This window comes from Duganella margarita, from assembly GCF_009857535.1.
Taxonomy (GTDB): domain Bacteria; phylum Pseudomonadota; class Gammaproteobacteria; order Burkholderiales; family Burkholderiaceae_D; genus Rugamonas; species Rugamonas margarita.
The window spans coordinates 230,687-288,357 of the sequence record NZ_WWCS01000007.1 but is presented as its reverse complement, the minus strand read 5'-3'; the positions used below and the strand labels follow the sequence as shown (position 1 = coordinate 288,357).

At 61.1% G+C, this 57,671-nt stretch carries 39 protein-coding genes and 2 pseudogenes (1 of these 41 cut by a window edge); 23 read left to right on the top strand and 18 right to left on the bottom strand.

Features of this window, described 5'->3' with window-relative positions:
* Nucleotides 1-95: 95 nt before the first annotated feature.
* Nucleotides 96-440 carry a hypothetical protein gene (locus GTP55_RS13755; RefSeq protein WP_161045497.1) on the bottom strand — a complete coding sequence of 115 codons (345 nt, stop codon included), beginning with the start codon at nucleotides 438-440 and terminating at the stop codon, nucleotides 96-98.
* Between the two features lie 44 nt (nucleotides 441-484).
* Between GTP55_RS13755 and GTP55_RS13750 the strand changes: the two genes are divergently transcribed.
* From GTP55_RS13750 to GTP55_RS13740, 3 genes are all read left to right on the top strand, one after another.
* A complete protein-coding gene (locus GTP55_RS13750; RefSeq protein WP_161045496.1) occupies nucleotides 485-913 on the top strand; it encodes a Fur family transcriptional regulator in 429 nt (142 codons plus the stop codon).
* 89 nt (nucleotides 914-1,002) lie between these two features.
* Nucleotides 1,003-2,151 (top strand): GTP-binding protein, encoded by a 1,149-nt coding sequence (locus GTP55_RS13745; RefSeq protein ID WP_161045495.1) that lies wholly within the window; start codon nucleotides 1,003-1,005, stop codon nucleotides 2,149-2,151.
* A gap of 17 nt (nucleotides 2,152-2,168) precedes the next feature.
* Complete coding sequence (locus GTP55_RS13740; protein WP_161045494.1) at nucleotides 2,169-3,299, top strand: esterase-like activity of phytase family protein; 1,131 nt, start codon at nucleotides 2,169-2,171, stop codon at nucleotides 3,297-3,299.
* Here the strand turns inward: GTP55_RS13740 and GTP55_RS13735 are convergent.
* Nucleotides 3,204-4,538, bottom strand: a complete 1,335-nt coding sequence (locus GTP55_RS13735; RefSeq protein ID WP_161045493.1) for a RecQ family ATP-dependent DNA helicase — start codon at nucleotides 4,536-4,538, stop codon at nucleotides 3,204-3,206. The genes GTP55_RS13740 and GTP55_RS13735 overlap by 96 nt on opposite strands.
* A gap of 83 nt (nucleotides 4,539-4,621) precedes the next feature.
* On the opposite strand from GTP55_RS13735, the gene GTP55_RS13730 reads away from it, so the two are divergent.
* The 4 genes from GTP55_RS13730 to GTP55_RS13715 all read left to right on the top strand — a co-directional run bounded on the left by GTP55_RS13730 (nucleotide 4,622) and on the right by GTP55_RS13715 (nucleotide 10,938).
* A complete protein-coding gene (locus GTP55_RS13730; protein ID WP_161045492.1) occupies nucleotides 4,622-4,954 on the top strand; it encodes a PilZ domain-containing protein in 333 nt (110 codons plus the stop codon).
* A gap of 80 nt (nucleotides 4,955-5,034) precedes the next feature.
* Nucleotides 5,035-8,247: an efflux RND transporter permease subunit gene (locus GTP55_RS13725; protein ID WP_161045491.1), complete on the top strand. Its 3,213-nt coding sequence runs from the start codon at nucleotides 5,035-5,037 to the stop codon at nucleotides 8,245-8,247.
* A gap of 1 nt (nucleotide 8,248) precedes the next feature.
* A complete protein-coding gene (locus GTP55_RS13720) occupies nucleotides 8,249-9,520 on the top strand; it encodes an efflux RND transporter periplasmic adaptor subunit (RefSeq protein ID WP_161045490.1) in 1,272 nt (423 codons plus the stop codon).
* Nucleotides 9,517-10,938 carry an efflux transporter outer membrane subunit gene (locus GTP55_RS13715; RefSeq protein WP_161045489.1) on the top strand — a complete coding sequence of 474 codons (1,422 nt, stop codon included), beginning with the start codon at nucleotides 9,517-9,519 and terminating at the stop codon, nucleotides 10,936-10,938. Before GTP55_RS13720 ends, GTP55_RS13715 begins: the two co-directional genes overlap by 4 nt.
* Here GTP55_RS13715 and GTP55_RS13710 read toward each other — a convergent pair whose 3' ends face one another.
* The 3 genes from GTP55_RS13710 to GTP55_RS13700 form a co-directional block, all read right to left on the bottom strand.
* On the bottom strand, nucleotides 10,939-12,342 hold the full coding sequence (locus tag GTP55_RS13710) for a PA domain-containing protein (protein ID WP_161045488.1): 1,404 nt from the start codon (nucleotides 12,340-12,342) through the stop codon (nucleotides 10,939-10,941).
* Nucleotides 12,339-13,382, bottom strand: a complete 1,044-nt coding sequence (locus GTP55_RS13705) for a choice-of-anchor J family PEP-CTERM protein (protein WP_161045487.1) — start codon at nucleotides 13,380-13,382, stop codon at nucleotides 12,339-12,341. The genes GTP55_RS13710 and GTP55_RS13705 overlap by 4 nt, the downstream gene beginning before the upstream one ends.
* Nucleotides 13,383-13,529: 147 nt before the next feature.
* A complete protein-coding gene (locus GTP55_RS13700) occupies nucleotides 13,530-13,919 on the bottom strand; it encodes an OsmC family protein (protein ID WP_161045486.1) in 390 nt (129 codons plus the stop codon).
* Between the two features lie 117 nt (nucleotides 13,920-14,036).
* Here GTP55_RS13700 and GTP55_RS13695 point away from each other — a divergent pair, with 117 nt between their 5' ends.
* On the top strand, nucleotides 14,037-16,304 hold the full coding sequence (locus GTP55_RS13695) for an outer membrane beta-barrel family protein (RefSeq protein ID WP_161045485.1): 2,268 nt from the start codon (nucleotides 14,037-14,039) through the stop codon (nucleotides 16,302-16,304).
* A gap of 81 nt (nucleotides 16,305-16,385) precedes the next feature.
* On the opposite strand, the gene GTP55_RS13690 is transcribed toward GTP55_RS13695, so the two are convergent.
* Nucleotides 16,386-17,549 (bottom strand): branched-chain amino acid ABC transporter substrate-binding protein, encoded by a 1,164-nt coding sequence (locus tag GTP55_RS13690; protein ID WP_161045484.1) that lies wholly within the window; start codon nucleotides 17,547-17,549, stop codon nucleotides 16,386-16,388.
* A 99-nt stretch (nucleotides 17,550-17,648) separates the two neighbouring features.
* Between GTP55_RS13690 and GTP55_RS13685 the strand changes: the two genes are divergently transcribed.
* From GTP55_RS13685 to GTP55_RS13675, 3 genes are all read left to right on the top strand, one after another.
* Nucleotides 17,649-19,856: an ATP-binding protein gene (locus GTP55_RS13685; RefSeq protein ID WP_161045483.1), complete on the top strand. Its 2,208-nt coding sequence runs from the start codon at nucleotides 17,649-17,651 to the stop codon at nucleotides 19,854-19,856.
* Nucleotides 19,857-19,865: 9 nt separating this feature from the next.
* On the top strand, nucleotides 19,866-21,143 hold the full coding sequence (locus tag GTP55_RS13680) for a M20/M25/M40 family metallo-hydrolase (protein ID WP_161045482.1): 1,278 nt from the start codon (nucleotides 19,866-19,868) through the stop codon (nucleotides 21,141-21,143).
* Between the two features lie 78 nt (nucleotides 21,144-21,221).
* Nucleotides 21,222-23,387 (top strand): TonB-dependent receptor, encoded by a 2,166-nt coding sequence (locus tag GTP55_RS13675; RefSeq protein ID WP_161045481.1) that lies wholly within the window; start codon nucleotides 21,222-21,224, stop codon nucleotides 23,385-23,387.
* On the opposite strand, the gene GTP55_RS13670 is transcribed toward GTP55_RS13675, so the two are convergent.
* Nucleotides 23,294-23,893: an NAD(P)-binding protein gene (locus GTP55_RS13670; protein ID WP_202423700.1), complete on the bottom strand. Its 600-nt coding sequence runs from the start codon at nucleotides 23,891-23,893 to the stop codon at nucleotides 23,294-23,296. The genes GTP55_RS13675 and GTP55_RS13670 overlap by 94 nt on opposite strands.
* A gap of 52 nt (nucleotides 23,894-23,945) precedes the next feature.
* On the opposite strand from GTP55_RS13670, the gene GTP55_RS13665 reads away from it, so the two are divergent.
* A complete protein-coding gene (locus GTP55_RS13665) occupies nucleotides 23,946-24,875 on the top strand; it encodes a MerR family transcriptional regulator (RefSeq protein WP_161045480.1) in 930 nt (309 codons plus the stop codon).
* Nucleotides 24,876-24,884: 9 nt separating this feature from the next.
* On the top strand, nucleotides 24,885-26,411 hold the full coding sequence (locus GTP55_RS13660) for a cryptochrome/photolyase family protein (RefSeq protein ID WP_161045479.1): 1,527 nt from the start codon (nucleotides 24,885-24,887) through the stop codon (nucleotides 26,409-26,411).
* Here the strand turns inward: GTP55_RS13660 and GTP55_RS13655 are convergent.
* Nucleotides 26,408-27,412, bottom strand: coding sequence for a LacI family DNA-binding transcriptional regulator (locus tag GTP55_RS13655; RefSeq protein ID WP_229257918.1), 1,005 nt, complete (start codon nucleotides 27,410-27,412; stop codon nucleotides 26,408-26,410). The genes GTP55_RS13660 and GTP55_RS13655 overlap by 4 nt on opposite strands.
* A 111-nt stretch (nucleotides 27,413-27,523) precedes the next feature.
* On the opposite strand from GTP55_RS13655, the gene GTP55_RS13650 reads away from it, so the two are divergent.
* On the top strand, nucleotides 27,524-29,518 hold the full coding sequence (locus GTP55_RS13650) for a glycoside hydrolase family 43 protein (protein ID WP_161045477.1): 1,995 nt from the start codon (nucleotides 27,524-27,526) through the stop codon (nucleotides 29,516-29,518).
* Nucleotides 29,519-29,527: 9 nt separating this feature from the next.
* On the opposite strand, the gene GTP55_RS13645 is transcribed toward GTP55_RS13650, so the two are convergent.
* Nucleotides 29,528-31,660: a hybrid sensor histidine kinase/response regulator gene (locus tag GTP55_RS13645; RefSeq protein ID WP_229257917.1), complete on the bottom strand. Its 2,133-nt coding sequence runs from the start codon at nucleotides 31,658-31,660 to the stop codon at nucleotides 29,528-29,530.
* A 228-nt stretch (nucleotides 31,661-31,888) separates the two neighbouring features.
* Nucleotides 31,889-32,992, bottom strand: coding sequence for an NADH:flavin oxidoreductase/NADH oxidase (locus GTP55_RS13640; protein ID WP_161045475.1), 1,104 nt, complete (start codon nucleotides 32,990-32,992; stop codon nucleotides 31,889-31,891).
* 344 nt (nucleotides 32,993-33,336) lie between these two features.
* Between GTP55_RS13640 and GTP55_RS13635 the strand changes: the two are divergent.
* The 6 genes and pseudogenes from GTP55_RS13635 to kefC all read left to right on the top strand — a co-directional run bounded on the left by GTP55_RS13635 (nucleotide 33,337) and on the right by kefC (nucleotide 39,625).
* Nucleotides 33,337-34,761 (top strand): annotated as a pseudogene (locus GTP55_RS13635) (cytochrome ubiquinol oxidase subunit I).
* On the top strand, nucleotides 34,761-35,783 hold the full coding sequence (gene cydB / locus GTP55_RS13630) for a cytochrome d ubiquinol oxidase subunit II (protein ID WP_161045474.1): 1,023 nt from the start codon (nucleotides 34,761-34,763) through the stop codon (nucleotides 35,781-35,783). The pseudogene GTP55_RS13635 and the gene cydB overlap by 1 nt, the downstream one beginning before the upstream one ends.
* Nucleotides 35,783-35,908, top strand: coding sequence for a DUF2474 domain-containing protein (locus GTP55_RS13625; protein WP_110847743.1), 126 nt, complete (start codon nucleotides 35,783-35,785; stop codon nucleotides 35,906-35,908). The genes cydB and GTP55_RS13625 overlap by 1 nt, the downstream gene beginning before the upstream one ends.
* A 10-nt stretch (nucleotides 35,909-35,918) precedes the next feature.
* The gene (locus GTP55_RS13620) at nucleotides 35,919-36,560 is read left to right on the top strand and encodes a DsbA family oxidoreductase (protein ID WP_161045473.1); all 642 of its coding nucleotides are present in this window, start codon (nucleotides 35,919-35,921) and stop codon (nucleotides 36,558-36,560) included.
* Nucleotides 36,553-37,701, top strand: a complete 1,149-nt coding sequence (locus tag GTP55_RS13615; RefSeq protein ID WP_161045472.1) for an FAD binding domain-containing protein — start codon at nucleotides 36,553-36,555, stop codon at nucleotides 37,699-37,701. The genes GTP55_RS13620 and GTP55_RS13615 overlap by 8 nt, the downstream gene beginning before the upstream one ends.
* A gap of 79 nt (nucleotides 37,702-37,780) precedes the next feature.
* Nucleotides 37,781-39,625 (top strand): glutathione-regulated potassium-efflux system protein KefC, encoded by a 1,845-nt coding sequence (gene kefC, locus GTP55_RS13610; protein ID WP_161045471.1) that lies wholly within the window; start codon nucleotides 37,781-37,783, stop codon nucleotides 39,623-39,625.
* Here the strand turns inward: kefC and GTP55_RS29585 are convergent.
* Nucleotides 39,603-39,872 (bottom strand): DUF6447 family protein, encoded by a 270-nt coding sequence (locus tag GTP55_RS29585; RefSeq protein WP_202423699.1) that lies wholly within the window; start codon nucleotides 39,870-39,872, stop codon nucleotides 39,603-39,605. The two genes, kefC and GTP55_RS29585, sit on opposite strands and share 23 nt — an antisense overlap.
* A 142-nt stretch (nucleotides 39,873-40,014) precedes the next feature.
* Between GTP55_RS29585 and GTP55_RS13605 the strand changes: the two genes are divergently transcribed.
* Both GTP55_RS13605 and GTP55_RS13600 read left to right on the top strand, forming a co-directional pair.
* Nucleotides 40,015-41,256, top strand: coding sequence for an efflux RND transporter periplasmic adaptor subunit (locus GTP55_RS13605; RefSeq protein ID WP_161045470.1), 1,242 nt, complete (start codon nucleotides 40,015-40,017; stop codon nucleotides 41,254-41,256).
* Nucleotides 41,253-42,653: an efflux transporter outer membrane subunit gene (locus GTP55_RS13600; RefSeq protein ID WP_161045469.1), complete on the top strand. Its 1,401-nt coding sequence runs from the start codon at nucleotides 41,253-41,255 to the stop codon at nucleotides 42,651-42,653. The genes GTP55_RS13605 and GTP55_RS13600 overlap by 4 nt, the downstream gene beginning before the upstream one ends.
* Nucleotides 42,654-42,733: 80 nt before the next feature.
* Here the strand turns inward: GTP55_RS13600 and GTP55_RS13595 are convergent, their stop codons facing one another.
* A complete protein-coding gene (locus GTP55_RS13595) occupies nucleotides 42,734-43,036 on the bottom strand; it encodes a hypothetical protein (protein ID WP_161045468.1) in 303 nt (100 codons plus the stop codon).
* A 926-nt stretch (nucleotides 43,037-43,962) separates the two neighbouring features.
* A pseudogene (locus tag GTP55_RS13590) lies at nucleotides 43,963-45,113 on the bottom strand (IS3 family transposase).
* Nucleotides 45,114-45,154: 41 nt separating this feature from the next.
* Here GTP55_RS13590 and GTP55_RS13585 point away from each other — a divergent pair.
* Nucleotides 45,155-45,361: a DNA-binding protein gene (locus tag GTP55_RS13585; protein ID WP_161045467.1), complete on the top strand. Its 207-nt coding sequence runs from the start codon at nucleotides 45,155-45,157 to the stop codon at nucleotides 45,359-45,361.
* A 106-nt stretch (nucleotides 45,362-45,467) separates the two neighbouring features.
* On the opposite strand, the gene GTP55_RS13580 is transcribed toward GTP55_RS13585, so the two are convergent.
* The 5 genes from GTP55_RS13580 to GTP55_RS13560 all read right to left on the bottom strand — a co-directional run.
* The gene (locus GTP55_RS13580) at nucleotides 45,468-45,722 is read right to left on the bottom strand and encodes a hypothetical protein (RefSeq protein ID WP_161045466.1); all 255 of its coding nucleotides are present in this window, start codon (nucleotides 45,720-45,722) and stop codon (nucleotides 45,468-45,470) included.
* Nucleotides 45,722-55,612: an RHS repeat-associated core domain-containing protein gene (locus GTP55_RS13575; protein WP_161045465.1), complete on the bottom strand. Its 9,891-nt coding sequence runs from the start codon at nucleotides 55,610-55,612 to the stop codon at nucleotides 45,722-45,724. The genes GTP55_RS13580 and GTP55_RS13575 overlap by 1 nt, the downstream gene beginning before the upstream one ends.
* A gap of 172 nt (nucleotides 55,613-55,784) precedes the next feature.
* A complete protein-coding gene (locus GTP55_RS13570; RefSeq protein WP_161045464.1) occupies nucleotides 55,785-56,306 on the bottom strand; it encodes a hypothetical protein in 522 nt (173 codons plus the stop codon).
* Between the two features lie 3 nt (nucleotides 56,307-56,309).
* Nucleotides 56,310-57,077, bottom strand: coding sequence for a hypothetical protein (locus GTP55_RS13565; RefSeq protein WP_161045463.1), 768 nt, complete (start codon nucleotides 57,075-57,077; stop codon nucleotides 56,310-56,312).
* Nucleotides 57,058-57,671 carry the 3' end of a GspE/PulE family protein gene (locus tag GTP55_RS13560; protein ID WP_229257916.1) on the bottom strand. The gene runs 1,048 nt beyond the window's last position, so only the last 614 of its 1,662 coding nucleotides appear in the window; the start codon falls outside the window, past its right edge — the gene reads right to left on this strand; the stop codon is at nucleotides 57,058-57,060. Before GTP55_RS13560 ends, GTP55_RS13565 begins: the two co-directional genes overlap by 20 nt.

The window sequence follows — 57,671 nt, the reverse complement described above, 5'->3', positions numbered from 1 at the left end:
AAACCTCTAGCGATGTGATTGACGGTCGCGCACAACGTACCCTTGCGGGCCGCAGCGGCGCAAAAAACTCAAAATGTAAAAACGGATTTTGGGTGTCAGGCCAGAGGTGGTGCGCGGGACTGGAAGACGCAGGTGGTGCGTTCGCATGCAGGCAGCGTGGTCGGCACGGTGACCGGGCCGGTGCTGAGGGTGGACATCGCCAGCGTCAGCGGCGAACTGGTGATGGCAGCCGCCATCTGCGCCACCGACACGCATTCCGCGCAAACCTTGTGGACGGCGACGCGTTTGCGGTGTTCCGCGTGGTCCTCGTCGCTCAGCTGGACGTTCTGCTGCTGCTCAATCCCATCCCAGTGCGAATAGATGTGCGTTACCCCGACCTGCTGCGTGAGCAGCAGCAGGAGCGCGAGGAACAGATGAACAAACGGGCGGCGGGACTTCATGGCCGGTATTCTAACCGCAATACGCGCCGTGTTACCATAGCGGCATGCACACAGATATCGCCGAATCACAAATCCGCGCTACCGGCGCCCGCGTCACCCGCCAGCGCGTGCTGGTCCTGGACTTTTTACTGGGCCAGAAAAAATCGCTGACCCATCACGAGATTCAAGCCCACCTGACCAAGACCACGCGCGAGGAACTCGACTCGGTCACGCTGTATCGCGTGCTGGAATGGCTGACCGAAAATGAACTGATTCACCGCATCGCCGGCGCCGATCAGGTATGGCGCTTCAGCGCCGGCGCCGGACAGCACGCGCACGAGCATGCGCACTTCCAGTGCACCAAGTGCGAACAGGTCACCTGCTTCACCGACGTGGCGCTGCCGCGCAAGATCAAGCTGCCGGACGGCTTCCAGACCCAGGAAATCGACTTCCTCATCAAGGGCACCTGCGCCAGCTGCAACCGCAAGAAATAATTTGACCTCAAATTAACGCAACCCTGTTGCGTTAACACCTGAATCCGCCTAATATGCAACTCGATTGCATTTATTAAGCGAGATTCAGCATGTCCATTCCAGATCCACGCCTGCCCGTGACCGTCCTTTCCGGCTTCCTTGGCGCCGGCAAGACCACCCTGCTCAACCACATCCTGGCCAATCGTGACGGCCTGCGCGTGGCCGTCATCGTCAACGACATGAGCGAGGTGAATATCGACGCCAGCCTGCTGCGTGACGGCAGCGCCAACGCCGGCGCCGAATTGTCCCGCACCGAAGAGAAAATGGTCGAGATGAGCAACGGCTGCATCTGCTGTACCTTGCGCGAAGACCTGCTGCTGGAAGTGCGCAAGCTGGCCGCCGAGGGCCGCTTCGACTATCTGCTGATCGAATCAACCGGCGTGGGCGAGCCGATGCCGGTGGCGGCCACCTTCGATTTCGAGGATGAACATGGCCATTCGCTCAACCAGGTGGCGCGCATCGACACCATGGTGACAGTGGTCGACGCCCTCAACCTGCTGGCCGACTACAACAGCACCGATTTCCTGGCGCAGCGCGGTGAAACCGCCGGCGAAGGCGACGACCGCTCGCTGGCCGGGCTGCTGTCGGAACAGATCGAGTTTGCCGACGTGGTGGTGGTCAGCAAAACCGACCTGGTCTCGCTGGAGCACCTGGGCGAGGTGCGCGCGGTGATCAAGGCGCTCAATCCTGTTGCGACGATTACTTATGCTGAACACGGCCGCGTGCCGCTGCATAAAATTCTGGGCACCGGCAAGTTCGATCTCGAGAAAGCCAGTGAAATGGCCGGCTGGGCGCGTGAACTGGCCGGTGAGCACACGCCCGAAACCGAGGAATACGGCATCTCGAGCTTTGTGCTGCGCGAGCCGCGCGCCTTGCATCCGCAGCGCTTCAACCGTTTTCTCGACCAGGCCTTTCCCGGCCTGATACGCGCCAAGGGCTATCTGTGGCTCGCCACGCGACCGGAATGGGCGGCGACCTATTCGCGCGCCGGCAAGATCGCGTCGGTGGAACCGGTCGGCCGCTGGGCCGAGCCTTATGACGACCGCTTTAACGAAGTGGTGTTCATTGGCCAGAATCTTGACCGCGCCGCGATTGAGGAGGCTTTTTCCTATTGCGTGCTGACGGATGGGGAAGCCGCCGCCGGCGAAGCGGTGTGGCAGCACTACCCTGACCCGTTCCCGCCATGGTATATCGAGTGATGATATGATGCGCGTCCATGAAAAAGACCATCGCCACTCTTATCAGCGCGCTAATGCTTGCAGCCTGCGCGCAGCTGCCGGTTCAGCAACCTGACACGATCTCCAGCCTGCGCTTCATCGGCGAACAGCGCCTGCCCTACCGCATGCAGTATCAAGGCACCATGGTGGGCGGCCTGTCCGGCATCGACTACGACGCCGCCAGTGACGAATGGGTGATCATCAGCGACGACCGTTCGCAGCACAATCCGGCGCGCTACTACCGCGCCAGGCTGGCGTTCGACGAACACGCGTTCAAGTCGGCGCAGCTGACCGGCGTGTCGCTGCTGTTGCAGCCGGACGGCAGCGTCTATCCCTCCAAGGAAGCCTACAAGCCCGGCGCCGGCGTGGTGCCGGACCTCGAAACCATGCGCGTCGATCCGCAGGACGGCAGCATCTGGTACGCCAGCGAAGGTGACGTCAAGCTGGGGTTCGATCCGTTTGTGCGCCACGCGCGCCGCGATGGCAGCTTTATTGCCGAACTGCCGCTGCCGCCGCTGTTCACGGTGTCAAAGGAACGCAAATCCGGCCCCCGCGACAATCAGGCGTTTGAAGGCCTGAGCTTTGCACCGGACGGCCGCACGCTGTGGGTATCGCTGGAAGGTCCGATGTACCAGGATGGGCCGGCGCCTGATCCGACGCACGGCGCGGTTAACCGCATCACCCACTTCACCCGCGACGGCAAGGTGCTGGGCCAGTACGCCTATCCGCTCGACGCGATTCCCGCCACGCCAGGCAAGGGCAAGGAAGCCGACAACGGCATCTCGGAAATGCTGGCCCTGAGCGAGACCCGCATGCTGACGCTGGAACGGTCCGGCGTGCAAGCCGACGACAACAGCTACAAGACCTATGTGCGCGTCTACGAAATCGACACGACCGGCGCCACCGACATCCAGCACCTGCCGACGCTGCAAGGCGCGGTCTTTACGCAAGTGAAGAAGCGCCTGGTGCTGGACATGGCCAGCGTCGGCTTGCCGATCGTCGATAACCTGGAAGGGATTTCGTTCGGCCCGCGCCTAGCCAACGGCCACGCCAGCCTGGTGCTGATCTCGGACGACAACTTCAGCAAGACCCAGGTGACCCAGTTCCTGCTGTTCGAGGTGATCCCCTAGGCCTGAAATGACGGGCGGCGACAGGCAGTTGTCGCAGCGGCAGCAATGTTCGAAGCCCGGCACCGGATCGCCGAAGTAATCGAGCAGCAGCTTCCAGCGGCAAAAGCCGCTCTGCGCGTAGCCGATCATGCGCTCCAGCTTTTCGCGGTCAAGTTCATGCTTCTCGTCCGGCGCCTTGCTCTTCATGAGGAAGAACTTCTGTAGTCGCGTATCGTCATGGTAGTACAGCAGCGTGCATTCGGCGTCCTCGCCATCGCGGCCTGCGCGGCCGGATTCCTGGTAATAAGCTTCCAGGTTGCCGGGCACCTGCAGATGGATGACGAAGCGGGTGTCGGTCTTGTCAATGCCCATGCCGAAGGCGTTGGTCGCCACCATCACGCGCCGTTCGCCGTTCATGAACAGGTTCTGGTTCTCGCTGCGCTCCGCCGCTTTCAGGCGGCCGTGGTACAGCGTTACGCTTTCGCCGGCGTCCAGCAGCAGCCGGTAAGTCTCGTTCACCGCCTTGACGGTGGCGGCGTAGATGATGCCGACGCCCGGCGTCTGGCGCACCAGGTCGAGCAGCATCTGGTTCTTTTCCTCCGGATTGGTCACCTGGCGCACGCGGTATTGCAGGTTAGGCCGGTAAATCCCGGTGTTCACCACACGCATGCGCGGCCGGCCAAGCTGGCCGCGGATATCGGCGATGACGTCGTCGGTGGCGGTGGCGGTCAACGCCAGTACCTGCGGCTTGCCCAGCGCTTCGAGCGCCGCGCCGATTTCCATGAACGCCGGCCGAAAGTCGTGGCCCCATTGCGAAATGCAGTGCGCCTCGTCGATGACGACCAGCGCGATTTTCTTCTGCTTCAGCAGTTCCTGGAACTCGGCCGTGGCCAGCCGCTCGGGGGTGCAGAACACCACATCCTTGCCGGCTTTTTCGATGCTTTCCAGCGCCTCCAGCTCATCGGCGCGCGACAGGCTGCTGTTGACCTGCGTTGCGCTGGCGATGCCGGTCTCCTCCAGCCGCTCCGCCTGGTCCTTCATCAGCGAGATCAGCGGCGATACCACCAGCGTCATGCCGTCCAGCAGGCGCGCCGGCAACTGGTAACACAGCGACTTGCCGCTGCCGGTGGGCATCACGGCCAGCGTGTCGCGGCCGGCCAGCACGCTGTCGATCACGCGGCGCTGGCCATCGCGCAGCGCCTCCATGCCGAATACCTTGTGCAGCAGCCGGTCTATCTTCTTGTCGAGTGGTGTAGTCATGCGCTCAGCGTATTAAAAAACATATCGCCGGTATGTACGCCGCCACACTATACTAGTGGTTTTAGCGGCTATCCCAAACAACGATGGACCCGAGACGAGAGCATGTACGGCGTTTGCTACAGGTGGACGCCCATCTCAGCGACATGCATGGAACATATACCCAGCCTGCGCAGATCATCGATATCTCGCGCATGGGGGTGGCGTTTGTCAGCGACCACGCCATGCGCACGGATGAACAATTGCTACTGAATTTCTGCTTTCCCGGCAGCGCGATCCGCAATGAGATCACCCTCACCGTGGTCAATAGCAGCGCGGTAGGCACCCACGGCCGCTTCCGCAATGGCGCCCGCTTCATCGCCATTTCCGAAGCCTGCGCCGACCGCATCGTCGATTACGTCACCACCGCCCCGGTCTAACCCCTGCCAAACGATAGTTGTAGGAACAGGCGCGCTAGCGCAAAGTGTGGTCAGCATCTCTCCATACGGAACCTACTCATATGTGGATCGTACAAATTGCCTTGCGGCGGCCGTACACGTTTATCGTGATGGCTCTGCTGATCCTGCTGTCGACGCCACTGGTGCTGACCAAGATGCCGACCGATATCCTGCCGGCTATCGACATCCCGGTGGTCAGCGTCATCTGGCAGTACAACGGCCTGTCGGCGGAAGAGATGGGGCAGCGCATCGCCTCCACCACGGAGCGCAGCCTGACCACCACCGTCAACGATATCGAGCATGTGGAATCGCAATCGCTGGCTGGTTCCACCATCGTCAAGATCTTCTTCCAGCCTAACGCCAACATCCAGACCGCGCTGGCCCAGGTGGTGGCGGTGGAACAGGCGCAGCTCAAGCAGTTGCCGCCGGGCGTGCAGCCGCCGCTGATCATCAAGTATTCCGCTTCCAGCATTCCGGTGATCCAGCTTGGCCTGTCGAGCAGCAGCATGACCGAGCAGGCGATGTTCGACACCGCGGTCAACTTCCTGCGCCCGCAGCTAGTCACCATTCCCGGCGCCTCGGTGCCCTACCCTTACGGCGGCAAGTCGCGCCTGATTTCGGTGGACCTGGACACGCGCGCGCTGGCCGCCAAGGGCCTGACGCCGACCGACGTGACCAACGCCATCAGCGTGCAGAATCTGACCCTGCCGTCGGGCACCGCCAAGATCGGCGCCACGGAATTCAACGTCAGCATGAACGGCTCGCCCGACACCATCGCCGGCTTGAACCAGATCCCGGTGCTGAACAAGAACGGCGCCGTCACCTATCTGTCCGAAGTGGCGCATGTGCGCGACGGCTTTTCTCCGCAAACCAACATCGTGCGCCAGAACGGCGAACGGGGCGTGCTGCTGTCGGTGCTGAGCAACGGCGGCTCCTCGACGCTGGATATCGTCAATACGCTCAAGGGCCTGCTGCCGCAGGCCATGCAACAGCTGCCGAAAGAACTGAAGATCACGCCGCTGTTCGACCAGTCGCTGTTCGTCAAGGCCGCCGTCTCGGGCGTGATCCGCGAGGCGCTGATCGCTGCATTGCTGACCGCCGCCATGATCCTGATCTTCCTCGGCAACTGGCGCAGCACCTGCATTATCGCGGTGTCGATTCCGCTGTCCATCCTGTCGTCGATCCTGATGCTGTACGTGCTGGGCGAAACCATCAACATCATGACGCTGGGCGGCCTGGCGCTGGCGGTGGGCATTCTGGTCGACGACGCCACCGTCACCATCGAGAACATCGAGCGCCATATGCACCAGGGCTCGGACCTGCACAAGGCGATTGCCGACGGCGCCGGCGAAATCGCCGTACCGGCGCTGGTGTCCACGCTATGCATCTGCATCGTGTTCGTGCCGATGTTCTTCCTGACCGGCGTGGCGCGCTATCTGTTCGTGCCGCTGGCGCAGGCGGTGGTGTTTGCGATGTTCGCCTCCTACATCCTGTCGCGCACCCTGGTGCCGACGCTGGTCATGATGCTGATGGGGCACGCCCACGCACCCGCAGCCGCCGACGCCCGACCCAGCCTGCTGCAGCGCGCCTACCAGCGCTTCAACGCCGGCTTCGAGCGCTTCCGGGGCGGCTATATTGTGATCCTGTCGTCGCTGCTGACGCAGCGTCGCCGCTTCGCGCTGTCCTTCCTGCTGTTCTGCGTGCTGTCGCTTGGGCTGGTGTTCACGCTGGGGCGCGACTTCTTTCCGTCGGTGGATGCGGGCCAGATCCGCCTCCATATGCGCATGCCGACCGGTACCCGCATCGAAGAGACCGCGCGCAAGGTGGACGAAGTGGAAAAATTCATCCGCACCGTGATTCCGCCTCATGATCTGCAAACCATTCTCGATAACCTGGGTACACCGTATTCCGCCATCAACCTCTCGTACAGCAACGCCGGCACCATCGGCACATTGGATGCGGAAGTGCTGCTGGCGCTGAGCGCGGACCACGCGCCTTCGCAAGTCTATATCGACCAGTTGCGGCGCGAACTGCCGCAGCGCTTCCCGGGCGTGGAGTTCTTCTTCCAGCCGGCCGATATCGTCACGCAGATCCTCAACTTCGGCCAGCCGGCGGCGATGGACATCCAGATCGCCGGCAAGGACCTGGCCAGCAACTACCAGATCGCCGCAGCGCTGATGAAGAAGGTCAAGCAGGTTCCTGGCACGGTGGATGTGCACATCCAGCAGCGCATGGACCTGCCGACGCTGGGGCTGAAGATGGACCGCACGCGGATCAAGCAATTGGGCTTGAATCCGACCGACCTGGCGCAAAACCTGTTGATTACCCTGTCCGGCAGTTCGCAGACGCAGCCTGCATTCTGGCTCAATCCCGCCAACGGCGTGGTGTACAACCTGGCCGTGCAGTCACCGCAATATCACATCGACGATCTGGATGCGCTGCTGCGCACGCCGGTTCGCGCGGCCGGCACGCCGGGCGGCGCCGGTGACGGCGATGGCGCCAGCCAGCAGTTGAGCAGCCTGGTGCAGGTGGCGCCGGCGGTACAGCCGGCCGACGTGTCGCACTACAACCTGATGCCGGTGATCGACATCTACGTCAGTGTGGAGGGGCGCGACCTCGGCTCCACCGCCGCCGACATCAACCAGCTGGTGGAGCAAACGCGCGCCGCCCTGCCACGCGGCAGCAAGATCAACGTGCGCGGCGAGGTGGAAACGATGCAGACTTCCTTCCTCGGCCTTGGCGTCGGGCTGGCGATGGCGATCGTGCTGGTGTACCTGCTGATCGTCGTCAACTTCCAGTCGTGGGTGGACGCCTTCATCATCATTACCGCGCTGCCGGCAGCGCTGGCGGGCATCGCGTGGATGCTGTTCCTGACCCGCACCACGCTGAGCGTGCCGGCGCTGACCGGCGCCATCATGACCATGGGCGTGGCGACCGCCAACTCGATCCTGATGGTGTCGTTCGCGCGCCAGCAGCTCGATGCCGGTCTGCCGGCGCTGTCGGCCGCGCTGGAAGCTGGCGCTACCCGCATCCGCCCGGTGTTGATGACGGCGCTGGCCATGATCATCGGCATGGTGCCGATGGCGATTGGCTTCGGCGAAGGCGCCGAGCAGAATGCGCCGCTGGGCCGCGCCGTGATCGGCGGTTTGCTGTTTGCCACCGTCTCGACGCTGCTGTTTGTGCCGGTGGTGTTTGCGTCCATCCATCGTTATCTTGAACATCGTGCCGGGCGCCATGCGCACGTGATGCCGGCCGTCGCAGAAGGGAATCCTTGACATGTCCGAAAATCGTCACGCCGCACTCGGCATCCATAGCGCCTCGGCGGAGGGTCAGGCTTATCCGCAGCGTCATGCGGTGCTCAGGCGCGCCCGGCTGGCCGGCGCGGTGGTCGTCGCGCTGCTGTTGTTGGGCGGCGCCGCAACGCTGGCGCTGCGTTCCGTGCATGCGGATGGGCTGCATCAATCGACCGTGGCGCTGAACCAGCAATTTGTCGTCACCACCAGCGCCACGGTGGCCAAAAACGGCGAGCCGCTGAGCTTGCCCGGCACCCTGCAGGGTTTGATCGAATCGCCGATTTATGCGCGCGCCAGCGGCTATGTGCTGCGCTGGCACAAAGATATCGGCAGCCGGGTCAACAAGGGCGAGCTGCTGGCGGAGATCGATACGCCGGAAGTCGACCAGCAGTTGTCGCAGGCGGTGGCGGCGCGCCAGCAGGCGGCGTCCGGGCTGGAGCTGGCGAAGACGTCGGCCGCGCGCTGGGATGCGTTGAGCAAGCGCGATGCCGTGACCCAGCAGGAGCTCAATGAGCGGGTCAGCGCATATTCGCAGGCGCAGGCCAATCTGGCGGCCGCCGAGGCCAATGTGCGCCGGCTGCAGCGCACCGAGGCGTTCAAGCGGGTGGTGGCGCCGTTCGCCGGCGTGGTGACGGCGCGCTCGGTGGAGGTCGGGGATCTGATCAACGGCGGCAATGGCGGCGCCGGCAATGCGCTGTTCCGGCTGGCGCAGGTCGATACCCTGCGCGTGTATGTGTATGTGCCGCAGACGTACGCGCAGCGCATCAAGGTCGGCGACAAGGTCAGTATCACGCAGGCCGAGTTGCCGGGCAAGGTGTTCGACGGCGCGGTGGCGCGCACGGCCGGCGCGATTGACGCCGCCACGCGCACCTTGCAGCTGGAGATCAATCTGCCGAACCAGGACAACGCGCTGCTGGCAGGCGCCTATGTGCAGGTAGCGCTGCCGCTGGACCGCAGTGCGGGCGCGCTGCTGGCGCCGTCGAATGTGCTGCTGTTCCGGCCCGAGGGGCCGCGTGTGGCGGTGGTGGGCGACGGCGGCAAGGTACGCTTGCAGCCGGTGACGCTGGGGCATGACCTGGGCGACAACATCGAACTGCTGAGCGGCATCAGCACAGCGGACAAGCTGGTGCTCAGTCCGCCAGACTCGCTGGCTGACGGCGACGTGGTGCAGGTGCGCACGGTGGCCGCTGGCGCTGGCGCTGGCGCGGCCACGGCGGGCGTTGGCGCCGGCGGCGCGGCACAGGCGGCCCGATGAGAGCGCTGCCGGTTCCCGCCGCCCTGAGGCCGCTGTTCGCGGCCCTGCTGCTGGCCGGCTGCGCCAGCGCGCCGGTCTACGAAAAGCCTGGCATTGACCTGCCGGCCGCGTGGCAGTCCGATGAGCCTTTCCAGGCCGCCGCACCGGATGACGGCGCGCTCAAGGGCAACTGGTGGGAAATCTTCGGCGACGCCCAGCTCAACCTGCTGGTACAGCAATCGCTGGCCCGCAACCAGAGCCTGGCCGCAGCCGCCGCCCGGCTGGCGCAGGCCCGTTCGCAGGTTACCGTCAGCAGCGCCGGACTGTTCCCGCAAGCCAGCCTGCAAGCCGGCGCCGCCCGCCAGAAGACCTCGGCCAACCGCCCGCAGAACGCCTATGATGTCGCCAACCAGTCCACGGTACAGAACAATTATCAGCTGGGTTTCGCCGTCAGCTACGAAGCCGACCTGTTCGGGCGCGTGGGCAGCAATGTCAGCAGCGCCCAAGCCTCCGCCCAACAGGCCGCCGCCGATTTTGAGAACGCCCGCCTGGTGCTGGTCGCCGAACTGGCGGCCGACTACTTTAACCTGCGCGAGCTGGACAGCGAAATCGCCGTCCTCAGCGAAAGCCTGCTGCTGCAACGCAAAGCCTACGATTTCATTCAGGCCCGCCACCAGCTGGGCGCCGCCACCGGCCTTGACCTGGCCCAACAGCAATCGCTGCTGGACGCCAGCCGCACCCAGCTGGAACTGCTGAACCAGCAACGCGCGCAGTATGAGCACGCGCTGGCCACCCTGACCGGCGTGGCGGCGCCCTCCTTCAAACTGACACCTGCATCCATGGCGCTGACGCCGCCGCCGTTGCCGGTCGGCCTGCCCGCCCAGGTGCTGCAGCGCCGCCCCGACGTCGCCGCCGCCGAACGCGCCGTGGCCGCCGCCAACGCCAACATCGGCGTCGCCCGCGCCGCTTACTTCCCCAGCATCAACCTGCAAGCCAACGGCGGCTGGGACAGCAACCAGATGAGCCGCCTGATCGAAGCCCCCAGCCTGCTGTGGTCGCTAGGGGCCGCACTGACCCAAACCCTGTTCGACGCCGGCAGGACCGACGCCACGGTCGCCATCGCCAAGGCGGGCTACAGCGGCGCCGTCGCCAACTACCGGCAAAGCGTACTGACCGCCATGCAGGAAGTCGAAGACGGCATGACCGGACTGGCCACGCTGCGGCGCGCGCAGCTGTCGGCTGACGCCAGCGTCGCCGGGTCGCGCCGCGTGCTGGAACTGGCGAACGACCGCTACGCCGGCGGCGTGGAAACCTACTTCGACGTCATCGCCGCCCAGCAGACCTTGCTGGCCAACCAGCGCATCGCCGTGCAGCTGCGCGGCAAGCAGATGGTCAACGCCGTCTACCTGATCAAGGCGCTGGGCGGCGGCTGGCGCTGATCACCAGCCGATGTCCTTGAGCAGCGGATAGGTCAGGTCGAACGGCGGCCCAAGTTCATGCCGCAGGTCGGCGTTGATGGCCGGCTCCATCAGCTGGTTGGGCGTGGCGCTGGTGTCGTAGTGCGACACCGACGAACCCGGCTGATTGGGCCGCGGCGCATACATCAGCACCCGCCCCAGCGGATCGGCGCCGGCCCGCACGCCCAGATTGATGCCGAGATTGGCGTACATGCCAGAATGCGTGCGGGTGCGCCGGGCGATGGCCTGCTTCAACGTCTGCCCATCTTCCAGCGTAATGCGCACCGCCGGGATCACGATCCCGGGATCGCTGCCGCCAATGCCGGGCGGCGGCGCGCCCGCCACGTTGTCGACCACGATCGTGCCGATGGCGCCCGCCTCCTGCGCATTGCGGATCTTGAACACGAACGTACACGCGCCCCGGTCGATCATCGCAATCTTGCCCCGCACCGCGCGCATGTTGAGGTCCGACAGCGGCGTGCAGGCCAGGCCCAGGTCCGGCGGCGTATCCACCACCGGCATCACCTCGCCGGTCAGCCCGGGACTGCCCAGCGGCGGCCCGAAGGCGGCGGTGCCAACCTGGTAGACGCCGGCTACTTCCGGTGGCGTCAGCACCGTCAGGATCGGCGTGCCGGCCTGCAAGACGAGCCGCGCGGCATTGGTGACCTGCATGCCATTCCACACCAGCTTGCCGGACTTGATGGCCGACGCCGCCCGCTCGGCGTCGTTCATGTCTTTCCACACCTTGCCGGTGGTCGTATCCAGCAGGAAGTAATCCCAGATACTCGGAACGCCGGCCAGCAGCTCGCCGGTCTCGTCGTCAGTGTAGGTCTGGAAGCCGAGGCCGTGCGCAAACTCGTGCAGCAGCACCGTCACCAGATCGGTATTCGGCCCGTGGTTGTTGTCCAGCCCAAGATAGAACGGCGAGCCGGTGAAACAGCCCGGCTGGCCCAGGTTGACGTTGAAGCGGGCGCGGATGTCGGGTGTGTCCGGGTCGGCGTCGAAACCGATCAGCTTGTTCGTCTCGGCCTTGCCGAACCAGGCGTTGGCTTGCGGCGCGCCGGGGAAATCGGAGAACACCTCCAGCGCGCCGGCGCTGCCCAGCACGGCGGCGCTATCGGTGCACGGCAGCGCGTCCCAGGTGGCCAGCACCCGGATGGGGACGTCGCTATCCAGCGTTTCGCCCCATTTGCTGGCGGCGGCCTGGAACGCATTCAAGCGCTGCGCCCCCAGCGTGATGCCGGTGTTGCCGCCCACCGGCGCCACCGGCGTCGGATCGTTGAAGCCAACGCCGGCCGGGTCGCCATTGACGATGGTGATGGTGGCGGCGGCCCAGCTGTTGGAGCACAGCAGCAGCGCCAGCAAGAAGGTCGGCAGCTTGTTCATTTTTGCTCTCCCGGCGCCGGTTCGCAGGTTTCGGTGATGCTGCCGTCTGCGGCCTTGCGGGCGACGGCGAAACGGTCGTGGCGCTCGTCCAGCATCAGGCGCACGCCGCCGTGCCGGGCGCGCGCCACTTGCGGCGGCGCCTGCCTGGCCAGCGGGGCCGCCGCCCGCATTGCCGACGTCAGCAACGCCGCCTGTTCGGGATTGGGACTGGTCAACTTGCCGGTGACCGGGTCTTTATAGGCCATCAGGCCGGCGCCGGACGGCGCCGCTGGCGCAGACGGCTGAGTCGCGACCTGCACATGCGGAAACCGCATCACGCCGTCCTGATCCGGTGCGGCCGCGTGCGCCGCCAGCGTCAGGCTGGCCATGCCGCCAGTGAACAGCCAACGGCGGCACCAGCGCTTGCGAAAACGTAAGGCCATCGCCGCGAAGCACATCAGCGCCACCGTCGACGGTTCGGGAATGGCGTTGATGCTGACGCTGTCGATGCCGATGTAGTTGCCGTTGAGACTGGTGTCGTCGACCACGTAGCGGAAGCCGAAGCGGCCGCTGGCCGGCCCGGTCAGGCCGTCGACCAGTACGGCGCGCTGCTGCCAGCCGGTATCGAGGTCGGCCTCAAATGCCGTCAGCAAAGAGAAGCTGTTGCCGACGTCGGTGCCGGCGCCACTGGTGCTGAAGTAAACTTCCACCCGGTCCAGTGCACCCTCGCCCAGCAGGCGCAGCGAGAAGTTCAGCGACTCGCCGTTGTAGAGCTTGACTTCCGGCGTCAGCAGCCAGTTGCTGACTTCGCCGCCGAACGCGGCATTGTTGAAGTTGGCCGCGATGTAGGAATCGGCCGGCCCGGCGGCGGCCGGGAAGAAGCCCGGATTGCCCTGGAACCAGTTGGTGCTGCCGGGCGGCGCACTGTTATTGATCAGCACCCAGCCGTTGGCGGGCAGCGTGCGGATGTCATCAAAGCCCTCGCCCAGCAAGGGTACGGCAACAGCAGAGCAACTGGCGGCGGCCAACAACAGCCCCGCCAGATGGTTGATCGGCTTCATATCATCTCCCGGGTGGGTTATACGGCTCAACTTGCTATGGGTTAGACCACAGCCCGCATTCCCAGGTTCCCGATGAGATGAAACTAATTTACAGTCACCAGCCCCAGCCGGTAAGCCTGGCTCGACCAGATGGCGACAGAAATGGCGTCATGCCAGCGTGGTATCGATGCGCAAGCCGGCTTTCAACGTCAGCGTCACCGGCGTCTTCTCGGCGATTTCCGCCATCCGGGCTTGCTGCGCGGCGTCGATGTCGCCGCTGATGGTCAGCGTGCGGCGCACCAGCAGGCTGCCGTCTTCCGCATGGGTCAGGTGCAGCGCGACGTCGACCGCCGTCACCGGCCACTGCTTGCGGTCGGCATACATGCGCAACGTGATGGTGGTGCAGGCGCCGAGGCTGGCCAGCAGATAATCGTACGGCGCCGGACCGCTGTCCTGGCCGCCGTTGCGGGCCGGTTCGTCGGCCGTCAGCGCGTGCCCGCTGACCTCGATTTGGGTGATGTAATGATCCTTGCCGATGGAAGCTGTACCGCGCGCCATACCCTATTTCCTCTCAATGTTAAGCCCAGGTAAAGAAGCGTAAATGCCGCTAATTCGCGAATATGCAACTGGTATAATGGCAACTCTACCGTATAGAGACGTTGCGCCGTCCAGATTATGCAAAAGATCCTGCTTACCTGCTGCCTGACCGGCAGTGCTATTCTGCCAGCTTACGCCCAAACCGCCACTCCCGAAACGCCAGCTACCAAGCCAGCCAAGCCGACCACCGCCACTGTTCCTGCGCCCGCCAAGGCCAAGGAAGTGTTGCCGGAAGTGACCGTTTCCGCTGAGCGCCCCACCAACCGCATCGACCGCCAGGTCTACGACGTCAAGTCCGACATTTCCAGCACCAATGGCACCGCCGCCGATGCGCTCAACAACGTGCCATCGGTCAACGTCGATCCCGACGGCACCGTCACGCTGCGCGGCAGCACCAATGTGCAGATCATGGTGGACGGCAAGCCGTCGGCCATGCTGCAAGGCGATAACCGCGGCCCGGCGTTGCAGGCGATGGCGGCCGACGATATCGAATCGGTCGAGGTGATCAACAATCCCGGCGCGCAGTTCGGCAACGAAGCCGGCGGCGGCCCGATCCTGAATCTGGTGATGCGCCGCAACCGCAAGCCGGGCGGCATGGCCACCGTCAACGGCAACGCCGGCACGGCCGGCCGCTACAACAGCGCCGTCAACGGCAGCTACAACGAAGGCCCGTGGGGCTTCCAGGGCAGCGCCAACGTGCGCCACGACGGCCGCAACTCTACCGCCGACGTCACCCGCGACACGCTCGACACCGGCACCGGCCAGTTCGTCCACAACAGCCAGACCTCGGTCGGCCGCGGCCTGAACGACATGGCCGGTCTGAACGGCACCGTCAGCTACAACCTGAACCAGACCGACACCCTGACCGGCAGCGCCTCGTACAACCAGCGCACCAACGACCAGCAGTCCAGCGACCATTACGTCAACGGCGCCACCAGCCTGATTCCGGCCGCCGACTACGTGCGCAGCACGTCCCGCACCGGCGACAGCAACAACTTCGGCTGGGGCGCCCGCTACGACCACAAGGGCGACCTGCCGAACGAAACGCTGAAGATCGACCTGCGCGTGTCGGCCTCGGAAAACGACAACGTCAACAACTACGCCAACGCCTACGCCACGCCCGGCTGGATCGACACCAGGGCCAACCAGCGCAACCACAACGACACCCGCATCGTCGATTTCACCGGCGACTACGAGCGGCCACTGTGGGGCGGCACCGCCAAGACCGGCTACAAGATCGCCACCAACGACAACAACGTCAACACGCTGTACACCGACATCAATCCGATCAGCGGCGCCGCCACCGTCAACAACGGCCGCACCAATGCGTATGAGCTGGACGAAACCGTGTACGCGCTGTACGGCACTTACCAGATGCGCCTGAACGACCGCTGGGGTGCGCTGGCCGGCCTGCGCGCCGAGTACACCGACATGGACATCAACCAGATCACCGGCAGTGTCGAGGCGAAGAACCACTACATCAACTACATCCCGAGCGCCTACGCCACGTACAAGGTTTCGGACAACGCCAACCTGCGCTTCGCCTATGCGCGCCGGATTCGCCGTCCCAACGCCAACGACCTGAATCCGTATGTGACCTACCGCGATGAGTTCAACGTCTTCTCGGGTAACCCGAACCTGAAGCCGACCAAGACCGATTCCTTCGAAGTGGGTTACGAGACCAGGATCGCCGGTCTGGAAACCAATCTGCGCGGCTACTACCGCAAGGACACCGATTCCATCGTCGACTACCGCTACTTCGTGGCGCCGAACGTGCTGCTGACCACCCGCGCCAACGGCGAAGGCAGTCATTCCAGCGGCCTGGAATTCACCGTGAGCGGCAAGCTGACGCCGTCGCTGACGCTCAACACCAGCGGCAACCTGGCCCGTTCGCAGCAAAGCTTCTACGACGACAGCGGCAATCTGGTTACGCGCACCGCCAATTCGCTGAGCGGCCGCGCGCGACTGAACTATTCGTACGACGCCGCCAACCAGATCCAGATGGCGCTGCAAATGATGGGCAAGACCTTGTCCGGCCAGGGCTACCGTTCGGCCAATCACACCTTCAACATGAGCTGGCGCCATACCGTGACGCCGCAGCTGACGCTGGTGGCTAACGTGACGGACCTGTTCAACACCAACAAGATGCAGACCATCATCGACAGCGACACGCTGCGCGAAACCAGCACCCGCCGCTTCGACGGCCGCGTGTTCTATGTCGGCCTGTCGTACCGCTTCGGCGGCACCGCCTCCAGCAGCGAGCATCGCGAGGAAGGCTGGGGGCCGCGTCCCGGCGGTCCGGGCGGTCCTGGCCCTGGCGCCGGCGGCCCGCCTCCTGGCGCGTAACCCCAAAACGAAAGGGTCGGACCCCGTGCGGGGTCCGACCCTGGCCGCAGCGGTGTGCGGGTTAAAGCGGTGCGGCGAGGACTACTTGATCACTGCCAGCTTCTGGCGGTGGCCGCCCTTGAAGGTATAGATGGTCAACAGGCCATCCTGGACGTCGCCGTTGGCGTCGAACGAGATATTCCCCAGCAGGCCTTTGTGCTTCAGCTTTGCCAGCTGCGGCAGGTATCTGGCCGGATCGGGCGAACCGGCTTTCTGCATCGCTTCCACCATCATCATCAGCGCGTCGTAGGCATACGGCGCGTAGGTCTGCACTTCGATGCCGTAACGCTTCTTGTAGGCGACGCGGAAGTCTTCCATACCCTTTTCCTGCGCCGGCTCGACGCCGCCCGCTTCGGCGCAGATCACCTGACCGTCGCTCATGCCGTCACCGGTCAGGCGCGGCACCGAGTCCGAACACATGCCGTCGCCGCCCATGAACTTGACCGGGAAGCCCAGCTGCTTCATCTGGCGCAGCATCGGCGCGGCCACCGCGTCCATGCCGCCGAAGAAGACCATATCCGGCTTGGTGGCCTTGATGGCGGTCAGGATCGCCATCAGGTCGGTGGCCTTGTCGTTGGTGTACTGGGTCGAAACGATGGTGGTGCCAGTGGCGGCGCCGGTGCGTTTGACGGTCTTGCTGAATTCATCGGCCAGGCCTTTGCCGTAGGACGTACGGTCGTCAACCACGGCGATGCGCTTGACCTTCATGGTCTGCATCGCGTAACGCGCCAGCGCAGGGCCGAGCTGCTCGTCATTGGCGATGTTGCGGAAGGTGGTGTTGTAACGCTGGTGGGTGTACTGCGGCGCGCTGGCCGACGGCGTAATCTGCGGAATGCCGGCATCGTAGTACAGGCGCGAGGCCGGGATCGTGGTGCCGGAGGTCTCGTGACCGATCACGCCCTGCACCTTGGCATCCACCAGTTTCTGCGCCACGGTGGTGGCTTGCTTCGGATCGCCGGCATCGTCTTCGGCCTGCAGCACGATCTTGTATTTTTTGCCACCGATGACCAGGCCCTTGGCGTTCAATTCATCGACCGCCATGCGCGCGCCGTTTTCATTGTCCTTGCCCAGGTGGGCGATCGGGCCGGAAGTGGCGGCCACGTGGCCGATCTTGATGGTGTCTTCCGCTTGCACGGAGGCGGCGCCCGCAGCGCCGATAAAGGCCAGCGCCAGTGCGCGGCATACTGTTTTTGTTGTGAACTGCATAAAGTCCTCGTAGGTTAACAGCGTTAGAATACCAGACACCGGCAAACGTTTGCCAATTCCCCCTTGCACAAAGGGCAGATTACAGTAAGATAACCGCCCATGGCCTTCCTGCTCTTTCAGCTCAATAGTCTGCGCAGCAGGTTGCTCCTCCTGGTGCTGCTGGCGATCGCGCCCAGCGCCATCATGACCGTGATTAACGGCACGCGTGAACGCGCCCACGCGGTGGAGGTGGCCGAGGAAAACCTGCAGCGCCTGACCAACCTGGCGGCCGCCAACGAAGCCCAATCCATTGCCGCCGCGCGCCAGATCCTGCGCGACCTGGCCAGCATCCCGGACCTGATGGGTGACCCGGCGCAATGCAGCCGCCTGCTGGCCAACATCCAGCGCCGCAATCCGGACTACGTCAACTTTGGCCTGATCCAGTTGAATGGCGACGTCACCTGCAACGCCGTGCCGTCCACAAACCTGGTCAACCTGGCCGACCGCTCGCACTTCCGCCGCGCCGTACATCTGAAGCGCTTTGTCGCCGGCGGATACATCTTCGGCCGCGTGATCCAGAAGCACACCGTCAACCTGACCTATCCGGTGCTGGACGACGACGACCGGGTGCAAGCCGTGGTGTTCGCCGCGCTCGACCTGACCAAGCTGGATCGCTTTGTGGCCGACATTCAGCTGCCGGCCGGCTCGCTGCTGCTGACCGCCGATTCCGAAGGCAAGATCATCTCGCGCAAGCCTGAACCGGAAGCCTGGTTCGGCAAGCAGGTGTCGCCGGAGATGCGCACCGCCATGGCTGCGGAGCCGGGCAAGCCAGTGCTGTTGACAGGGCCGGACGGCGTGGAACGGCTGCATCGCTTTGCGCGGGTTGGCAGCAACGGCCTGTCCGACTACACCGTCACCATCGGCATTCCAGCCGACGCCATCACCGCCAACGCGCGTCACGACCAGCTGCTGGACCTTCTGGCGCTGTCCGCCACCATCGCGCTGGCATTGGCGGCGGCGTGGTTTGTCGGCGACGTGCTGGTGCTGCGGCGCGTAAAGCGCCTGGCCAGCACCGCCAACAGCATCGCCTCCGGCGTGTTGGAAGCACGCAGCGGCATCCGTTACGGCAAGGAGGAAATCAGCGAGCTGGCGCGGGCGCTGGACGCCATGGCCGCAGCGCTGCAGGAGAAGGAACGGCAGCATCTGAAGGCGCAGAACCAGTTGCGCGAGGCGGACCGCCGCAAGGACGAATTCCTGGCCATGCTGGCGCACGAGCTGCGCAACCCGCTGGCGCCGATCAGCGCCGGCGCGCAGCTGCTGCAAAGCGGCCATGCCACCGACGCCGCCGTGCAGCGCACCGCCGGCATCATCGTGCGCCAGGTGCACCATATGACACGGCTGGTGGACGACCTGCTGGATGTCTCGCGCGTTACGCGCGGACTGGTGACGCTCACACGGGTGCCGCTGGACGTGTCGGCCATCGTCGCCGACGCGATGGAACAAGCCGATCCCTTGTTCAAGTCGCGCCAGCACCGCTTTGCGGCCGAACTGCCGCCGCAACCGCTGGTGGTAATGGGCGATCATAAGCGGCTGGTACAGGTGCTGGTCAATGTGCTCAATAACGCCGCCAAGTACACGCCGGCCGGCGGCGCCATCAAGCTGGCGGTGCGCGCCGAGGGCGGCAACGTCAAACTGATCGTCAGCGACAACGGCGTCGGCATGTCGGCGGAACTGCGCGGCCGCGTGTTTGAACTGTTTGCCCAGGCCGAACGCAGCGCCGACCGCTCGCAAGGCGGGCTGGGACTGGGCCTGGCGCTGGTCAAGTCGCTGGTGGAGCTGCATGGCGGCACGGTGGCGGTCGATAGCGGCGGCGAACATCAGGGCAGCACCTTCACCATCACGCTGCCGGGCGCCGCGCCGCAGCAGCCGTCCGCGCCGGTTCCGGACCGGACGGCGACGCCGTCGCGCAGGCTGCGCGTGCTGGTGGTGGACGATAACATCGACGCCGCGCAAACGCTGCAACTGCTGCTGGAAGCGGGGGGCCACCAGGTCAGCGTCAGCCACACCGCGCTGGCGGCGCTGGACATGGCCGAGACGACGTTGCCGGAGCTGTGCCTGCTCGATATCGGCCTGCCCGACATCAGCGGTTTCGAGCTGGCGCGCCGCCTGCGCGCGCTGCCGCAGACCGCGCGCGCCACGCTGGTGGCGGTTACCGGCTACGGCCGCCGCGAAGACCGTGCGCAAGCCGACCAAGCCGGCTTCGATCACTACTTTGTCAAACCGGTGGACGTGGATGCGCTGCTGGCGCTGATCGCCCGCCTGCCTTAATGGAGCTCCATGAAACAGCTGCTACTCAGTCTCGCCCTCATCTCCGCCCTGCCGGCACAGGCACAGGAACTGGAACTGGCGCGCATCGCCGCGCAGCCTGCGGTCAAACAGGCGCTGGCCTACATCGAGAAAAACGAGCCGGTAACGCAGACCAATATGCTGGTTATCAATGCCATCCCGGCGCCGACCTTCGCCGAAGCCGCGCGCGCCAGCGACTACGCCGCGCGCCTGAAAGCCGCCGGCCTGGCCGATGTGCGCATCGACGACGCAGGGAATGTGATCGGCACCTGGCGCGGCAGCGGCAAAGGCCCGGTGATCGCGCTGGCCGCGCACCTGGATACCGTCTACCCTGCCGCCACCGATCTCACCGTGCATGAAAAAGACGGCCGCCTGTACGCGCCCGGCATCGCCGACAACGGCCGTTCGCTGGCGGCCATGCTGACCATCGTCCACGCCATGCGCGACGCCGGCGTCCGTACCGAAGGCGATGTACTGTTTGTCGCCAACGTCGGCGAGGAAGGCCTGGGCGATCTGAAAGGCGTGAAGTATCTGTTCAGCCAGCGCAAGGACATCAAGGCCTTCGTCGGACTGGAGCCGGCACTGGGCACGGACGGCGATCCGGTGACCTACATCGGCACCGGCAGCCGGCGCTTCAAGGTCACTTTGCACGGCCCGGGAGGCCACAGCTACGAAGGCTTTGGCCTGCCGTCGGCGGTGCATGCGGCCGGCCGCGTGATCGCGCGTATCGATGATGTGCGTGTCCCTTCGCAGCCGAAGGTGACCTTCAATGTGGGCGTAGTCCAGGGCGGACAGTCGGTCAACAGCATTTCCGCCGAAGCGTCGATGCTGATCGATATCCGTTCGGCCGACGCGCCGCTGCTGGCGAAGGTGGAACAGCAGATCAAGGCCGCCATCCAGCAAGGCGTGGATGACACCAACCAGCGCTGGAACAGCAAGGCCATCACCGCCGACGTAGTGCTGATCGGCGACCGTCCGGCAGGCCAGATGGCGGCGGATGCGCTGATCGTCCGTACTGCACTGGCGGCAGCCAAGGTGCAAGGCCGCCCTGCACTGCTGGACGGCCCGCACTCCACCGACGCCAATCTGCCGATGAGCCTTGGCGTGCCCGCGATTACCATGTCGGGCGGCGGCAGTTCCGGCGGTTATCACTCCGAAAAGCTGGAATGGTGGTCGGCGAAGAATGCTCACACCGGCCCGCAGAACGTCCTGTTGACGATCCTGGGCCTGGCCGGCGTGCAGGGCGTGGCGGCGCCGCTGGTCAAGTAACAGACTCTCACTTATGGCAGAGCACATCGCTTACAATAAGAATGATAATAGCAATCATTCTCAACAAAGTAAGCGATCATGCCTCGACTCCCCGCCTTAAAACTCCTGACGTTGTGCGTTCTGTCTTCGATCTACACCCTGCCCGCCCTCGGCCAGACCGCTGGCGACGGCGTGCAGACCGTAGTCGTCAGCGCTTCCGCCGACGCCTCGGCCGCCGGGCTGTCCAAGACCTTTGGCGGTGGCCAGGTCGCCAAGGGCGGCCGCGTCGGCCTGCTCGGCACGATGGATTTGATGGATACGCCGTTCAACAGCACAAATTTCACCCAGCAGTTTATTCAGGACCAGCAGGCGCACAGCGTGGCCGACGTGCTGCAAAGCGATCCCGGCGTGCGGGTGGCGCGCGGCTTCGGCAACTACCAGGAGGTGTACATCATCCGCGGCTTCCCGGTCAACTCGGATGACCTCGCCTACAACGGCCTGAACGGCGTGCTGCCGCGCCAGTACATCGCCGCCGAATTGCTGGAGCGCGTGGAAGTCTTCCGGGGCGCCAATACCTTTCTGAATGGCGCGACGCCGGGTGGCGGCGGCATTGGTGGCGCAATCAATCTGTTGCCGAAACGCGCGCCCAACGCCAACCTGAACGAAGTGTCAGCTGGCCTGCAGACAGGTAAACAGACCTATCTGGCCACCGACATCGCGCGCCGCTTCGGCGATGAAAAACGCTTCGGCGTGCGCGTCAACGCCGTGCAGCGCAAAGGCGGCTCCGGCGTCGACAATGAAGACCGCGACCTGCAAATGGCCGCTGTCGGCGCCGATTATCGCGGCCGTGGCTTCCGCCTGTCGGCCGATCTGGGCTGGCAGAACAGCAAGCTGTATAACGGCCGCCCGGCGGTCAACGTCGGCGCCGGCCTGGCCGTGCCTGCGGCGCCGGACGCATCGGCCAACTACGGCCAGCCATGGGACTTTTCGAGTGAGCGCGACGTCTTCGGCACGCTGCGCGGCGAGTGGGACATCAGCAAGGACGTGGTGGCGTGGGCGGCCTTCGGCGGCCGCCAGGGCAATGAGCTGAACCGCCTGGGCAGCACCTTGAACCTGACCACCGCCGCCGGTGCGGGTCAGCTGCGCCGCTTCGACAATGCGCGCGAAGATCACATCAAGACCGGTGAACTGGGCGTGCGCGCAGCACTGCATACTGGCCCTGTCAGCCACAAGCTGGCGCTGACCACCACCGGCTTCGATCTGGATTCGCGCAACGCCTATGCCACCTCAGCCTACCAGAACACCAGCCTTTACAACCCGCCGGTGCTCGTGCTGCCAACCCTGACCACCTTCGGCAACAACATGGCCGACCCGCGCACCACCAACAAGGTGACGCTGGTGAGCGAAGCGGTGGTGGACAGCATGGGCTTCTTCAACGATACGCTGCTGGCCACCGTCGGCGTGCGCCATCAGAACATCAGGCAGCAAGGCTTTGCCTACAACACCGGCAAGCAGAACGCCTACTACAACCAAGGCGCCAACACGCCGATCGCCGCCATCGTCTACAAGATCACGCCGCAAGTGTCGGTGTACGCCAACCGCGTGGAGAGCTTGCAGCAAGGTGCGATTGCCGGTTCCACCGCCGTCAACGTCGGCCAGATTTTCGATCCGTACAAATCGGTGCAGAAGGAAGCCGGCATCAAATTTGACGGCGGCCGCTATGGGACCACCGCCGCGCTGTTCACCACCAGCCAGCCGATGAGCGTGCTCAATCCGACCACCAAAGTGTTCAGCATCGAAGGCGAACAGCGCAACCGTGGGCTGGAACTGACGGCTTACGGCGAACCGCTGCGCGGCCTGCGCGTGCTGGGCGGCGCCACCTTCCTCGACGCCACGCAGCAGCGCACCGCCGGCGGCGTCACAGACGGCAAGGATGTCATTGGCGTGCCGGATACGCAGATGAATGTGGGCGTGGACTGGGATGTGCCGGGCGTGCGCGGCTTCAGCCTATCGGCGCGCGCGCTGCATACATCGTCGCAGTGGGCCAATGCGGCCAATACGCAGCAACTGCCGTCCTGGAATCGGCTGGACCTGAGCACGCGCTACCAGTTCACCGTGGCAGATCACAGCGTGGTGCTGCGCGCCCACGTGGACAACGTCACCGACAAGAACTACTGGGCCTCGGCCGGTGGCTCGCAGGGCACGGGATACCTGGTATCGGGCGCGCCGCGCACCTTCGGCCTGACCGCGTCCACCGAGTTCTGATCGGCCGCGCGCTGGCTGAGCACCCGGGCCGCAAGCGCCCGGCCGCTCAGCCAAGCATCACCTTCCTGCACGCCGCGCAACCAGCCGCCACACACGCCGACTTGCACGGCAGGCAGCCAGATACATTGGTCTTCCGAAGGCTCCATGGCCGCGACTTGCATCGCTGTTGCCGGCAACAGCGGGGCGAGCAAGGCCGACGCTTGTGCCGCCGGCAGCGCCAGTATGAGTGCATCGAACACTTCCCCGAGCGTGCCACTCTCCAGCGACGCCAGCCGCCAGCCTTCCTCGTGCCAGATGTCGCAGATGGTCATGCTTTGACGGATGGTCAGCTCAACACCGCCAGGACTGAGCCGCTTGCCGTCGAACATCGTCACCTTGCATAGATCGCTTTGCAGATGCCGGGCGCATGACATGCCTGCCAGGCCAGCGCCGATTACCCCCAGGTTAAATATATTCGCCTTCATATTTGCAAGTATATCGGCGCATACGGCTGCATAGCGCGTCAACGGCGGTTCAATCCCGGTTCATGCTAGCATTTGGGTATGGAGGGTCGCTAGAATGAACCAGAAAATGACGAAAGGCTATCGCAGCGGCGTTGCTGCCAGGCTGGCAGGACTGCCGGTGGAAACCCTGCGCGTGTGGGAGCGGCGTTATGGCGTGTCCGATGCAGACCGTTCTCCGCAGGGCCAGCGCCTGTATTCGGCCGAGCAGGTGTACCGTCTTGGGCTGCTGAAGCGCGTGGTCGATCAGGGCCACGCCATTGGCACCGTCGCCAGAATGGATGTCGACGAACTGGCCGGGCTGGCGGGCGTGCAGCCGGGCACCGGCGTGCAATCGTTGAAACTGGCCGTGGTGGGCGCCGCGCTGGCCCAGCGCCTCAGTGCCGCGCGCACCGCGCCGTTGCTGGAAATCGTCGCCGCCTGCGCGCAGCTGGACGACGCCGAACGGGGACTCGCTGGCGCCCGCGCCGATGTGCTGCTGATCGAAGCGCCGGAAATGACGGCCGACGCCATGCCGCGAATACGCAGCTTGCGCCGCGCAATCCCTGCCAGGGCCACCGTGGTGTTGTACCGCTTCTGCGATAGCGCCACCGTGCGGCGCCTGCGCGAACATGGCTGCCTGGTGGCTCGCTCGCCGTCGGATGCTTCGGAAGTGGCGATGCTATGCAACACCGCCGTCACCGGCGCCGCGCTGCCGCCACCCGGGCCGACCAGGCCGGCCGCGCCGCGCCGCCTGAACGATGAAGAACTGGCGGCGCTGACCGCCGCCTCGTCCAGCATCAACTGCGAATGCCCGCGCCACCTGGCCGACATCCTGCTGATGCTGTCGAGCTTTGAACGCTATAGCGCGCAGTGCGCGCACCGCAACGCGACCGACGCCGCCATGCACGAGGATCTGGCCCGCAGCGCCGGCCACGCGCGCATGCTGATGGAAGACGCACTAGAACGACTGGCCTACGCGGAGGGATTGCCGATGCCGGCCAGATGACAGGAAACGATGAGACTCAAACTATTACTTGGCGACCAGCTGAATCATGAACACAGCTGGTTCACCCGCCCGCAAGACGATCAAGTCTTCGTCATGATGGAGGTGCGGCAGGAAACCGACTACGTGCTGCATCACGCACAAAAGATCATCGCCATCTTCGCCGCCATGCGCGACTTTGCCGGCCGCCTGCGCGCCGGCGGCCACCGCGTGCACTATCTCGCCATCGACGACGCCGACAACCGCCAGTCGCTGCCCGATAATCTGGACTACCTGCTGTCTCACTACGGCGCCACCGAATTCCACTGGCAGGCGCCGGACGAATGGCGGCTGGACCGCCAGTTGGCCGACTACGGCGCCGCCCTGTCCATCCCGGCGTCGATGGACGACACCGAACATTTCTACACCATGCGCGACGAAGCCGCACGCATCTTCGAAGGTCGCAACAGCTGGCTGATGGAGCACTTCTACCGCCGCATGCGCAGCAAGCATGGCGTGCTGATGTCAGAAACCGGCAAGCCTGCCGGCGGCCAATGGAACTTCGACCACGACAACCGCGAAGCGTGGAAAGGCCTGCCGTGGGAACCGTCCGACTGGCGCGGCCGCCACGATCACAGCGCATTGTGGGACACCATCCAGGCGTCCGGCGCCAAGAGCTTTGGCGAACCGAATGCGGACAACTTCGCCTGGCCGTTGAATCACGAGGAAGCCATGCAGCACCTGGACAACTTCGTTGAACAGGCTTTGCCCCACTTTGGCCGCTTCCAGGACGCGATGAGCGTCAAGGCCTGGCGCCTGTTCCACTCGCTGCTGTCGTTCGCCATGAACGTCAAGCTGCTGTCGCCGCGCACCGTGGTGGAACGGGTGGAAGCCGCGTGGCGCGACGGCGCGGTACCGGTGGCGTCGGCGGAAGGCTACATCCGCCAGATCCTCGGCTGGCGCGAATACGTGCGCGGCGTCTACTGGCACCGCATGCCTGGCTATGACAAACTGAACGCCTTCGGTCACAACACGCCGCTGCCCTGGTGGTTCTGGGATGGCAAGACGCGCATGCGCTGCGTGGCGGCGGCCATCGGCCAGTCATTGGAGCATGCGCACACCCACCACATCAACCGCTTGATGGTGATCGGGAATTTCGCGCTGCTGGCCGGGCTGTCGCCGGAAGAGCTGCATCGCTGGTATCTGGGGATTTACATCGACGCCTTCGAATGGGTGGAACTGCCGAACACGCTGGGCATGAGCCAGTTCGCCGACGGCGGCCTGCTGGCCACCAAGCCCTACGTCTCCAGCGCTGCCTACATCGACCGCATGAGCGATTATTGCAAGGGCTGCCATTACGACAAAAAGGCCCGCCTCGGCGAGCGCGCTTGCCCCTACAACGCCTTGTACTGGGATTTCTTCGACCGGAACCGGGACAAGCTGGCGGGCAACCAGCGCCTGGGCATGGTCTACCAGCAGCTGCGCCGCATGGATGACGGCGCGCTGGCCGCCCTGCGCGAACGGGCGGCCGACCTGCGCGCCAGGGTGCAAGAACTTTAGGTGCTGCCGCGCTGGATCAGCTCAAAGCCCGTATTGACCACGCGCTCCGCCGGCGCCGAATCGCCGCCGCCGGCCAGCCGGTCCAGCAAAGCTTGCGCCGACAGCGCGCCGATCTTGGCGCCATCCACCTTGACGGTCGACAGCGGCGGATTGGTGTACTCTGAAAAATTCAGGTCGCCGAAGCCCATGATGGCCAGGTCTTGCGGCACGCGCAGGCCGCGGCTTTGCGCTTCGATCAGCACACCGTGCGCCAGCGTGTCCGAGCTGCAGAAAATCGCGTCCAGTTCCGGATGTTCGTCCAGCAGCTTGATCGCGCCGAGGCGACCCTGAGGCAAGGCGCCCGGCGCCTGCACCACGTGCGATGCGATCACACTGGCGCCATGCTTGGCGATCGCCACCTGAAAGCCTTGCGTGCGCTGGCCGGCGCGCGGGTCGTTCGCGGTCAGTATGGCGAAGCGGCGGTAGCCCTGTTTCAGCAGATGCTGCGCGCACATGTGGCCCACTTCTTCATGCGAAAAGCCGATCGCCATGTCGATCGGATGCGGCGTCAGGTCCCACGCCTCCACCACCGGGGTGCCGATTTGCAGCAGGCGCTGGCGAGTGCTGTCGGTGTGCAGTGAACCGGTGAGGATAATGCCGTCCGGGCGCCGGCTCAGAATCGTCTCGACCAGAATCTCTTCGCGCCAGGTTTCATAGCCGACGATCCCCAGCAGCAGCTGGTAGCCGGCGGCGGTCAGGCGATCGGTTGCGCCCTGCACCAGATCGGCGAAGGTTTGCGTGGAAATCGTCGGCAGCACCAGCGCCACCAGCTTGCTGCGGCTCGAAGCCAGCCCCCCGGCCAGCATATTCTTCACGTAGCCGGTCAGCTTGACAGCCTCCTGAACCTTGGCCAGGGTCGCCGGCTTCACCAGATGCGGCTCATTCAATGCGCGCGATACCGTGATCGGCGAAACGCCCGCCGCCTTGGCGACATCGATCAGTGTGACGGGGTTGGCAGGCATCGGCTCTTTCGTTATTGTTGATAGCAGAATCATTCTATCCAATTGACATCACCCTCACAACTACCTACACTCCAAAATGATTGCGCTATCATAACCATCACCGGGGAATCGATGAAGAATGTCATCTATGCAGCGCTGCTATTGGCCGCGCTGTCGCTTACCGCCCACGCGCAACCGGCGCCACGCACCTGGACGCCGGATAACGGCAATGGCACCTTCACCAATCCTATTTTTTACGACGAATTCTCCGACCCCGACATCATCCGGGTGAACGACTGGTTCTACCTCACCGGCACCACCATGCACGCCATGCCTGGCCTGCCGGTGCTGCGCTCCAGGGATCTGGTGAACTGGGAGTTTCTCGGCTATGCCGCCGACCGGCTGGACTTCGGCCCCGCCTACCGCCTCGAAGACGGCAAGAACATCTACGGCCAGGGCATCTGGGCGCCCAGCCTGCGCTACCGGAACGGCGTGTTCTACATCTTCAGCAACGTCAATGGACGCGGCACACAGGTCTACTCCGCCATCAATCCGCGCGGACCGTGGACGCATTGGGAGATGAAGCGCAGCCTGCACGACCTGTCGGTACTGTTTGACGATGACGGCAAGGCTTACGCCGTGTGGGGCCATCAGGACCTGCACATCGCCCAGCTCACCGACGACCTGCTGGACATCGTGCCGGACTCCGAACAGGTACTGTTCTCCAAGACCGACGGCATGGGCGAAGGCGCGCATCTCTACAAGATCGGCGGGCGCTATTACATCCTGAGCTCCAACTACGCCGGCGGCTTCCGCATGCCGGCGGCACGCGCCAACCGCGTGTTTGGGCCGTACGAGGTCAATCAGGCCATCAGCAAGGACGAAGGCTTCGGCATGGTGGGCGGCTACCGGTTGAAGAACAAGCAGTATCCGTTTGAAGTCACGCCGCCCAATCCCGCCGCGCGCGACACCACAGCCTTGCACCAGGGCGGCATTGTGGTGACCGAGGCTGGCGAATGGTGGGGTTTCTCGATGATGGACTATAACTCGGTCGGCCGCCTGTTCAGTCTTGCGCCGGTGACGTGGCAGGATGGCTGGCCGTATTTCGGCCTGCCCGGCAACCTGGGGCGCAATCCGCGCACCTGGGTCAAGCCGCGCGTGGCGGAGCCGCAGCAAGTCAAGACGCCGTTCACGCGCAGCGATGATTTTGCCGATGCCACGCTCAAGCCTATCTGGCAGTGGAACCACGCGCCGGTGGATGAGAAATGGTCGCTGACCGAACGCCCCGGCTTCCTGCGGCTGCATGCGCTGCCGGCGCCGTCGTTCTGGGAAGCGCGCAACACGCTGACCCAGCGCGCCATCGGCCCGCAGTCTTCGCCCACGGTGGCATTGGACGCGGCGCGCCTGCTGGAGAACGATGTCGCGGGACTGGGCCTGCTTAACCTGCCCTACGCCACACTGGGCGTGGAAAAGAAGGAAGGCAAGCTGTCGCTGGTCTTGTTCGACCAGGCGCGCAACCAGAGTATCCGCGTGGCCATCAATGCCAGCAAGTTGTGGCTGCGCGCGGACTGCGACTTCCTCACCGAGAAGGCGCGCTTCAGCTATTCGCTCGACGGCGAGAACTACCGGCCGATCGGCGACGAGTTCACCATGATCTTCCAGCTGACCACCTTCCAGGGCGTGCGCTACGCGCTGTTCGCCTACAACACCGGCAACCAGAATGGCGGCATGGCGGATTTCGCCAGTATCGACATCGCGCAGCCCAATCCGCGTGGCTTGATGCGGCCTATCCCTTACGGTCAGCAGATCCGCCTCGGTTCCAGCGCCGGCCTGCAAACGCCGCTGACGGTGGTGGACATGGGCTATGGCCGCGCCGCCCTGCAATCCGGCCCAAGCTATGTGACGGTGGCGACGGACGGCAGCGTGTCGTTCCAGCAGGTGCGGCCGGGCGTGGCGCAAAGCTTCCAGTGGATGGAGACGCCGACCGGCGAGTTGGTCCTGATGTCGCTGGCGACCAACCGCTATTTACGCATCGATCCGCAGAATGGTGCAGTGAAGGCCGACAGCCCCGGTCCTGCGCCAGATGGCAAGGACGGGGTACGCTTCATCTGGACATTGGTGAAATAGGCTAAGCCACTACGACTCTATCGGCGCGGTGGCGCGTTGAAGGTCCGCCAGTGTGGCCGGTTTGGTCAGATGCAAGTCGAAGTTGGCCGCATAGGCGCGCTCCACGTCTTCTTTCTGGCCGTAGCCAGTCAACGCCACCAGCCGCACCGGCGTGCCGGCCGCCTGCTGGCGCATTGCCCGGGCCAGCGCATAGCCGTCCATGTCCGGCAGGCCGATATCGAGAATCGCCACATCAGGAACCTGCTGCCGCAACGCTTCCAGTGCGCCGGCGCCGCTGTGCGCCACGCGGACCTGATGACCCATCAACTCCAGCAGCGCGGCGCCAGTCGCGGCGGCGTCGATGTTATCGTCCACCAGCAGCACGCGCAGACCACCAGGGCCACTAGTATGGGCCGGCGATGGAGCGTTGACTGGCGCGGCCACCAGCGGCAATGTCACTTCAAAGCGGCTGCCCTGCCCGGCGCCGGCGCTACTGGCCGTTACCTGGCCGCCATGCAGCGCGACGATCTTGCGCACGATGGCCAGGCCAAGACCAAGGCCGCCGGTACGCCGTGCCAGCGATTGCGGCGCCTGCTGGAACGGCTCGAACACCCGCGCCAGCAATTCCGCACTCATGCCGATGCCGTTATCGGTGACCACCAAGCGCGCGTTGTCGCCGTCCTTCGACAGCGTCACTTCGGTGGCGGTGCTGCCAAAGCGCGCGGCGTTGGACAGCAGATTATTCAGCACCTGCGTCAGGCGGCTGTCATCGCCCTGCACCCACAGCGACTCTGGCGCCGACAGCGACAGCGACTGTTCCGGCGCTGCCGCCACCGCGTGCCGCACCACCTCGGCCAGATTCACCGGCTGGGCGTCGATCTCGAATTTGCCCGTGGTGATGCGTGAGACATCCAGCAAGTCATCGACCAGCCGGCGCAGATGGCTGACCTGACGCCGCATCATGCCGCGCTCCTTGCGGCTCGCCGGTTCATCGCGCCGGTCCAGCAGATCGAGCGAGGTAACGATAGGGCTCAAAGGATTGCGCAGCTCGTGACCCAGCACCGCCAGGAATTCATCCTTGGCGCGGCCTGCCTGACGCGCCTCGTCCAACGCCAGGTTGAGCGAATCGAGCAGCAGGGTGCGTTCGCGTTCCTGGGCGCGGCGCTGGCGCTCCGCCTGCTCCAGCCCCTTGCCGATTTCGGCGATTTCGGTAATCGATGATGGCGCAATCACCAGTGGCGCGCCGGAGCCCAGCGCCGCCGCATTCTGTTGCAGCGCCTCGATGGCGGCTACGATGCGCCGTGACAGCACCGACGCCAGGCCGAAACACAGCAGCAGCGACACCAGAATACCGGCGCCATACACGCCCAGGCTCTGGAACACGGCGGCATGCCGCTGTCCGGCCGGCCGCGCCACCACCGCCACCCAGCCATAGCGCGAGGCGGTGGTGTAGGCCGCCGTCATGTCCTGCCCTTCGCGGGTATAGGCCAGCCCCACACCTTCGTCGCCGTTGATGCGCATTAGTTGCACTAATGACGGACTCGGCGCCTGCCCGACGGAGGCTTCCTGATTCTGCGAACGGGCCACCACCGCCAGCGCGCCGTCGCGGATCGCCGTCACGGCGCCGCCGGGCGCCTGCTGGCGCTCGACCAGCCGCAACATGCGCTCGGGGCGCACCACTGCCGTCAGCGTATACAGTTTGCCGTCGGCGCCGCTCAGCGGCACACGCACAGGAAAGGCAGCACGGCCGCGCACGCCCCGGGCGATATGACCTGCGACCGGACGCTGTGTGGCCAACGCCCGGCGCAAGCTTTCCGGATCGACTATCGCGCCGGTCGCCGCGCCATAGTCGTCCATGGTGCGGAACAGGATCTTGCCATCGCCGTCGGTCAGGATGATGCCCAGCCAGTCCGGCTGGCCCTTGGCCATGGTGCTGGCTACCTGGTAAAAGCCCCGCAAATCGCCGTCCTGCAGCGTTGGCGAATGACCAAGGCCGGTGAGCGTGGACACGACACCGTCAAGTTCAGCATCGACAGCACTGGCCACCGCGCGCGCCAGATCCAGCATCAGCCGCTCCTGGTCGCGCTGCTGGTATTCGCTGACCGTGTGGATGCCCCACGCGCCGAGCAGCGCCAACGGCAGCAGTCCGATCGCGGTCAGCATGATCAACAGGTACCGCAAAGGGAACAAAAACCGGGGCCGAATGGGCATAAAATTAAAGAATCAGAGGAAAAAGAGCCTGGAGCAAGGCGTTAGCCTTCGATTATATACTTTCACTAGCAACATTTATTAGAGCACACATATGAAGGAAATCCAGGCGCTTGCTGAATGGCGTGGTCACCGGCCTGGCGGCCGGCGATGTGGATGCGGTGGCCTGGATGAGGGCTGCAATTAGCTGCGGAACAGGTGCGGATAGTGCTCCGGCTGGCAACGCTGGTACTGATTCGCTGCGCGCACATGACCGCCCAGCGCGGCGGCCGCGTGCCACGGCCAGCGCGGGTCGTACAGCACGGTGCGCGCCAGCGCGATCAGGTCGGCGTCGCCGGTGGCGACGATGGCTTCGGCCTGGGCCGGCTCGGTAATCAGGCCGACCGCCACCACCGGCACATTCACCACGCTGCGCACTGCCCGCGCCAGCGGTACCTGGTAGCTCGGTCCGACGGGAATCTGCTGGTCGGGATGCAGGCCGCCACTGGAAACGTGGATCGCATCGACGCCACGCGCCTCCAGCATCTGCGAAAATACCTGCGCCTGCTCGACGTCGAAGCCGCCCGCCACCCAGTCGGTGCCGGAAATACGCACGCTGACGGGACGATCGGCCGGAAACACCTCGCGCACTGCCTCAAACACTTCCAGCGGAAAGCGCGCGCGGTTTTCCAGCGAACCGCCGTATTCATCCGTGCGCTGGTTGGACAGCGGCGACAGGAACTGGTGCAGCAAATAGCCATGCGCGGCGTGCAACTGGACCAGGTCGATGCCGATATCGGCGGCGCGCCGGGCAGCGGCCACAAAGGCGTCGCGGACTTCCCGCAGGCCCTGCCTGTCCAGCGCAACAGGCGGCACATAGTCGCCGCGCCACGCCACGGCGGACGGCGCCACCGTCTGCCAGCCGCCCGGCTGGCCCGGCGCCACCTGCAAGCCCCCCAGCCACGGCGCGCGCACCGAGGCCTTGCGGCCGGCGTGGCTCAACTGCACGCCAACCGGCATATTCGACCAGCGCCGCACAGAGTCGACCACGCTACCCATGGCAAAGGTGGTGGCGTCGTCGTACAGACCAACGTCGCCGTCGCTGATGCGGCCTTCCGCCAGCACCGCGGTCGCTTCGATGGTCAGCAGCGCGGCGCCCGACTGCGCCAGCTGGCCGAGGTGCATCTGGTGCCAGTCGTTCATGCAACCGTCAACCGCCGAGTATTGGCACATCGGCGCGATGACGATACGGTTTTCCAGCGTGAGGCCGCGAATTTGCAGCGGTGTGAATAGCTTAGGGTGACTCATGTAGTACTCCTTGTATAAGCAATGTGAAAAGATGCGCCGCTGCGCATTCAGCAGGCGAATCCTGGTTGTCTCGCCGGGCTGTAGTCTAGCCCCCCACAGGCGATAGCCTCCACCACCGAATGGCCTATGTCTGCCGGAATGGGGTCACGCCCCCTCAGGCTTGGGGGCGCCGGACTCGCCAAAGGGCATAGCACCGCGCCTCCCCTATGCGAATTTCGCAACGCCCGATCCGCGCCTATGATGGCAGTTGATCGTGCGGCAGGGCGTTACAGACGCCCGCTGCACGACATCCATCTCCGGCGACGCTGCCGGTCATGCCGGCACGGCGCTTTAGGAGAATATTTATGTTCGGTTTTACGGCCCTGGACTTAGCGCGTATCCAATTCGGCTTCACGGTCTCCTTCCACATTATCTTTCCAGCCTTGTCGATCGGCCTGGCCAGCTACCTGGCGGTGCTGGAATTGTGCTGGCTACGCACCAGGCGCGAGGTGTACCGCGATTTATATCACTTCTGGCTGAAGATCTTCGCCGTCAACTTCGGCATCGGCGTGGTGTCCGGCATTGTACTGGCTTACCAGTTCGGCACCAACTGGGGCTTCTTCTCGCAGTTCGCCGGCGGCATCACCGGCCCGCTGCTGACCTATGAAGTGCTGACCGCGTTCTTCCTCGAAGCCGGCTTCCTCGGCGTGATGCTGTTCGGCTGGAACCGCGTCGGCCCCGCCCTGCACTGCTTCGCCAGCATCATGGTGGCGATCGGCACGCTGATTTCCACCACCTGGATCCTCGCCTCCAACAGCTTCATGCAGACGCCGCAGGGCTACGCCATCGAAAACGGCGTACTGGTGCCGGCCGACTGGCTGGAAGTGATCTTCAATCCGTCGTTCCCGTACCGCCTGCTGCACATGAGCGTGGGCGCCTTCCTGGCCACCGCCATGGTGGTGGCCGCCGTCGGCGCCTGGCATCTGCTGCGCAAGAACGATACGCCGGCGGTGCGCACCATGTTCTCCATGGCGATGTGGATGCTGCTGGTGACTGCCCCGCTGCAGGCATTCCTTGGCGATGCCCACGGCATCAACACGCTGGAACACCAGCCGGCCAAAATCGCCGGCGTGGAAGGCCACTGGCAGAACCAGGGCGACGAGCCGCTGCCGCTGATCGTGTTCGCCATTCCGGACATGGAAAACGAAACCAACCACTTCCAGATCGCGATTCCGCGCATGGGCAGCTGGATCCTGACCCATACCTGGGGCGGCCAGATCAAGGGACTGAAGGACTTCCCCAGGGAAGACCGGCCCAACGCCACCATCATCTTTTTCACCTTCCGCGCGATGGTGGGGCTGGGGATGGCGATGATTGCGCTGGCCCTGTGGGCCGCATGGCAGCGCCGCCGCCACGCGCTGTATTCGTCGCCCTAGCTGCTGCGCGTGACCACGGTGATGGGGCCGGCCGGGCTGCTCGCCATCCTGGCCGGCTGGTACACCACTGAAATCGGCCGCCAGCCATGGGTGGTGTACGGCCTGCTGCGCACCAAGGATGCAGTCTCGGCCCATGCGGTTGGCACGCTGGCGCTGTCGCTCGGCCTGTTCATCGTGGTGTATGCGTTTGTGTTCGGCGTGGCGATTACCTATATCTTCCGCCTGATGCACAGCGGCCCGACGCGCTTCGACGCCGGGCATGCCGCAACCGGCGGCCCCGGCCAGGCCCATACGCCGAGCCGGCCGCTGTCGGCCGCGCCGGATCAGATTTCCACCAACGGGAGTGCACAATAATGGGTATCGATCTTTCCAGTATTTGGGCGGTCATCATCTTCATCGGCGTCTTCATGTACGTGGTGATGGATGGCTTTGACCTGGGCATCGGCATGCTCTACCCCTTTGTGCCGGACCGCCACGAGCGCGATGTGATGATGAATACCGTGGCGCCGGTGTGGGACGGCAACGAGACCTGGCTGGTGCTGGGCGGCGCGGCCCTGTTCGCCGCCTTCCCGCGCGCCTATGCCATCGTGCTGAGCGCGCTGTACCTGCCGCTGATCTTCATGCTGCTGGGACTGATCTTCCGCGGCATTGCCTTCGAGTTCCGCTTCAAGGCGCTGGACCATGAGCGCCACATCTGGGACAAGGCTTTTATCGGCGGTTCGCTGACGGCGGCGTTCTTCCAGGGCGTGTCGCTCGGCGCCTATGTGCACGGCATCGCCGTGGTCAGCACCCCGGGCGGACCGCAGTACGGCGGCGGCGCGCTGGACTGGCTGCAACCGTTCCCCATCATGTGCGGCCTGGGCGTGATGGTGGCCTACACGCTGTTGGGCTGTACCTGGCTGATCTTCCGCACCGAAGGCGCGCTGCAAAAACGCATGCTGACCACGGCGCGGCCGCTGGCGCTGCTGCTGGTAGTGGCCATCATCGCCGTCAGCATCTGGACCCCGCTGGCCGATCCCGACGTGGCGGCGCGCTGGTTCACCATGCCAGGCATGCTGTGGTTTGCGCCGGTGCCGGTGCTGGTGGTGGTCGGCGTGGTGTTGCTGCTGCGCTCGCTGGCGGGCGCAGCGCCGCTGCATGGGCCGTTCCTGGCGTCGCTGGGCCTGATCTTCCTCGGTTATACCGGGCTGGCGATCAGCATCTGGCCGAATATCGTGCCGCCGACCATCTCGATCTGGGCTGCCGCATCGCCGCCAGCCAGCCAGGGCTTCACGCTGGTCGGCACGCTGGTGATCCTGCCGATCATCCTCGGCTACTCGTGCTTCTCGTATTACGTCTTCCGCGGCAAGGTCAAGCTTGGCGAGGGTTATCACTGATGGCGGCGCGCCTGTGGATGGGCCGGCTGGGATGGCTGGCGCTGATCTGGGGCCTCAGCGTGGCGGCGCTGGGCGTCGTTGCCACGCTGCTGCACTGGCTGATGCGCGCCGCCGGCATGCATTAAAGGAGCAATCATGACTATTACTATCGACATCACTTCCGACTTCATCTGCCCATGGTGCTGGATCGGCCACACCAACCTGAAGGCGGCGCTGGCGCTGGCCGGCAAGCCGCAGGTGCAGCAGCGCTTCCTGCCGTTTGAACTCAATCCCGGCATGCCGCCGGAAGGCTTGAACCGCCAGGCCTATCGCACCGCCAAGTTCGGCAACTGGGCACGCTCGCAGAGCATGGATGAGGATGTCACGCAGGCCGGCAAGCAGATCGGGCTGGACTTCCACTACGACCGCATCGAGCGCACGCCGAATACCCGGCTGGCGCACAAGCTGATCGCCTACGCGCAACTGCCGGGCGACAGCGTAAAGAGCGAGCAGCTGTTCGAGGCGCTGTTCGTGGCCTACTTTTCGCACGGCCGCAACATCGGCGATCCGGCGGTACTGGCCGACCTGGCCGCCGCGCAGGGTCTGGATACGCAGGCGGCGCTGGCCTATATGCACAGCGACACCGCCGATACGCTGCTGGATGCCGCCTTGGAGCAGGCCCATGCGGCCGGCCTCAACAGCGTGCCCAGCCTGCTGATCGGCCATCACCGCATCGCCGGTGCGCAGACGGCGGAATCCATGGCCGCCATTCTTGTAAAGCTGAAAAATCATGAATGATACTGAACGCCCTTCTACTCCGCGCCACGCAATCATCATCGGCGGCTCCCTCGGCGGCCTGTTTACGGCCATCACGCTGCGGGCCATCGGCTGGACTTTTGACATCGTCGAACGCTCGCCGCACGAACTCGACAGCCGGGGCGGCGGCCTTGTGCTGCAACCCGACGTGCTGGCGGCGCTGCGCTTCGCCGGCATCCGCATCCCCGACAACATCGGCGTGCCCTCGGCCGACCGGATTTACCTGGATGAGCATGACGAGGTGGTTTACCGCAACTTCATGCCGCAGACGCAGACCTCGTGGGGCATGCTGTACACGCTGATGAAAGACACCATCCCCGCCGGGCAGATTCACACCGGCGAAGAATTTGTCGGCTATGAGCCCGGCAACAAGGGCAAGGTGCGCGCCTTCTTCGCCAGCGGCCGCAGCGCCGAGGGCGACCTGCTGGTCGGCGCCGACGGGCCGCACTCCACCCTGCGCGAACTGGTCCTTCCCGATAGCGCGCCGACCTATGCCGGTTACGTGGCCTGGCGCGGGCTGGCGCCGGAACTGCGCGTGCCGGAACCCGTGCGCCGCTTGCTGGAGGGGACCTTCGGCTTTCAGCAAGGCCCCGGCCACATGCTGCTGGAATACATGGTGCCCGGCGAGGACGGCTCGGTCAAACCGGGCGAGCGGCGCTGGAACTGGGTGTGGTACCGCAAGATCGATGCGGACACGCTGAAAAGCGTGCTGATGGACCGCAACGGACACCAGCACGGCTTTTCCCTGCCGCCCGGTACCGCCAAACACGAATACACCGACGCCTTGCGCGCTGACGGCCGCGCCATGCTGGCGCCGGCATTCCAGGAGCTGATGGCGGCCACCGACGATATTTTCATGCAGACCATCCAGGACTTGCAGATTGATCAGATGGTGTTTGGGCGCGCCATCCTGCTGGGCGACGCCGCCTTCATTCCGCGTCCGCATACCGCCGGCGGCTCGGCCAAGGCGGCGGCCAATGCCCTCGCCTTGGCGCTGGCCTTGCGCAATCATCAGCCCGGCATCGACGCCAGCTTACAGGAATGGCAACAGCAGCAACTGGACGCCGGCTACCGCGTGACCGACTCCGGCATTTCCATGGGACAACAGATCATGGGTCTGTAAGAGAGAGGCCACAGGGGTGACGGTCGGCTACAATTGGCCAATCGTCAACCCGCGCCGCTGGCGCCCATCCGGAATTTTTATGGAAGAACATGGCTTTCTGCTGCACGCAACGTTTTACCTGATCGCCGCCGTGGTGCTGGTGCCGCTCGCCAAGCGCGTCGGCATGGGTGCAGTACTTGGTTACCTGATCGCCGGCGCCCTCATCGGCCCCTGGGGACTGAAGCTGATCGGCAATGTGGAAGACGTGCTGAGCATTTCGGAATTCGGCGTGGTGCTGATGCTGTTCCTGATCGGCCTGGAGCTGGAGCCGAAGAAGCTGTGGCAACTGCGGCGGCCGATTTTTGGCTGGGGCGGCGCGCAGGTGCTGGTCGTCAGTGCGGCGCTGACGGGTATCGGCATGGCCTTCGGCGTCGACTGGAAAATCGCGCTTGTCGCCGGCCTAGGATTATCGCTGTCCTCCACCGCCATCGTGCTCGCCACGCTGGGCGAGCGCAAATTGTTGTCCAGCCCTGCCGGCTCGGCCAGCTTCTCGATTCTGCTGTTGCAGGACATCGCCGCGATTCCGATGATCGCGCTGGTGCCCTTGCTGGCCGGCGTCGCCGCCGAACATAGCAGCGGCGGCTGGCTGCGCGTCATCAAACTGGTGGCGGTGTTCCTGACGCTGATCGCCTTCGGCCGCTGCCTGGTCAATCCCATCATGCGCTATCTGGCGCGCACCGGACTGCGTGAGTTGTTCACCGGCTTCGCGCTGCTGCTGATTATCGGCATCTGCCTGCTGATGGAATGGGTGGGCTTGTCGCTGGCGCTGGGCACCTTCGCCGCCGGCGTGCTGCTGGCGGACTCCGAATACCGCCACCAGCTGGTGAGCGACCTGGAACCGTTCAAGGGCCTGCTGCTCGGGCTGTTCTTCATGGCGGTCGGCATGTCGGCCGACTTCGGCATCCTGCGGGCCCAGCCGCTGCTGATCATCGGCCTGACCTGCGGCCTGCTGCTGGTCAAGGGCGCCCTGCTGTATGGCATGGCCTACTGGTTCGAGATTCCGCGCAGCCAGCGCCTGTTTTTTGCGCTGCTGATGTCGCAAGGCGGTGAGTTTGCGTTTGTTGTGTTCGGCACCGCCGTCGACACCAAGGTGCTGACGCCGGAAACCTCGGCCATGCTGGTGATGGTGGTGACCTTGTCGATGGTGGCCACGCCGCTGCTGCTGTTGCTGCACGACCGCCTGGTCGCGCCGCATCTGCGCGCTGCCAGGAAACAGCGCCAGGCCGACACCATCGAGGTCGAAAATCCGGTGATCATCGCCGGCTTCGGCCGCTTCGGCCAGATCATCGGCCGCCTGCTGGCCGCCAACCGCATCGGCGTGACCGTGCTCGACCATGATCCCGACCAGATCGAGTTGCTGCGCAAATTCGGCTATGAAGTGTTTTACGGCGACGCCACCCGCGTCGATTTGCTGGAAGCGGCAGGCATCGGCAAAGCGACCGCGCTGGTGATCGCCATCGACGACGTCGCCGACAGCCTGGCGCTGGTCGACGCCGTGCGCGAGCGTTACCCCGAGTTGACCATCCTGGCGCGCGCGCGCAACGTCAGCCACTACTACGACCTGCTGGATCGCGGCGTGACGCTGATTGAACGCGAAACCTTTGAAGCGGCGCTGCAGCTGGGCGGCAAGGTGCTGCAACAGCTGGGCGTGAGCGCCGAACGCGCCGCGCACGCGACTAATATCTTCCGCACGCACAACCTGAAGACGCTGATGGAAGTCTATCCGCACCAGCAGGATCAGGAAAAAATGGCGTCGCTGGCCCGCAAGGGCCGGCTGGAGCTGGAAGAGATGATCGCCGGCGACGCCGAAGCGTTTAAGGATGTAGAGTTGCTGGCCGGCGATCGTACCGGCCCGGACTCAATCAGGCAGCCGCAGCAGCCTTAGGCTTGCGTGGCGCGCGTGGTTTTTTCGGCGCCGCCACCACTTCCGATTGGCCCTTGCCCTTGACCGACTCGATCAGCGCGGCGATGTAGGCGTTGCGCGCGGTTTGGGCGATGGCAACTTGCTGCTGCAGGCGCGCCAGTTCCGCGTCCACCACCTGCACGTTCTGCGCCTGCATTTTTGCGGCATCGCTCAGGTTTTCCGAAGCGTACGAAGTGCCATTGATGGTGATGTATTGCGGCAGACTCATGATTTTCCTTATTTAAATATACTTTGCAGATCAGTAATAATCTGCGGCAGCATTATGGCTTTGACGGTCTGCACTGTCAACGCGGGGCACTGGCCAGCCTGAATGCGCTAGAATACCCGCTGCTTTTGACGACGTAAAACTGATGAACGATATTGATACTTGCGCGTTATGGACCCATCGCCATCTTGGCCTGGCGGCGGCCTCGCTGGCGCTGCTGATAAATGCCGGTGTGGCGTTAGCGCAGGCGCCGAAGCCGGCGGAAGCGCCGCCGCTGGCTTCGGAGGTCAAGCTGGATACGATCACGGTGCAGCGCGGCGACGTGCAGCAATTGGTCGACGCCACCGGAAAGTTACAATTTCATCGATTTGCCGACGTGAATGTCCAGATCGCCGGCCAGATCAAGGAAGTGCTGGTTGCCATCGGCGACACGGTACAAAAAGACAAGCTGGTGATGGAGATGTCACCGGCGGTGCGGGCCAATCAGGTTGAGAGCAACCGTGCCCAGATGGCGCGGCTGCAAGCCGAGCTGGCAGACCAGCAGGCCCAGACCGATTTCGCCGAGTTACAGTTCAAGCGCCAGACGCAGCTTAAGGCGCAAAATGCCACCCGCGAAGAAAGCTACGAGTCGAGCCGGATGACGCTGTCATCAGCGCGCGCGCGCACGGACGCCATCAACGCGCAGATTCAGCTGCTGCAGGCGACGCTGAAAACCGATGAAGACAGCCGTCAGCATACGCAGGTGCTGGCGCCGATCAGCGGCACCGTGGTGGCGCTGAATGCGCGCGCCGGCCAAACCGTCAGCATCGGCCAGGCCGGCGGCCCCTTGCTGCGCATTGCCGACCTGTCGCAAATGACGGTGCAGGCGCGCGTGGCGGAAGTCGACGTGACGCGCCTGCGACGCGGCATGACAGCCAATTTCCAGACGCCTGGTTATCCCGGCCGCACATGGTCGGGCAAGCTGCGCCAGGTGATTCCGGTACCGGCCGATGGAACCGCAGAGCAAGGCAAGCAGACGTTTTACAATGTCCTGTTCGAAGTCGACAATCCGGAACAGGAGCTGATGAGCGGGATGACGGCCCAGGTGCAGTTCATCGTCGCGCAGGCCAAGGATGCGGTGCTGCTGCCAGTCTCCTTACTCGGCAAGCGCAATGCGGACGGCATGTATGAGGTGCACGTGGTGAACGCCAACCGGCAGGTCGTGCCACGCACGCTGAAAATCGGCGTCCGCACGCAGCAGCAGGCACAGGTGCTGTCGGGCCTGGAGGCCGGCGAACAAGTGCTGGTGGGCCCCGTACCGGCGCTGGCATTGCGCGCCAAGCCGGCAGCGCCGATGGTCAAAGCTGCCGGTACGCCGGTCGCTAATACGCCGACGGGTACGCCATGAAACCACGCGCCCTGCGGCCTGCCCGGATGCCGACTTTATGCCTTGCCGGCGTGCTGCTGGCAGGCTGCGCCCACAAGATTCCGGTGGAGCAAACGGTGCCGACCATGGACTTGCCGGCCGGCTGGTCGCAGGCAGCAACACCGGCCGGCCAGGAATGGCCCGACGCCCAGTGGTGGCAGCACTTTGGCAGCGTCGAGCTGAGCCAGTTAGTCAGCGAGGGTCAGGCCAGCAACCTGGAACTGGCCGCCGCGCTGTCGCGGGTGCGCCAGGCCGAGGCCCAGGCCAGGATTGCCGGCGTCACGCTGCTGCCGTCGGTGGATCTTTCCGCCGGCGCCAGCCGGGATCTGCCGCTGGCCGGCCATCGCAACGCCAATGTCTCGTCCAGCGGCGTGTTGCAGGTGTCGTACGAAGTCGATTTCTGGGGCAAGAACAAGGCCGGCGCCGCCGCAGCCGAAGCGTCGCTGCGGGCCAACGTCTATGACCGGCAGACCGTCGCCCTCACCGTCACCAGCGGCATCGTGGAGACCTATCTGCGGGTCCTGTCGCTGCACGACCGCCTCGATGTCGCGCGCGAGAACACCAGGAATGCCGAGCGGGTGCTGTCGCTGGTCGAGGCCCAGAGCAGCGTCGGCGCCGCCACGTCGGTCGACCTGGCACGGCAGCGCTCCGCCGTGGCCAGCCAGCGCGCCGCCATCCCCGACTTGCTGCAACAGCAGCGCGAGGCGCAATCTGCCCTGGCGATTCTGCTCGGCCGGCCGCCGCAAACCTTTAGCTTGCCCGATAGCGGACTCGATACCATCAGCCTGCCGGAGGTGACGCCGGGCCTGCCGTCGGAATTGCTGTCGCGGCGCCCCGATATCCGTCGCTCGGAAGCGGTGTTGGCAGCCGCCAGCGCCAACGTCGATGCGGCGCGCGCAGCATTGTTTCCCAGCATACGCCTGACCGGGTCGGCCGGCACGCAGAGCAGCGCCCTGGTGTCGCTGCTGAATGGCCAAAACCTGTTCGCCAATGTCGGCGCCTCGCTGGTGGCGCCGATTTTCGATGGCGGCCGCCTGCGCACCGAGCGTGACCTGGCCATCGAGCAAAAACAGGAACTGGTGCAGGCCTACCGCTCGACGGTGTTGTCGGCACTGGCGGAAGTGGACACCGTGCTGGGCCAGATCAAGAGTCTTGACGAACAGCGCCGCTTAAAGATGGTCGAAATGCAACAGGCGCGGGTTGCCTTCAATTTGTCCGAGATTCGCTACAAGGCCGGGGCGGAAGACTTGATGACCGTGCTCGACACCCAGCGCAGCCTGGCGGATGTACAAAATGAGCTGGGTATATTGAAGCTCAAACGGCTACAGGCCACGGTATCGCTATACAAAGCCCTCGGCGGCGGCTGGCAAGCCAGCTAACACGGCCACCGACAAATTGCCGGGCCATCTCAAGCCTTTTTCCCAACGGACCTCCGTCAACAATTGTGGGACGGAGGGACTTAGAAAGTGATGGTCCACTCGCCGGCAGCATTGACCTGGCGGATGGCGGTGGTTTGGGTCGTGGCGGTGTTGGCGGCCACGGCCTGGGTACGGGTCATTGCGTACGGGCTTTTCAGCTGGCAGGCGACGGCCGGGGTGGCCTTGGTGGCAGCAGCGCTGGCTGCGGCCGAGCTCTGAACGGTGCAGGATTCTTTCACCTCAAAGCTGACCTGCATGGCAGCGGTCGAGGTCTTTCCGGCGGCGCTGGCCAGCAGTGGCAGGCTAAACAGAACGATGGCAAATGCTTTAGTAAAAGTGTTCATTTTCACACAATTCGTTGAGGTGGACATCATTTGGATGGCGCCGTTAATCGGGTAGCCAACAAGTTTCGAAGTGTTGATCTACATGAAGAATTTTACCTGAAGGAAACAATCTATCGAATATTCACAATTCCGACCACGATTGACGGGTGAAAAATGCGTGATTTTTGGTGAGTTTTTCTCGTCAGTTTTTACTCTATTTATGAAGGAAAACAGACCTGCCCGTTACCAGGTTTTCATAGGGAAAACCGGTGATAAACCGGCGCAGTGCAGGTAGCCGGATCGGCGCGTGAAAATACGCACATTGTCACAGCAGTGGCGTCACACTCAAAAGTCACACTTTCTTGCATCGAACGTGCAAGTCACCCAGGCTGACGCGAAGTAACGTCACGATTTTTTGGCTGACCGGGTGTAAAAAATTACAAAAATGAACTGTATAGATAGAAGTGATCTATACCAATGCGATATGCCCAACTTCAGTTGTATGCCAGCGTGAGGCGTTAGAAAAGCTGTCACAGCTCGTAATGAAGAAAAATACAGCCCCAAAAAAAAAGCCGATCTTTGAAGAGATCGGCTTTCTATGTAAGTGATTGCAATCACTTGAATTCTGGTGGGAAGTGCAAGTTTCGAACTTGATATTTATGCTACAGCAGCGTAGCTCAGCAACCGCCACTACTGGAGCGTTATTGAAGAGCTACCGAAGCAGTACCGTTGTAGCGCGCTAAAATGATCCTTCATTGCCCCAAATTTGCCCCAAATTTCCGGCTGTTCACCTCGTCAATTTTCGCTTGGATCGAGATGGAAGGCTTGCCGAGTAGTGCGTACCAACAAATTATTCCCACTCGATTATCAACGAGATACCCAAGCTTTTGAATTTCAAAAGGTTTTATGGGTTCGGCGAGAGCGATACCTGAATCGCCACAAGTCTGCTAGACACCCGCGAGCCGTTCAAAATGCCTTCGCTCAAACTCTGCTGGCGAAAGCCTGTCATTAAATCCGTGACGGCGCTTCGGATTGTAGAACATCTCGATGTAGTCGAAGATGTCCTGCCTGGCGTCGTCCCGGGTTGCATAGGTCTTGCGCTTGATGCGCTCGCGTTTTAGAAGCTAGAAGAAGCTTTCAGCGACTGCATTGTCGTGACAGTTTCCACGCCGGCTCATGCTTGGCTCCAGCCGATGCGCCGTCAAGAAATCGCGCCAATCCTTGCTGGTGAACTGCGAGCCCTGATCCGAATGAACCATCACAGGAGCGGCCGGCTTACGTCGCCAAACCGCCATCAGCAGCGCATTCATCGCCAGCTCCGTATCAATCCGCGAACTCATCGACCACCCTACAACCTGGCGTGAAAACAAGTCGAGCACAACTGCCAGGTACAGCCAGCCTTCATGGGTTCGAATGTAGGTTATGTCCGTCACCCAGACCCGGTTTGGCTCAAGCACGTTAAATTGCCGCTGCAGATGATTCGGTGCCACCACCGATGGCATGCCGCCGCCTTTCCATTTGCGCTTGCCGTATCCGGTCTGCGAGCGCAGCCCCGCTGAGCGCATGATGCGGTGAACGCGATTGATGCCGCATCGCTCGCCCAAGGCGCGCAGGTCGTCGGATACCTTGCGGTAGCCGTAGACCGCGCCGCTCTCCAGCCATGACTGCTTAATGTGGCCGAGCAGGCGCTTGTCTTCCTTGGCCCGCTTGCTTTCTGGCTGAACGCACCACGCATAGAAGCCGCTGGGATGAACTCCCATCATCTTGCACAAGCGCCGCACCGGAAATTCGTCCTGTACTTCCTGAATGAAGGCATACCTTACCCGGACGTCTTGGCAAAGTACACCGCGGCCTTTTTCAAGATGTCGCGCTCCTCGGTAACGCGCTTCAACTCGGCCTTCAGTCGCCGCATCTCGTCAGACTGGGCGTCCTGGGCTTTGCGTTCGACTTCGGGCACGCCATACCGCTTTGTCCATGCATAGATGCTGCGGATACTGACACCAAGCCGTTCGGCGACCTCGGCCGCAGGGTGCCCGCGATCAATAACCTGCTTGACCGCAGCGACTTTGAATTCCTCCGTGTACCGCTTCCCACTCATGATTTCTCCTTTGCCTAAATTATGGCTCAGGAGTGTCTACAATGGTCGTGGCGATTCACCTGTCGGTATCGCCAGAATTAAATGCACTTCTGGAGCAATTGGCCGTCGCCGGCAGTTGCACCAAAAGCGAGGTTTTGCGCAAAGCCATCGCGCTCTACGATGTCGCCTTTGAAGCGAAATTGCAGAAAAACCGCCTCGGCATCCTGGACCAGAACAAGCAGCTTTTGACGGAAATCGTCGGCCTCTGATTTTCGCACTTTCTATAAAAAAACCACCCGTGCCGGAAAGTCCCAGCGGGGTGGTTTGTAGCAAAGAGGTCATTTACTTGTGGCAGCTAAGACCTCGGGATGAGTCTCATGGAGCAATACGAGCGCGATTGACTGAGTCCAATAAGCTTTCGAGTTCCAGTCCATATGGGTTAGGCTCAAAGCTAGGCAATATCCCTTCCATCAGAAATTCACCATTTATGATTAAACATAAATTTTCAATATCATTGAAGTCTGTTTCCCCCTTCAAAAGCTTATCCAACATCATTTGATCCTTCAGCTCACTTTTCGACTTTATGGATTCAACGATTTGTATTTGCCGTAATGTCAGATCAATTTTCATCACTTAACCCCTCCTGCACTTGTTCCCCAGCCAGTTACTACTCGGCCTTCGCCATTTACTACTATCGTCGCATCCTGACCAATAAATTGGAAAGTAGGTCCGTACTTACTAGGCGCAAATTTAATGTTCGTAGGATTCGCAAAAGCATCTTCTAAAGCCGATTGGCTTACTCCGATGCCGCCATCCCTCCCGGCTATTTGCTGTAATGCATGCTCCGAATATTCTGTAATTGCAGAAGGTGCCCTTACCCCGGCAGCCTGCTCCGCTGCAAGCTGAGCGTTCAATCGCATACCACTTACAGAGTTCGCCATTCCCTCAGAAGTTCTAAGCGCCCGAGCCGCCCGTGCAGCTCTTATAGCTTGAGCGCCTCGGTACAGCCCCACCGCTGCTCTATCAAACGGCAAGCCGCTTGCGGCAATTCCGATCATGGTACCGACCTCGCGGTCAGCAGGGGTTACTCCAAACGTAGAGGGTTTGTCACGTACAAGCCCATTGGGTTTAGCGACAATCGTGGGGACGCCATCCTGCACAAACTCATTATGAGTCGTGCTGCACGTCCCAGACGTACTCCCTGTCGTGCAAGTCGAGCCACCGCCACCACTGTTTGTCGAGCTAGGTGAGGCCGATCCGGAATCCACCTTACCTTGATCATTCTTTCCTGATTGGATTTTTTCACCAGAAGAACCAGTTTTTCCACCAGTTTGTGAGCGATCACCGCCTTCCGGTGGATTTATCCAAATAATACGGATAGACGGATCTACCACCTTCTCTCGCTTCTCACCGCAATCCGAACTACTGACTTTCCCTTCGCAGAAACCAGTTGGATCGGTCAGATTGGTGGGATTATTCAGGACATAACTGTACCTATTATAACTTTGACCATTGGTCGGATCTGGTACGAATGGGTCGGCACTTAGGAACCGACCAATGCGTGGATTGTAAACTCGACCGTTCATATGTACAAGGTCTAGGTCGTCCAGCATCTCGTGTCCAGTATACCCCTTGTTGTCAAACTTACCTGCCAAATCGTCTGGTGATGGATTACTCCCAAGCGCTGCTGAAGCGCCATCAAATTTACGGCGTTTCCCCCATACATCGAAGCCCAAGCTATCTTGTAGCGTGCCATCACTACCCGTAGTTGCAACAATGCTACCCAAACGGTCTGTGTGGTTCCAGAACAGTTTGGACGTACCAGAATCACCGGAATCTACAAAAGTTTCAAAACCAAGATTCCAAGGCCAGTACGTCTTAAGCGTAAAGATCCCACTTTGCACACTTATTTCTTGTCCACGACCGTAGTAAATAGCATAAGTGCCACATGCCTTTGAAGTTTTACACTGAACAGTACGTTGGTGCTCAGGTCCGTAGATAAACTGGCTAACAAACGTTGACGAACTAATTTTCAGCGGCATGTCGAAGCTAGTCCAAGTCACATTTTTACCATCGCCAGCCTTCAGGTTACCGTTATCGTCATACGTGAAGTCTCCAATGCCAGTGATGTTTGTCACGGCATGAGGGCGAACGGAGTTCGGTCCAGGAGTCGGATAGGTGTAAGTTGCCTTTCCAGAGTAAGGCGTGACTTTGGTCTTAATGTTGCCTGAGCCAGTATAGGTGTTCTCGTATTCTCCTGAATACGTGGTCTGATAAACTCGGTTCAACTCGTCGTAGGTAAATTTCTCAATCGTGCCCGTAGCTGGAGACGACACTGATGCGTTCCAATACAAGGCGGAGTTATCCACGTTACCCAGGACGTCGAATGTATACGATTGTTGGAGAAGAGCATTGTTTGTAGTGGTAGTCAAAGATGCGTATTTGGGTCTCCCCGTGCTCGGATAGAACTCATGCACGTCAGTTAGTCCGTTACCCAATCTTATTTCAAGATCACGGCCCTCGGCGTCTGCATCCCGCTTTTCAGCCAATACAATGTCGCCCCTCACCACCTGATATTGAAATCCTTTTGCATTGTAACGATAGGAAAATTCCAAAGTTGTCATTGCATCGTAAGTGACCTTCGATGGACGCTCCCACCCATCAAACGACATCAAATCTTCAAAGATCATCCCCCCCGCAAGCGCGGTCGTCTGTATATTTCTTCCCAAAGCGTCATATAAATGGGTACGCTCATAGTCCCTAAAGGACCCCGCCTGTGTCCAGGCCTGGGTCAACTTGCCTGCAGCTTTACCACCTCCCTGGGACAGATCCTCGTCGTAGGACCAATGACTTTCTAAATCTGTCTCGTAACGCGCAGTAGTCCGATCCAGATCATCGAAATCTGTCAATGCAGACGTTTCCTTGGAGCTAGTCGTCTTGGCAATACGTTGCTTCGGTGTTGTTTGTTTCCATGTGCGTCCTAGCGGATCCACACTGTATTCAATCAAACCTAAATCACGATCGTTCAATGAAATTTTACGGCCGAGGACGTCATACGTGATCGTGTTGACGTTCCCTTCCGGATCAGTAGTTTTATTTAAATTATCAAAAGCATCGTATTCGAATACGGTTTTGCCATTTTTTTCATCAGTAATACTTTTCAATTTTCCGTTTGGATAATAATTCTCCACACGTTTATAATTTTTCGGATTTTGCTTTTCTATCTGCAATCCCTTGAATGTAGTTTGAAAATCAATAGATTTTCCTCCCTCGTCCAAAGTGGTAAGTTTAGTAATTCTATTCAAATCATCATAAACATTTTTTTGCTTGAAAAAAGCGTTTTCCTCATCAAAATAAGGGCGACCTATTTGTTGAACGCGGCCTCGCTCATCATAAGAATTGGACGTCCGAATTTTTTTACCGGTTAAACCCCACGTTAATGATCCCAACAAGTGCTCAACATTATCGAAGTACTGGATGCTTGGCACAGCCATTCTAGAGAAGGAGGTTCCATCGGCATTCGAATGAAATGTATCAACTATATAAACAAGGGCAGCACCGCTCGGGCATTCTGTATCACATAGTTTTTTATATTCCCGAATCTGCGTCCCACCAGGCGTCAATACCTGCTTCAAGCGGCCAAAAGCATCGTAAGTAAAAATGGTGGCTAGCTGATTAATGTCATCGACGCGAGTTCGTAAACCACTACCGGCATCGAAAGTAAAACTCTCGACCTGTCCAAGGGCATTGGTAGATGTCGCGGGGAAACGTCCATTGGCATCATACGTCACGCTACTAAGAGTTCTACTCCGCTGGGATGCAGTAGCGCGATTGGGATTGATAATTGGATTTAGCCACGTTTGGGTAGTTTTATTAACTAAACCAAACTTATTTCCTGTTCGATCGAAAGTTGTTACAACCTTAAATGCAGCAATATCCGGCATCTGAGTAGATGAGTTCAATAGCCCCGTCGTGGAATCGTAATCGTAAGTTATCTTCCGCGACACGCTGTTGGCGTTGGCATCGGTTTTCGTTGTGGTGACAGACAAAGGCTTTCCGATAAGCCATGCTTTGGGGTCATTCAGATATTCAGTAACCGTCGTCGAAAGATAGGTGTGCTCGTCCAATTCGCTAGTTTGCTTCGTCAAATTCCCCCATGCATCTCCGTATGTGTTAGTGACGGTCTTCGTTCCCAAGGCATCGCCACTTAGATCTTTGCTCGTAGTAGCAATGACTTCCACGTATGGGAAGTAGACCACTTGGCCGTTGGTTTGGGAGATGCTATTCACTTTAAGACTGTTTACGGTGGAACTTAAGGTCACAAGATCTTTGGAAACGACTGAACTGCTTAGTGCCATACCGCTGAATGGCCAAGTTTGGCTGTAAGTCGAAGAGGATACAATTCCGCTCAACTCGTCTTTGATACTGACTTTGGCGAATCCCTGCGAGCCTCGGCCTGCCACGTTCGCAGCATCATCCTCATAGCGGTAAGACGTCTGGGTCGAAATTTGACCACCCGCACCAAATCCGTTCGCGTTTGACAAGCGACTGACAATTTTCCCAGTACGTGGATTGTTGCGCATTGGGTATTTCAAGGATGGTTGAGTAGAGCGAGTAACTATCCCTCCGGTCAACGCGTCGGCGTATTCCACAGTGCCGGTTGCACCCAAGCCATTGGTGACTTTATAGATACGGTCCAATGCTTGGCCCGCTGGCGCCAGATCAATTGGAGCAAAGACTTCCCAACGATCATCTGCCACCCACTTGTTCAACGCATCAAATTTTCCGCTGTGATATTGCAAAATCTGAGTGCGGCCTGTGCCCATCATATCCAGAAAGAAGATGTTGTCTCCAGCATTGGGGCTACCTTTTACGGGCATCGTAAAGCCTGCCCATGTGTCGCACGCCATATTCGTGTCTTCGATGCCCGTGCCAGAGGTGGTGTCATCCCCAGTTACTCGGCACATAGTCAACGCCCCGCTTGGCTGCGGCTTATTCAATGCAGGATAGCTCATGACGTCCGCCAGGATGGTCGCTTGGCCATCACCAAAGAATTGCCCGATGGCGCGCACCGATACATACCGGTCTTTACTGTATTTTTGTCGTACCCCACAGTCCAGCGCACGTCCGGTAGACAAGCAAATCGTGAACTGCGCATCGTCATACGAGTAGTAAAAGTTGTTGCTATCCCATTTAAGTACCAGGTAACCGAACGCCAAGCTGTTGTAGCCGGAGCCATTGAAATCGTTGGAAATACTTCCCATATCTGTATCTCGGTCGAAGAGATAAGGCTGATAAAAAGTATTTTTGGGGGGAACTGGGAACGATTTATAGGAATAGTTGGCCATTTCCCCGGTGTTGACAGCGCCTGGTGCATTGAAGTTGTTAAGAACAACTCTTGGTGTCAAATTTTCATAATGCGGATCGTAGATCGTTTCACCACCATCCTGCGTAGACTGGACGAAGTTGACGCGCGTCCAGCGAACATCGTAAGGCTTTCCCACGCCCGAAAAGTCCACCATCTGGTTCAGACGGGTATATTGATTTTGTGAATAATCGACACTTGTATCATTAGGCGAAAACATTGCCAACGCAGTGGGCGGATTCTTGTCGACCTGGCAGGTGCCTTGAATACACACCGTGGCAATATCGCTGATATTAGTGCTGTAATGTGCTGAACGCCCTTCGCCAAGTACGTCCACAACATATGGAAGTGCCCTTGCGCTATTACCACCAACCGCAGGATATATCTTTCCGCCCTCGCAATCGAAAGAGAGCGGCGTATCCGTTGAGCCTAAAGAGGTTTTGGCAAATGGCGAAAGGCAAATTTTGGCAGATCCCGACCCACTACCAACAGTGGTCACCAAGATATCCAAGAACCCGTCGCCATCAAAATCGCCGGTTTCAAGCACAATGAACGGCTCACCAGTACTGAGCTGGTATTTATATTCGCTAAAAGCGCTGCCTGTATTATGGAAATAGCGATATTGGGTGCGAAGCGTTCCCTGCGGCAGGTCATTCGCTTCTACGACGGGCACATTGATTCCTCGGACACGCTTTTCTAAAATATCGGTGTAGCCGTTATTTTCGAAATCGCTAAATGAAAAATAGTCTGGGTGGTTGGCACTGATAGTTGTGCCGTTCGCATTGTAGAACGTCGACAACGAAGGGCCGCCGGCCCAAATTCCTTTGCTTTCAAATCCAGCAGTCTTCGAAGGATCCGGTTTACCCCACGCAAAAGTAGTAGCCGGGAGGCAATCCGTGGACGATACGTCAGTTGCCTTCGATATAAGCTTTGCGCACGCTTGCACGGAATTTAATAAGCTGCGTCCACTCGTCGGGCTCTGTTCGTAACTAAGTACATAATCGCGTATCAGCGTGGCACTACTGAGCGTACTGCTCAGGTCGCTTCCGACATATGTGCGAATGTGGCTGATGCGGTTGCGCAAATCATTTCGAGTTTCATCAATATATTTTTTCCACGCATCTGGCCGACTTTCATAGCTAATCTGTACAGCAGCGTGCGCTTTCAAGCCATTGCCGCCGTAGCGCACGAGACTTGGTCGATGTTCGCCTTGCTCAGTCTGCTCATAGATAATCTCGATAAAGTTGCCAACTTTATCTTTGATGCTGTCCACCGCCCAAGACTGGGCTCCCGATTTCGCTGCTGGTTGCAATGCGGTAGTGCCGCTGTTCACGGCGGTAATAATAGGTGTTACATAGCTAGTAGACGAGGCACCAAACGTCAGAATTTCCCCTGCCTTTGTCTCCACCTTAAAGCTGCGAAGCCCCTTATCATCAATATTGGTGGTGATCCGGCTAAAGTCCGTGATTTCAGTCCTATACTCGGCGTTATTAGCCCAGTAGTTGTCATCGCTTAGCGCAAGATTCGCCAACACCAAGCGCTTCCCATCCAAGCAAAGGCGATCAGATGTGCTAAATCTAATTCGGTCATTAACACCGTCCTGCGCGATGGTTTTGCCGCAGCGATGAATGCTTGACAGACCACTCAAACTCCAGCCCAAACCGGCGAAACCATTGAGCCCGCTGCTCGAGTAATTGAGGCTCAGTTCGGGTTGTACACCAGCTGTACCGGGAGGCACAACGATAGGGATGCTATAGCTGGCAGCTCCATCAGCGCCTACGGTGAGGTTACCGGGGAGCGTTCCGGCGTCTGCGTTGCTCAGATGAGGCACAACCATATCAACCGCAATAGGTACTTCAGAACCCGGTACAGCCGGACCCTTGTCTCCGCCGATAATGATGTGAACTGGTGAGCTCTCTGCAAGAACTTTGCCACTGCCGTCAAATGCACGGGCAAGGATGTCTACCGTTGCAGACAATGGCGGCGTCCAACTGGACGTCCAAAGGTTGTTCGTATTGGCCGCGGTCGCAATGAGTTGGCCATTTGAGTAGAACTTGACGCTTGCGATGACGTAAGGGCTGCCTGCCGGAAACGAGGCGCTTGCTGCCAATTGCGTTGCAGTTTTTGCGATCACCTTGGTCTGCGCCGTAGGCGCGCTCACACTGAGCGTAATACCGGTGGCCGGATCCACGAAGACCTTATTCTGCGCAGAATAAATGACAGAGGTCCCTTTGCGAAGCCGCGCATACACCGTGTATGGGTCTGCGCGCGCAGGTAAATCCTGTTTCTTGGCGTAGAAGGTATTTTGCTCCGTATCCGCTTGTGCGGCGATCCACTCGTTGTTGATGTTGATGGCCACTTCGTCATACACCTGGCCGCCAGTCACCGCCACGCGGGCGAACACGGTTGCCGGGGCAAGGTAGCGGTCGCCATCAACGGGCGTGGTCAAGCCGATCCGCAGACCGCTCGGAATCGTGCAGTTATTATCGTCGCACGGCAATACCACCTGGCTGCTTCCGGTTCCCTGCGCCTGTATGTAGAACGACCGTCCGGCGTATTGCGCGGCATAGGTACTCACATCAAACACAAAGTGATGGCCGACGCCGGGTGTCTGGCACTGCGATTGGACGGCGAGGTTGTCAGCTTCGGTTGTGACATTCGCCGTGCCGTTCGTCAACAGCGTGCCACCCAGTGATGCCGGCGCATCCAGGTACACGCTATAAGCTAGCGTTTGCGTCGAGGCTACCTGACAAACCCAGCCATATGCCTGCGCTAGGCCGTCCGCCGTCCCGCGCACGCCGAATATTTTGCCGGCAATAGCGCTATCGGTGACGTTCACAATCACTGGCTGCGATTCGCTGATATTTTGCGCCGTATCGGTGCTGCGCAGTTTGAAGCGATACGTTCCGGAACGGGCTGCGTAGGTGTAGTTAAAATCCTGCACGGCGCCGGAACCAGTGACCGTAGAAACTGGTGAATTCTCGAAACCAGATCCGATGTCCCGGAACAGCTCAAGCTTGAGGACGGCCGTAGCGCCAGTACTCTTGCCGGTAAAGGCGATATTCGCCTGAGCCCCAGGTGCAACGCGACTGTTCATTGGGGACGCAGTTAAGCTTACCGTCGCGGTCCCCGTAGGCGTACCCACTATAACGATGCGATCTTCTGTGGGCAGGCCAAACCATTGAATGTTCTCCTGTACCATCCTCCATTGGAAATGGTATGCGCCGGCGGTTGCAGGGGCTGTCACAGGGATGGTGAAGGTGTATGTCCCACCGCTTGGAACATCCGTGTCCACCGAAACCCGCTTAAGGCCCCAGATGGTGTTGTTCTCAGCACTCTGGCTACCCAAGAAGTAGTCTTTGTTTGCAAACCATGTCGATGTCCCGTCATTTTTCACAGTGACTTTGGCAGTGTACGTTCCGCCCAAAGGCAAACTGCTCACCATGTCCAGCTTGCTAGAGTCAAAGGAGGCGCTGTTCACCTTGACTTGAGTAGACTGGGTCGCTTGAGCGGGGCCAAAAGTAACACCATCACCTGCTTGACTAGCAAGCACGGTACACGTCCCGGTTGTGAGGCCTTTAAGCGTAGCGCCATCTACCGAACAAACTGCTGGCGTTGTCGAGCTCAGCTGGACTTGCAGTCCCGAACTGGCAGAGGCGACCAAAGTGGCGCTGTTGCCACCCGCAATCAGCAGCGGCGGCAACGTAGCAAAAGTGATAGCTTGGGATTTCAGTACGCGGAATGAACGGCTAACTTGAGGTGCCGCATAATAGTAGCTGCTGCCGCCTTGATTCGCCAAAATTGTGCATGTACCCGCGCCTTTGAGCGTCACCAGGTTCCCTGCCACTGTGCAGACGTCCGACGTTGCGGAGGAGAAGTACACTGACTGTCCAGATGTCGCGTTGGCAGATATTTGTACAGAACCGGGATAACTTTGATCTGCGATCACCGGGAAGTCGATGCTTTGTGAACGGAGTATGACAGAGAAAACCTGAGACACGGTGGGCGCTGCGGCCCATTGACCACCGCCTGACTGACTTGCCGAAATTGTACAGTCACCTGGTCCGTTAAATGTTGCAGTCGCACCTGACACAGTGCAGATGCCACTCGCCGCGAAGGTTACGCCCAACTGTGATGTTGCCTTGGCCGACAGAGTTACCGAGCCGGGATAGAATTGGGTACCAATACTATCAAAAGTGATTGATTGACTTCCCAGGATAGTGAAGTTTTGCGTAACCTGAGGAGCTGCGGCCCAATTGGCATTGCCTGGTTGAGCAGCGTAAACGCTGCAGGTGCCTGGGGAAACGAAGGTGAGAGTGGTACCCGATACGCTGCAAGTACTGTATGTAGTGACACCGAAGCGCACGGTTAAGCCAGACGTCGCGATCGCCCTCAGCTCTACAGAACCGGGGTAAGTCTTGGTACCAATTGTGTCAAAACTGATGCTTTGATTGGGCGGAGTAATCAAAAACGATTGTTCAACCGGCGTCGCAGCACTGTATGTTTTATTATCGCCGGCTTGATTAGCCACCAAAGTGCATTGACCAACAGAATATAAAGTCACAGTCGTGCCAACAACACTGCATATGCTGTTGTTCCGCGAATAAAAGTCTACAGGCAAACCCGACGTCGCGATGGCGGACACAATGAAGGAACCGGGGTAGACATGATTCGGTATGGAGCCGAAATTGATGCTCTGCGGTATTAGCGCCGGACTGAGAACCTGAAACTGACGGTTTGCAGTAGGCGGCGCGTTGAAATCAATGTTGCCGGTAGAATTGGCATCAATTGAACAGGTCCCGACGCTCAGCAAGGTGACCGTCGCCGAGGTTGACCCGCCGCTATAAACAGCGTTCGAAACGCTACATACTGACGATGATGAACTTGAAAATCTGACAACCGTTTCAGAGTCGGGCGAGGCTGATATTCCTACCGTTCCGGCACTGAGCGGCGTGTTGGGTGGAGTAGCAAAGTGGATGACATTATTAGCTTTCGCCGCCTGACTGACTGGCGCAGCAATAACTCCAGCTGCTAAGCTTAATGCAATAAAAATTGTTTTGACGGATGCGCTAAACTGAATTCTATTGAAAGCTGTACTCCCAACTCTATAAGATAAATTGAAGAGTCCGAACAATAATTTGAATTGCAGTCGCATTTGAATTTCCTGGGTAATTTCAATAGCGGGGGCTAATGCCTCCCACCCACGCATTTCTAACAGCTTAACCAGCAGATACTAACTGCTGTTGCGTTTTTGAAAATACACAGAAAATCACATCTTCATATATTTTTGGAAAATGTTGTAAATTTGCACTAATGCTTGACTTGCATTAAAAAATTCCGACAAGAAAATTTGCTTTAACCTCAAAGATGACGGTTACTAAACGATCGCGGCGACGCGTTTTAGTGTGCGTGATGTGAACGTGGCTTAGCGCAGGTTGCTCCGCCAGAGCATCGACAAACGCTAGCAGGGCCGAGTCATCGCGCGCTTCTCCTCTGAGCAGCAGCTTGCGGTTGGCTTTATCCGGCTGAAATTCAAGCAGTTCGATGTCAGGGCTAGTGGATTTCTCCACCGCATTGAACAAGGGTCTCCACCTGAATTGCCGCTCCGTCTGCAAGAGCGCCCATTGCTTCAATTCGTCAAGCTCAACTTTGGTTGGTTCGATTTTTGGCTTCTCAACACTGTTTGCCCTTAACAGAGCAACGCGCTCAGTTATCGACGCCTGTTTTTCATGTAGCCGGAATCCCAGAATTGCAACCCAAACGCCCACGCTAGCGATAAGTATTGACAAAGCCAGCAAGGGAACTACCGAACGCGACTGAGGTCTGATAACTCGGAGTAAAGCATCCATGAACTAGATCCAATCCAAGGCAATAACAGGTGTAATACTCGACTGCGGCAAACAGGCCGCAACGAACGCTTGTGGCGATACCGCCTCGGAATAAGACGGATCACAATAGTACACAGCTTGGACATTTCGCTGGTTGGCCGTGACACGCATGAGAAGGCGAACACCCGCTGCGTCGAGCTTACCCATAACGGGTTGCACATCCCTATTGATCAGCATGCCATTGACGCATATTAATGCGGTTAGCCGCTCCTGCTCCACCAGCAGCAGCACGCTTTGCTTCTCTGTGCGGGCGCCCCCTTGGCGCTGATAAGCACTGGCGGACAAGGGCAGCACTGTCTTCAAATGCATGCCAGCGGTTTCACTCAGTGCTACCAGCTGCGATAGCCAAACATGGGACAGCGCATACGCCATACCCGGTGCGCGGAATTGTCGGAAGTGGTACTGCATCGCCCAACTGGCATCAATCGTATTCCCTGCCTGCTCAAAGCAGGCCTGCGCATAGGCCCGCAACTCATCGTCTGCTACAAGACTTTCTTGCCACGGCAGCAGCGTAATCGCAGCAAGACTATCAGACACCAATACATGCAAGTGAATCCGCGCACGCCCTGCTTCGGGCAGTTTAGCCAACAAAGCGATAAACGCCGCCGTCAAAGCTTCCGCTCCTTGCCCCTCCGGCCTCACTATGACGAGCTCAGCAACTCCGCGTCTTTGTAGCCAACAGCAGCCCGGAAATAATCCAATCTTGACTTTTTCAGGCAACAAACGTGACACGATTTACCTCCTGTAAAGTGGTGTGCCCCGCGCGTACCAGATCCAACGCCACATCGCGCAAAAACCGCGTACCTTCTTTCCTGGCTTGCTCCTTCAAGGCACGGATTGACGCCCGTGCCACAATCATCTCGCGGATTTCGTCGGTCAACCGCAAGACTTCTGCCACTGCGCGGCGCCCCTTATAACCGGTGTTGCGGCATTCAGGACATCCTCCGCCGGCGTGAAAACGATATGTTTCGGGGTCCTTGATGCCGGACTCCTCCAGCAGTTCCGCGCTCACTTGCACCGGCGCGCTGCAATGCGAACAGTTCTGACGCAACAGGCGTTGCGCCACCACACCAGTCAAAGACGACACGAAGTTATACGGGTCGACGCCCATGTGCATGAAACGGCCAATCACGTCGAACGTGTTGTTGGCATGCACCGAGGTGAAAACCATATGACCGGTTAGCGCCGACTGCACCGCGATCTGCGCCGTTTCAGGATCGCGAATCTCGCCGACCAGAATCTTATCCGGGTCATGCCGCAAGATGGAGCGCAGGCCTACCGCAAACGTCAGCCCTTTCTTTTCATTGACGGGAATTTGCAACACGC

Coding starts and splice junctions, on each gene's coding strand:
- GTP55_RS13620 (WP_161045473.1), top strand. CDS start 35,919: ATGACTATTACTATCGACATCACTTCCGACTTCATCTGCCCATGGTGC.
- GTP55_RS13725 (WP_161045491.1), top strand. CDS start 5,035: ATGTGGATCGTACAAATTGCCTTGCGGCGGCCGTACACGTTTATCGTG.
- GTP55_RS13585 (WP_161045467.1), top strand. CDS start 45,155: ATGGTCGTGGCGATTCACCTGTCGGTATCGCCAGAATTAAATGCACTT.
- GTP55_RS13755 (WP_161045497.1), bottom strand. CDS start 440: ATGAAGTCCCGCCGCCCGTTTGTTCATCTGTTCCTCGCGCTCCTGCTG.
- GTP55_RS13720 (WP_161045490.1), top strand. CDS start 8,249: ATGTCCGAAAATCGTCACGCCGCACTCGGCATCCATAGCGCCTCGGCG.
- GTP55_RS13705 (WP_161045487.1), bottom strand. CDS start 13,382: ATGAAGCCGATCAACCATCTGGCGGGGCTGTTGTTGGCCGCCGCCAGT.
- GTP55_RS13680 (WP_161045482.1), top strand. CDS start 19,866: ATGAAACAGCTGCTACTCAGTCTCGCCCTCATCTCCGCCCTGCCGGCA.
- GTP55_RS13715 (WP_161045489.1), top strand. CDS start 9,517: ATGAGAGCGCTGCCGGTTCCCGCCGCCCTGAGGCCGCTGTTCGCGGCC.
- GTP55_RS13570 (WP_161045464.1), bottom strand. CDS start 56,306: ATGGATGCTTTACTCCGAGTTATCAGACCTCAGTCGCGTTCGGTAGTT.
- kefC (WP_161045471.1), top strand. CDS start 37,781: ATGGAAGAACATGGCTTTCTGCTGCACGCAACGTTTTACCTGATCGCC.
- GTP55_RS13640 (WP_161045475.1), bottom strand. CDS start 32,992: ATGAGTCACCCTAAGCTATTCACACCGCTGCAAATTCGCGGCCTCACG.
- GTP55_RS13625 (WP_110847743.1), top strand. CDS start 35,783: ATGGCGGCGCGCCTGTGGATGGGCCGGCTGGGATGGCTGGCGCTGATC.
- GTP55_RS13580 (WP_161045466.1), bottom strand. CDS start 45,722: ATGAAAATTGATCTGACATTACGGCAAATACAAATCGTTGAATCCATA.
- GTP55_RS13660 (WP_161045479.1), top strand. CDS start 24,885: ATGAGACTCAAACTATTACTTGGCGACCAGCTGAATCATGAACACAGC.
- cydB (WP_161045474.1), top strand. CDS start 34,761: ATGGGTATCGATCTTTCCAGTATTTGGGCGGTCATCATCTTCATCGGC.
- GTP55_RS13665 (WP_161045480.1), top strand. CDS start 23,946: ATGAACCAGAAAATGACGAAAGGCTATCGCAGCGGCGTTGCTGCCAGG.
- GTP55_RS13595 (WP_161045468.1), bottom strand. CDS start 43,036: ATGAACACTTTTACTAAAGCATTTGCCATCGTTCTGTTTAGCCTGCCA.
- GTP55_RS13655 (WP_229257918.1), bottom strand. CDS start 27,412: ATGCCTGCCAACCCCGTCACACTGATCGATGTCGCCAAGGCGGCGGGC.
- GTP55_RS13645 (WP_229257917.1), bottom strand. CDS start 31,660: ATGCTGACCGCGATCGGACTGCTGCCGTTGGCGCTGCTCGGCGCGTGG.
- GTP55_RS13735 (WP_161045493.1), bottom strand. CDS start 4,538: ATGACTACACCACTCGACAAGAAGATAGACCGGCTGCTGCACAAGGTA.
- GTP55_RS13700 (WP_161045486.1), bottom strand. CDS start 13,919: ATGGCGCGCGGTACAGCTTCCATCGGCAAGGATCATTACATCACCCAA.
- GTP55_RS13675 (WP_161045481.1), top strand. CDS start 21,222: ATGCCTCGACTCCCCGCCTTAAAACTCCTGACGTTGTGCGTTCTGTCT.
- GTP55_RS13710 (WP_161045488.1), bottom strand. CDS start 12,342: ATGAACAAGCTGCCGACCTTCTTGCTGGCGCTGCTGCTGTGCTCCAAC.
- GTP55_RS13605 (WP_161045470.1), top strand. CDS start 40,015: ATGAACGATATTGATACTTGCGCGTTATGGACCCATCGCCATCTTGGC.
- GTP55_RS13740 (WP_161045494.1), top strand. CDS start 2,169: ATGAAAAAGACCATCGCCACTCTTATCAGCGCGCTAATGCTTGCAGCC.
- GTP55_RS13575 (WP_161045465.1), bottom strand. CDS start 55,612: ATGCGACTGCAATTCAAATTATTGTTCGGACTCTTCAATTTATCTTAT.
- GTP55_RS13730 (WP_161045492.1), top strand. CDS start 4,622: ATGGACCCGAGACGAGAGCATGTACGGCGTTTGCTACAGGTGGACGCC.
- GTP55_RS13685 (WP_161045483.1), top strand. CDS start 17,649: ATGGCCTTCCTGCTCTTTCAGCTCAATAGTCTGCGCAGCAGGTTGCTC.
- GTP55_RS29585 (WP_202423699.1), bottom strand. CDS start 39,872: ATGAGTCTGCCGCAATACATCACCATCAATGGCACTTCGTACGCTTCG.
- GTP55_RS13750 (WP_161045496.1), top strand. CDS start 485: ATGCACACAGATATCGCCGAATCACAAATCCGCGCTACCGGCGCCCGC.
- GTP55_RS13745 (WP_161045495.1), top strand. CDS start 1,003: ATGTCCATTCCAGATCCACGCCTGCCCGTGACCGTCCTTTCCGGCTTC.
- GTP55_RS13600 (WP_161045469.1), top strand. CDS start 41,253: ATGAAACCACGCGCCCTGCGGCCTGCCCGGATGCCGACTTTATGCCTT.
- GTP55_RS13695 (WP_161045485.1), top strand. CDS start 14,037: ATGCAAAAGATCCTGCTTACCTGCTGCCTGACCGGCAGTGCTATTCTG.
- GTP55_RS13650 (WP_161045477.1), top strand. CDS start 27,524: ATGAAGAATGTCATCTATGCAGCGCTGCTATTGGCCGCGCTGTCGCTT.
- GTP55_RS13615 (WP_161045472.1), top strand. CDS start 36,553: ATGAATGATACTGAACGCCCTTCTACTCCGCGCCACGCAATCATCATC.
- GTP55_RS13690 (WP_161045484.1), bottom strand. CDS start 17,549: ATGCAGTTCACAACAAAAACAGTATGCCGCGCACTGGCGCTGGCCTTT.